Raw genomic sequence first — 54,664 nt, forward strand, 5'->3', positions numbered from 1 at the left:
GACCCCTCCCGCGCGCCGGACCGGTTGTCGGCGCGCTGGCTGCTGGCGCTGGCCGCGCAGCTGGTGCGGGACGTCGGCGCGTTGCTGATCGGCGCGGCCCGGGAGAACAAGAAGGTCGCCACGTTCGCGATCGACGCGCGGGTGCGGTTCGCCTCGGCGGCCGACCGGGCCGCCTTCGCCGAGGAGCTGGCCTCCACCGTCGCCACCCTGGTGAGCCGGTATCACGACGAGAACGCCGAAGGCGGGCGCGAGCACCGCCTGGTCCTCGCGGTCCACCCCCACGTCCCCCCCGACCAGGCCGCCCCCGCCGGCAGCCCCATCGGCGACCCCATCGGCGACCTCGGCACGGACGTGCAGACAGACTCCTGAGCATCACCCCCCGATTTCCCGGCCCCCTGCGAATCCCCCGATCATCCTCGGCGAAGGCCTGCGACTGACCGACTCGGCCACGTTCAAGACCGGCGTGCTCCACCTGACCTATCGGCCCGCCTGAGCACGCGTGGATCGACCGCCTGATACGCCGGAGCCCGGCCGGCTCAGCCGGGCAGGGCCGCCCGTACGGCCTGGCCGAGGGGGCTGGGGGAGCCGGGCCGGAGCGGCTCGGCGAGGAAGACCGGCGCCTGGGACATGAAGCGGGGACGGGACCCGCGATGGGGCTGCGCCGCGTGCACCAGGAAGGGATGGCACACGTAGACGTCGCCGGGAAGCCCGGTCGCGTACGCCACCGGCCGGTCGGCGCTCGCGGCGTCGAGTACCGGCCCGGAGGTGAAGAACGGCAGCCCGCCCTCGCCGTACGGCTCCAGCGCGCGGGCGGCGTCGAGGTGGGATCCGACGCGGATCCGCGTCGGGGCGTCGTCGGCTCCCACCTCGGAGAACAAGATGAGGATGAGCAGGGTGTGCGGCCGTGACGTGACGATGCCCCAGGCCCCGTCGGCCCCGGGATCGTTCTGGTCGATGTGCCAGCCGCTGTCCCCGGCGTCGGAGGGATGGGGGAAGCGGATCGGCATGTTCCCGACGGTGCCCCGCCGCTTCCAGCCTCCGGGGCCGGCCACGGCGTCGAGCGCGGCGGCCAGGCGCGGGCTGCCGATCACCTCGGCGAAGGGGCCCTGCCCGGTGTCGTCGGAGGCCCAAACGACCGGCTTCGTCCATTCGGCGGGCCGGTCGGGGGACAGGCCGATCCGCTCCCACAGCAAAGCTCTGATCCGGTCGCCGGTCTCCCGGGGGAACGCGGCCTCCACCTTGACGAACCCGTCGGCGATGAACCGCTCGACGTCGATGTCGTGCGCAGTCGTCATGTGCAGGACCGTAGCGGGCGCGCGGCCCGCCGATCGACCGGTTTTCAGCCGCCCGGCTCGCCGGGGCCGTTGAGGTCGCCGAGACGGCGGCGTGTGGCCTCCAGCTCGGCGTTGAGCCGCAGGACCTCCTGCTCCAGCTCCAGGATGCGGCGGACGGCCGTCAGCGTCATGCCCTCGTCGACGAGTCCCACGACGTAGCGGACCTGCCCGATGTCGTTACGGGAGTAGCGCCGCTGCCCGCCGGGTGACCGCTGGGGGCGGACCACCTCGAACTCGTCGAGGCGGCGCAGGAACGCCTGCTGGACGGCGAGCATGTCGGCGACCTGGCCGACCGAGTACAGCGGCGCGTTCTCGTCGTCGATGGGCAGGGGGAACATTCTCACCTCCGGGTACGGCGGTGGGCCGCCGCCCGAGCGGGGCGGCGGCCCACCGGTCGATCGCCACCGGACATCGCTACCGGACATCGCCTCGACGGCGGAGCCGGACGCCGTGGCGGCGGGACCTGGCACCGCGTCAGGCCTTGATGGCCTTGTGCTCGGACGCGCCGCGGACCTCCACCTTGCGAGGCTTGGCCTTCTCCACGACGGGGATGCGCAGGGTGAGCACGCCGTTGGCGTAGTCGGCCTCGATCCGCTCGCTGTCCAGGTGCTCGGGCAGGTAGACCCGCCGGGTGAACTGGCCCATCAGGCGCTCCCTGACGAACACCCGGTCGTCCTCGCCGAGCTCCTCCTCCCGGCCGGCGGTGACGCTGAGGACGCCGCGGTCGATCGTGATCTCGATGCCGTCGGGGTCCACCCCGGGAAGGTCGAAGCGGAGCAGCACCTCGTCCTTGCGGCGTACGCCGTCCAGCGGCATGACCCCGCGGCCGCCCTCGGAACCAGTGAAGGCCGAACGGGCGAGACGGTCGAACTGGCGCTCGACCTCCTGCACGAAGGGGTCGATCGACGTGAGAAGCATCGCAACCTCCTAAGTACGAATCTCGATGGAGCTAACCTCCTACTCAATTTATAAGTTACCTCTCTGCCGAGTGCAAGCCCGTCGACGGGAATCGCGTCCCGCCCGGGGGCTGCCACGGAAGCGCCTCGGAACAGTTGTCGCCGCACGGTTGTCGCCATACGGCTGCCACGGCGGGCATACGGCTGCCACGGCGACTCCGCGCCCGTGACAGACAGGTGAGGCCGCCTCGCCCGGAAAGGCGGCCACGATGAACCCGGAACTCCCGGCCGGATCAAACGTGCCCGATCAAACCTGCCGGATCAGACCAGGGCGAGCTGGCGTGCGGGGGAGCGGCGGCGGCGCCAGCGCCGGGCCGACCGGCCCACGCCATAGGTCTCCGCCAGCATCCGCACCTGCTCGGCGATCCGCTGCCGGTAGCCGGCCTCCGCGACCTGGCCCTTGCCGTACAGCGCCTGGTAACGGGGGACCAGGCCGGGGTGTTCTCGCTCCAGCCAGCCCATGTACGACTCGCGGGCCCCGGACGGCAGCCGCAGCACGATCGGGGTGACGCTGACCGCGCCGGCCTCGGCCGCCCGTCGCACCGTGGCCAGCAGGTGATCCGTCGAATCGGTGATGAGCGGCAGGATCGGGGCCATCAGCACCCCGCACGGGATGCCGGCCTCGTTCAGCGTGGAGCACACCTCCAGCCGCCGCTGCGGCGTCGACGCCGCCGGCTCCACGGCCCGCCGTACGCGGTCGTCCACGAAGCCGACCGACACCAGGGCCTCCACCTGGGTGACCTTCGCGGCGTCCCGTAACGCCTCCAGATCGCGCAGCACCAGGGGACTCTTGGTCAGCACGGTGAACGGGTTGCCGGCGTCGGCGAGGGCCCGCACGATGCCCGGCATGAGCCGGTAGGTCTCCTCGGCCGGCTGATAACAGTCGCCGGTGACGCCGAGCGCGACCGGGTCGCCGCCCCAGCGGGGTGAGCCGAGCTCGCGGCGCAGCCGGTCGGCAAGATCGGTCTTCACCACCACCCGGGTGGCGAAGTCCTCAAGGGGGTCGAGCCCCAGGTAGCGGTGGCCGCGCCGGGCCATGCAGTAGCGGCAGCCGGCCTCGCATCCGCGGTAGGGGCTCACCGCCCACTGGAACGGCAGCTCGGCCGCCTGAGGGACGCGGTCGATGGCGGTGCGCGCCGGGACCTCGTAGCAGGTGATGCCGTCGAACACCCGGGTCACCGCCTGCCGCTCGATCCGCGGGCGGGCGGGGCCTCCGCCGAGGAGCGGCTGCTGCTCCGGCATCGGCGTCGGGGGGCCGGCATCGGAGGAGCCGGAAGACGCGTCGCGACGCATGGAGATCAGTAGAACACGCATTCGACCCCTCCGCCAAGTGGCTCGCCGGGAAGACCGCCGCCCCTGCGCCAAGTGAGCATGCGGGAAAGGACCGCCGGGCACCGGCCGCCGACGCGCCCGCCCTGCTGTCCGTACGAACTGACAGGGATCCCAGGTTTTCGGACACGCCGCGCCGTGCGCGTGGTGTCGCAGGACGGGCAGGTGTGACCTTGGGGTTATGACGATGACCATCGCGTTCATGCTCTATCCCGGACTGACCGCCCTCGACCTGGTCGGACCCCTGCAGACCTTGACCGGCCTCGCCCAGCTCGACCCGCGCTTCCGCACCGTCGTCCTCGCCGAGGACCGCGCGACGGTGTCCAGCGACACCCCGCTGCTCCTCGCGGCCGGCCACACCTTCGACGAGATCCCCGAGCCCGACGTGCTGATCGTCCCCGGCGGCATCGAGGGCACCCTCGCCGCGCTCACCGACGAAAGGCTCATCGGCCGCATCCGCCACGCCGCCCGTACGGCGCAGGTCGTGGGCTCGGTCTGCACCGGCTCGCTGCTGCTTGGCGCGGCCGGGCTGCTGGAGGGACGCCGGGCCACCACGCACTGGGCGATGCGGCACCTGCTGGAGCGGTTCGGCGCCGTGCCGGTCGCCGAGCGGTGGGTGGAGGACGGCCCGATCCTCACGGCCGCCGGCGTCGCCGCCGGGATCGACATGGCGCTGTACCTGACCGCGCGGCTCGCGGGGGAGGAGACGGCCCGGAAGGTCCAGCTGTGGATCGAGTACGACCCCCAGCCGCCGGCCGGAGGCATCGACTGGGACGCCGTCGACATCCCGTCGTACCGGCCGATCACGGACGCCCTGCTGACGTCCGCGCTGGCCGGTCATCCGCGAATGCTGGAGCACCTGACCGGCTGACCCCTCGCGGGAAGGGTGGAGCCACCCCTAAAGTGGGACGAGCGTACCGCTTAATGGGAGGTCCTCCATGGCCTGGTTCCTGCTCGCCGTCGCCATCGCGTCGGAGGTCCTGGCCACCTCCGCGCTCAAACTCAGCGACGGGCTCACCCGCTGGGGGTGGACCGCCGCCGTCGCCGTCGGGTACGTCGCGTCGTTCCTCCTGCTGGCCTGGGCGCTGAAACTGCGCATGCCCGTCGGCATCGCGTACGCGGTGTGGGCGGGCGCCGGCACCGCGGCCATCGCCGTGATCGGCGCCCTCTTCCTCGACGAGAGCATGAATCTCCTCAAGGCCGCCGGAATCGGACTTATCATCTGCGGTGTCGTCGTCCTCAACCTTGCCGGCACCCACTGAGGCCCCACCAATGAGCGAACTCCCCCCGCGGGCGCTGCCGTCGGGGCACCTGCAGGCGGGCCGCATCCGGCCGGCCTCGGGCGGCCGCCGCCCCCAGCAACGCGCCGTGCGCCGCCACGAGGCTCTCCTCGACGCGGCGGCCGCGCTGCTGGGCGAGGGCGGCTTCGCCGCGGTGACCCACCGGGCCGTCGCGCAGCGGGCCGGGCTCCCGCTGGCCGCCACGTCGTACTACTTCTCCTCCCGCGACGCGCTGCTGACCGAGGCGTTCGCCCTGCTCGTGGAGCGTGAGCTCGCCCAGATGCGCGCCTCCATGGAGGCGATCACGGCCGTCTCCCCGGACGCGATCGCCGACCTCCTCGCCGGGGCCTACGCCTTCGACCGGCCCCGCCAGCTGGGCCTGTGGGAGCTCTACCTGCAGGCCGGCCGCGATCCGGCCCTGCAGGGCATCGCCCGCGCCTGGACCGACGGTTGCGACGAGATCGTCGCCACGGTCCTGCGGCGGGCCGGATATCCCCACGGCCAGCCGGAAGTCCGCTTCGTCACGACCCTGCTGTCCGGCCTGTGGCTGGAGGACGTCGTCGAAGCCCGGCCGGAGGCCCGCGGACGGGCCCGCGACGCGGTGGCCCGGGCCCTGGCCGCGATCGGCCCTAGGGTGGAGCCATGATCTACCATCTCGCGCTGGCCGGCGACTGGGCTGCGGCGGGGCCTGCGGGTGAATACCGCGTGTCCACCCTCGGCCGCACTCTTGAGGAGGAGGGATTCATCCACGCCTCCGCCGACCTGGAGCAGGCCAGGGGCGTCGCCGGGCGCTTCTACCGCGACGTCGCCGAACCGCTGGTGCTGCTGGCCATCGACGAGGACCTGCTGGGCTGCCCCGTCAGGCGTGAAGTGCCCGACGGGATGACCGAGGCGTTCCCGCACATCTACGGCCCCGTCCCGGTCGCCGCCGTGGTGTCCGCCACGCCCTTCGCCGTCGAGGACGCCGGCTGAGCGTGTCCGATCCGTTCAAGACACGGCCAGGCCGTTCGTTCTAGCGTTGGCCGCATGGCACCTACCTTCGATGTGATCGGCCTGGTCGTGGCCGACATGGGCAAATCGCTCGCCTTCTACCGCCGCCTGGGGCTCGACATCCCCCCGCAGGCCGACAGCGAGCCGCATGTGGAGGCGACGGTCGCGGGCGGGCTGCGGCTCGCCTGGGACACCGTCGAGACGATCCACTCGTTCGACCCGGACTGGAAGCCGCCGGCCGGGGGCCACCGCGTGAGCCTCGCCTTCCGCTGCGACGACCCCGCTGAGGTCGACCGCGTGTACGCCGACCTCGCCGACGCGGGGTACGAGGCGCACAAGCGACCATGGGACGCCTTCTGGGGGCAGCGCTACGCGGTGGTCCACGACCCCGACGGCAACGCGGTCGACCTGTTCGCCCCGCTGCCCACCTGACGCCCGGCCTTCGCCGGGCTTCACCACGCGCCAGCGCCTTCCGCCGGTCCTCGCCGGTCCTTCGCGCACGCTTCGCTCCACCTGGGCCGGCCTCCGGGGATGCTGAGTGCAGGAATTAGCGCTAGATAGTTGATCTTCGTTGGCCTGGCGGCCGACTTCACCCACATCTCCGGCGCCGATGCTGGATGGAGGATTTCGCGGTCAGCCTGTGCGCCCTGCTTGTGGCCGAGGCGTGCAACGTCGGCCTGGTGCCGATCGAGAAGCCGAACGTGCCGGCGCTGACCCGCTGCCCGCTGCAGCAGGTCGACCAGTGCTATGTGCGCGCCGAGACGATCGCGGCCGCCAACGCCCGCCTGATCACCGCCCAGGCCGGCATCGATGTGGTGAAGGCCTGGGGCAACGGCCATATCGCCTCGGCCGATGGGCTGCGCTTCATCGTCCCGGTCGCCAACCTGCACACCGGGCACAACCCGATCTACTTCGGTCGCCAGCGCGGCGCCACTTGGCTGAACGTGGTCAACGACCAGGTGATGGGCATCGGCGGCCTAGTCGTGCCGGGCACCCTGCGCGACTCGCTGTTCATCCTGGACGCCATCTTCAACCTGGACGGCGGCCCCAAACCCGAGACGGTGATCACCGACACCGGCAGCTACTCCGACATCGTGTTCGGCCTGTTCGCCATTTGCGGCTATCAGTTCTCTCCGCGTATCGCCGACTTGGCCGACACCCGGCTGTGGCGTAGCAACACCCGCGCCGTCTACGGGCCGCTGGAACACATGTCCCGTCACGTCATCCGTCTGGACAAGATCCGTGCCCATTGGGGCGACATGCTGCGCGTGGCCGGCTCACTCACCACGGGAGCGGTGCGCGCCTACGACCTGATCCGGATGCTGTCGGCCGACGGCCGCACCACCGGGCTGGGCGAGGCGCTGGCCCATTACGGGCGCGTCTTCAAGACCTTGCACCTGCTGCAGTTCCTGCACGGCGACGGCTACCGGCGCATGATCGGCACTCAGCTGAACGTGCAGGAGGCCCGCCACCGCCTTGCCCGGAAGATCGCCTTCGGCAACCGGGGCCGGGTGCGCCAGCGCTACCGCGAGGGCATGGAAGACCAGCTCGGCACGCTGGGCCTGGCGCTGAACGCGGTCATCTGCTGGAACAGCCTCTACATCGACGCCGCCGTGTAGGAACTACGCGGGCAGGGATTCCCGGTGACCGAGCAGATGTGTGCCCGGCTGTCGCCGATCGCTTTCGACCACATCAATTCCTGGGCCGCTATGCCTTCTCCCGCGCCGACGTCACCACTGGCCTGCGCCCCTTCCACGAGCTCGGTGAGCGACCGCCGCCGAACGGATCTGATGACTACCCGGCAGCGGGCCCGTCGACCGCGGAAAGCCCGGCTGCGCGGTCGGTGTCCTGCCGGTCGATGTGGTCGGCGTGATAGATGCCCTGGGTCAGCAGCCGGCGGACGTGCTCGTCGGCCGCGCTGTAGTAGACGAAGGTGCCCTCACGGCGGCCCTTGACCAGGCCGGCCAGGCGGAGCTTGGCCAGGTGCTGGCTGACCGCGGTGGGCGCGGCGTCGGCGAGCTCGGCCAGGCACGCGACGTTGGACTCGCCCTGCAGCAACGCCCACAGGATCTTGATACGGGTGGGGTCGGACAGCAGCCGGAACGACTCGGCGGCCAGGTGCACCTGTTCCTCGTTCGGCATGTCGAAGTCCGGCAGCGACGTGTGCATGCCCCCATCCTACCCATCATCTTCCTATTTGCGTATCTGCGTGAGTACGCATATACGATGGCGTGGTGATGACTGAACTGACAACCGCCGATCCCCGGCCGCCGACCGCCGCATCACCGCCGGCCGTCGGCGCGTCCTGGCGGCCCGGCGCGTGGTCGCTGCCGAAGGTGCGCTGGGCGGCGGCCGCCACCGTGCTGTTCGCCGCCGGCGGCATCTCCCATCTGGCCGGGGCACCGCCGTGGCTGTGGTGGAGCCTGTATCTGGCCTGCTACGCGGCCGGCGGCTGGGAGCCGGGCCTTGCCGGGCTGCGGGCGCTGCGCGAGCGGACGCTGGATGTGGATCTGCTGATGGTCGCCGCGGCGATCGGCGCCGCGGCGATCGGGCAGGTCTTCGACGGCGCGCTGCTGATCGTCATCTTCGCCACCTCCGGCGCCTTGGAGGCGGTGGCCACGAAACGCACCGCCGACTCGGTGCGCGGCTTGCTGGATCTGACGCCCGAGCGGGCCACCCGCCTGACCGGCGCCGGAGACCACGTCCGGGAGGACATCGTCGACGTGGCGGTGCTCCAGGTCGGCGAGACGATCCTGATCCGGCCCGGGGAACGCGTCGGCGCCGACGGCCGGGTGCTGTGGGGGGCCAGCCCGGTCGACCAGGCGTCCATCACCGGAGAGAGCCTGCCGGTGGACAAGCAGGCCGGGGACGAGGTCTTCGCTGGGACGGTCAACGGCACCGGCGTGCTGCGGGTGCGGGTGACCCGCGCGGCGGGTGAGACCGTGATCGCCCGGATCGTGGCCATGGTGGAGCAGGCCAGCGCCACCAAGGCGCGCACGCAGCTGTTCATCGAGAAGGTCGAGCAGCGCTACTCGGTGGTGATGGTCGCCGCCACGCTGGCGCTGTTCACGCTGCCGCTGGCCTGGGGCGCGAGCGTGCATGACAGCCTGCTGCGCGCGATGACCTTCATGATCGTCGCGTCGCCGTGCGCCGTGGTGCTGGCCACCATGCCGCCGCTGCTGGCCGCCATCGCCACCGCGGGCCGCCACGGTGTGCTCGTCAAGTCGGCGGTGGTGATGGAACACCTGGCGGACATCAGCCAGGTGGCCTTCGACAAGACCGGCACGCTGACCGAGGGCCGCCCGCATCTGACCGGCGTGCACGTGCTGCCCATCCCCGGGCTGTCGGAGGCCCGGCTGCTGGCGCTGGCGGCCGCGGCCGAGCAGGGCAGCGAGCACCCGCTGGGCCGCGCGGTGGTGCGGGCCGCGCGGGACCGCGGACTGACGCCGGCGCCCGCCGAGGAGTTCGGCTCCGAGCCCGGGCGCGGAGTGACGGCCCGCGTGCAGGGCCACCTGGTCGAGGTGGCCAGCCCAGCCCAGCTGCTCCACGGCGACCGCGGCCAGGACGCCGCCGCGGCGGTGGTGGCCGGCTTGCAGGACGGCGGGCACACCGCCGTCGTCGTCCGCGTCGACGGCGCTCTGGCCGGGGTCCTCGCGCTGGCCGACCGGATGCGCCCCGGCGCCGCCGAGACGGTCGCGCAGCTGAGCTCCCTGACCGGGGCCCGACCGGTACTGCTGACCGGCGACAACGCCCGCGCCGCCGAGCGCCTGGCCGCCCAGGCGGGCATCGGCGAGGTCCGCGCGGACCTGCTGCCGGTCGGCAAGGTGACCGCGGTGCGCGAGCTGCAGGCCGGCGGCGCGCAGGTGGCGCTGGTCGGCGACGGCGTCAACGACGCCCCCGCGCTGGCCACCGCCCACGTCGGCATCGCGATGGGCCGCGCCGGATCGGACCTGGCGCTGGACACCGCGGATGCGGTCATCACCCGCGACGAGCTGGCGGCCGTCCCGGCGGTGATCGCGCTCGCCCGCCGGGCCCGCCGCCTGGTGACGGCCAACCTCGTGGTCGCCGCCGTCTTCATCGCCGTGCTGGTGGCCTGGGACCTGTTCGGCGACCTGCGCTGCCACTGGGCGTGGCCGGGCACGAAGGCTCCACCGTCATCGTCGGCCTCAACGGGTTGCGCCTGCTTCGCGACGCCGTCTGGCGCCGCGCCATCGCCGAAAGCCGCACAGAAAGCTGACCCGCGCCATGACCACAACGCCCGGCGGCATCGCCGTCCCAGGCCGCCTCCAGCTCACCGGCTCGGGTCTCATCCTGCGCGAATGGGACGACGGCGACGTGCCCGCCATGGCCGCGCTGTTCGACGACCAGGCCGTCGACCGGTGGACCCCGCTGCGGGCCCCCTTCGACCAGGCGGCCGCCCGTGCCTACCTCGATCAGGCCCGCCGTCGGCGCGCGCACGGCGCCCGGCTCCAGCTCGCCATCACCACCGACGGCCTGCAGCCGCTCGGCGAGATTCTGCTGTTCCCCACCGGCGCCGGCGGGGAGGTGGAGCTGGCCTACGCCGTCGGCGCCGCGCACCGCCGCCGGCGCCTGGCCGTCCGGGCCGTCCAGCTGATCACCGCCTGGGCCTACGACAGCCTGGGCGCCACCCGCGTGATCCTGCGCATCCCACCGGGCAACGCCGCCAGCACGGCGGTCGCCCGGTCGGCGGGCTTCGAGCTGACCACGGCACCGCCGATCAGCCGCGAAGGCGCCCGCGACCCGCTGCACACCTGGCTGCATCGCCGGGCGGGTCAGCCCGCCACCGGCTAACCCCGACCGCCGCGGTGGGCGGCGGCATCGACCTCGCCGCGGCCGCTGACGCGTTCTGCTCGACCGCCCGCCTGGCCAACCCCAACACCCACCGCGCCTACGCCGGCACCATCGACCGCACCGTCGCCCTGCTGGGCGCGAATCGCCCGCTGGCCGACATCTCCGACGACGAGGTGGCGACGCGCTCACCCGGCTGTGGGGAACATGCGCGCCGGCGGCACTGACCGCGACCGGGGCTGGCCATCCGGCCCCGGCTGGCCAGGTGCGGGCCTCGGCCCGCAAGGCGTACCGCTAATTTCTGCACTCATCCTCCTCGGAGGCCGGCAGGCGGTGGCGCACGCGCTCGTCCGTCACCTGATCAAAGCGCCGAGCGGCACGCCGGCCAGCGCCTTGACCTCGCGGGACAGGTGCGCCTGGTCGGCGTAGCCGGCGTCCACCGCCACCACGGCGAACGGCGTGCCGGTGCGGGCCAGCTCCACCGCGCGGTTCATCCGCAGGATCCGCCCGAGGGTCCTCGGCCCGTATCCGAACGCTCCCAGGCACCGCCGGCGCAACTGCCGCTCGCTGACGCCCGCCGCGTCGGCGATGCCCGAGACGGGCAGACCCGACCGCAACCCGTCCACCACTCCGGCGGTCACGCGGTCGGGCCCGGCCGGGCCGTCCAGGCTGCGGAGTCTGCGCATCGCGGCCTCCTGGAGCACCTCACCGGGGTCGTCCGCCACGGCGGCCCTCTCGGCCAGCCGGCGGGCGGAAGCCGAGGGCCACAGGTCCGCCAGCGGCACCCGCCGGTCGCGCAGCTCGTGTGCCGGGACGCCCAAGATGGCGGGGGCCGTGCCGGGCGCGAACCGCAGACCGATGTAGCTCGCCCCGGCACGCGCGGGGAACAGGTGGGCACGGGTGTCCGGCCCGGCGACCAGCACCTGCCCGTCCACCCAGATCAGGTCCATGCACCCGTCGGGCAGCACCCGCAGCTGCGCTCCAGGGGCCTGCCCGGTGCGCTCCGCCTGTCCGCTCAGCAGGATTCGCTCGGCCTGGAGGGACGGCTCGGCCTGCCGGAGTCGTTCGGTCCGCCGGGGCTGGGGGATTTCGGGGACCTGCGGGGCCGCTTCGGACTCGTGCGTCGTCTGCCACAGCACCGCCCCCGGCACCCGCGACGGCCGTTCCTGGAACATCCCCGCAGTATCCCTCCTTCTCCGGTCACAGTCGCGGGTCACGGTCTCCGGCCACGGCGGCCACCACGGTCAGAGGCAGAGCTTGGTCTCCATCCGGCGGGCCGCGAACCAGAGCCCGGCGACGGCCATCACGGTGAGGTAGGCGACGTGCCAGAGCAGCCCCGGCCCCACCGCTCCGAGGCACAGCCCCCGCACCAGCTCGACCGCGTGGTAGAGCGGCGTCACATGGATGAGGATCTCCACACCGAGCGGATAGTTCTGCACGGGGGAGAAGGTGCCGGAGAACAGGAACAGCGCGAACTGGCCCGTGCCCAGCAGGTCGAAGTCCTGCCAGCCCCGCATCAGCGTGCTGACCGCCATGCCGACCGAGCCGAACGCCAGCCCCACCAGCACCGTGGCGGGCAGGGCGGCCAGCGCCCACCCGGGCTCCGCCAGCCGCATCACCACCATGATCACCAGGAAGATGCCCGTGTAGAGGGAGCCCCGCGCGATCGCCCAGATGAGCTCTCCGACGGCGATCTCCATCGGCCGCACCGGAGTGGCCAGCACCGCCTCGAACGTCTTCATGTACTTCAACTTGAAAAAAAAGTTGAACGTCGTCTCCGCCAGGGCGCCGGACATCGCCGAGACCGCCAGCATCGCCGGGGCGACGAACGAGGCGTACGGCAGCGTGCGCCCGTCGACGTTCAGGTCGCCCACGAGCGCGCCGACCCCGACTCCGATCGACAGCAGATACAGCAGCGGCTCGAAGAAGCCGGAGATCAGGAGGATCCCGTACGCCGGGCCGGACCTCAGCGCCCCGATGTTCCGATTGATCACCGCTCCCACCCGGGCGGGGGAGATGCGGGACACCACCAACGTCGTCATCATCAGTCTTCAAGCCTCCGTTGGAACGCCCGCATCGCCAGGAACGTCCCGGCCGCCGCCCACAGCACCAGGTAGCCCAGGTGGGCCGCCACCGGCCAGGCCGGTGCGCGTCCGAGCGTGGCAGCCCGGCACAACTCGACCGCGTGCCACAGCGGGGAGGCGTACGCCACCGGGCGCACCGGCGCCGGCAACTGGTCGACGGGGAAGAAGACGCCCGCGAACAGCGTCGAGGGGATCACCACGAAACGGAACAGCAGGGCGAAGTAGCTGTCGTTCTCGATGCGGGCGGCGAACGCGACCACCGGTGCGGAGACCGCCACCGTCAGCAGCGCGCACACCAGGGGAGTGGCCACCGCCCAGGCGGAGCGCAGCCCGCCGAAGAACACCACGACCACGAGGAAGGCCGCCACCGCCATGGTCACCCGGAACATCAGGTAGAGCAGATGCCCCCAGATCATGTGCAATGGCTGCACCGGGGTGGCCCGCATCGCGTGGTAGCCGCGGACCCACTTGAAGTCGCCGAGGACCGAGTAGGTCGACTCTCCGACCGCGATCTGGAAGGCCGTCGCGCCCAGCACGCCCGGCACGATCCACGACAGGTAGTCGACGCCCTGGACGGAGCCGACGTACCCGCCGACCCCGATGCCGATGCTGAGCAGGAACAGCACGGGAAGCACGAACGAGGAGAACACCGACGCCTGCCACAGCCGCCGGTACAGCGACAGGTGCCGTTCCAGCACGGCGACGGTGGGACGCACCGCGCGCGGCGCGGCGGAGGAGGCGGGGGTGGGAGCGGTGGCGGTGGTCATGTCAGTCCACCAGCGTCCGGCCGGTGAGGTGGAGGAACACGTCCTCCAGGGTGGAGCGGCGCACCAGCGTGCTGGACGGCGACAGGCCGCGGCGGTGCACCTCGGCCAGCGCCGCGTCGCCGTCGACGACGTAGACGAGCACCCGGTCGGGCAGCGGGTCGACCCGTTTGCCCACCCCCTCCAGGGTTGCCGCGTAGCCGGCGTTGGAGTCGAGCCCGTCGGGGAAGCGCAGCTCCAGCACCTCGGGGGTGGAGTACGTCTCGATCAGCGACCGGGGCGACCCCTCGGCCACGATCTTCCCGCCGTCCATGACGACGAGCCGGTCGCACAGCTGCTCGGCCTCGTCCATGTAGTGCGTCGTCAGCACCAGGGTGGTGCCCCGCTGCTTCAGCCGGAACAGCCGCTCCCACAGCAGGTGGCGGGCCTGCGGGTCGAGCCCGGTCGTCGGCTCGTCGAGCAGCACCAGATCAGGCTCGTTGATCATCGCCCGGGCGATGGTGAGCCGCCGCTTCATGCCGCCGGACAGCGGCTCCACCTTCCCGCCGGCCCGGTCGGCCAGGTGCACGAACTCCAGCAGCTCGTCGGCCCGCCTGCGGCTCTCGGCGCGGGAAAGCCCGAAGTAGCGGGCGTAGGTCGTGAGGTTCTCCCGGACCGTCAGGTCGGGGTCGAGGTTGTCCAGCTGCGGGCAGACCCCCAGCCGGGCCCGGATCCTGGTGCCGTCGCGCACCGGATCCATGCCCAGGATCCGCAGCTCCCCGGCGGTCGGCGTGGACACACAGCCGATCATGCGCATGGTGGAGGATTTGCCCGCCCCGTTGGGCCCCAGGAAGCCGAACGCCTCACCCGGCGCCACCTCCAGGTCGATCCCGTCGACGGCGGTGAAGTCTTCGAAACGTTTGACCAGGCCACGGGCGTGAATCAACGGTTGGTCAGCCACGGTCGAGACCCTAACGAACGCCCCCGACAGTTCCGCAACAGGTTATCCGCGTGCCTGCCGCTGCGCGTTCGCCGGGGACCGGCCTGAGTATGCGCACGAATCGGCCTTCAGGAGACGTCGCCGGACTTCGCCCGCCGGCTGCGACGCCATGGCTCGCCGGGTGCCGTCACGTACTGGGCGAGCACATGGCGCCAGGGGATGACGGCGGCGATGACGACGACCCACAGGACCGCACCGGCCTGGGTGCGGGTGGCGCCCTCGAGCTGGTCGCCCGACCACAACGGCAGGGCGACGACCCCGAGCCAGAGCAGCTTCCACGAGACTTCGAGGAGCAGGATGGGAAGCATGCGCTGGGGGTACCGGACGCCGAGAAGCGCCAAGAACGACATGGCGATGAGCAGGCATTCCTTGGTGCCTTCCGCAAGCCCCCAGGGCTCGTGGCCGAAGAGCAGGGGCCATTTGATCACAGCGAGGCCCACCCCCATGACGAGGTAACCGACGCGAAGCAGATTCAGCTGCCACACCGAGAGCTGTCCAGAAGGGCGTGCCCCTCGCCCCTGGGATGGGCACGGCTGGAGGGGTGCGGTCGGTGACGGTTCCCGTAGCTGCTTCATGATGACTCCTTGGTGAGTGTCGTCACACAAACGGTGGCGCCGGGACGGTTTCCCGGCAGCCGGGCACGGATCGTGGTGGTCAGCGGCTCGCGACGCGGGTCAGGAGACGTCGGCGGAGGCGGTGCAGTTGTGGCATCAGTCCGTAGATGACGATCGGCACGGCGATGGTGGCGAGCACGAAGGTGCGTGCGACCGGTGTGAGTGTGCCGAGCCAGTCTCCGAGCGCGAGGTTGAGGAGAGTCAGGGTCGGGAAGACGGCCAGCCAGATCATCAGGGCCAGCTGGTGCTTCGTCGGGGGACCGGCCGCGGCGGGCCGGGAGCTCGGGGCCGGGTGGGGGTTGGTCATGCTGACTCCTTCGCGTAGGTGTCACCGGCCGGTATGTCCGGGCATCCGTGGTCGAGGTCGCGCACCGGGGACGCTCGTACGTCCGGAGGCGGGTTCATGCCCCAAGGCTGGGGCCGCCCGGGCAGATCACCTACGAAAGTTGCCGTTTCCGGGAAAGGAAGTCAGATGAGCCTCGTGGAGGACACCTCAGCGGCGGCCATCGCCGCGACGCTCGACCAGGTCGGGCCCCGGCTCAAGCGACTGCGCAAGCACCGCCGGATGACCCTCACCGATGTCGCGCAGACGACCGGCATCTCCAAGAGCACGCTGTCACGGCTCGAAACCGGGGGACGGCGGCCCACCCTGGAACTGCTTCTCGCGCTGTCGCATGCCTACCGGGTGCCGCTGGACGACCTCGTCGCCGCCCCCGAGGAAGGCGACCCACGCCTGCGGCTCAAGCCCGGCCACGTCAAGGGCAGGATCGTGATCCCACTGACCCGGCAACCGGGCGGCATCCAGGCATGGAAGATCATCATCCCGGCCGGCCAGGTCACCCCGGAGCCGCGCGCACACGACGGCCACGAGTGGATCTATGTCCTGTCCGGCCGCATGCGGCTGGTCCTCGGCGACCTGGACCGGGTGCTCGGGCCGGGTGAGGTGGCCACCTTCGACACCACGGTGCCGCACTGGTTCGGCGGCACGGGGGCTGAGCCCGCCGAAATCCTCAGCATCTTCGGACGACCGGGCGAACGCATGAGCGTCCCCACGACGTCTCCGCGGCCCTAGTGCCTCCACGCGTCGCGGGTGTCGCGCGCGAGCCGTGCGAGTGCTCGGTTGTCATCCGGCCGAAGCCGGCCGCCCTGGCCGCCCCCCGGAGGCGCGCCCCCTGACCACCGCCGTAGGCTCACAGACATGAGCGCCTTCGAGATCGGCACCGACGGCCCTCAGGTGATCGTGGTCGGCGTCGACGGCTCCCCGACCTCGCTGCGCGCCGCCGCGTACGCCTGGGGCCTCGCTCGCCGCCAGGGATCGAAGGTCGTCCTCATCCATGTCACCGATCCCGGCACCACCAGCCTGCTCGTGCCCGCCGCGTCGGCCTCGATGATCGAAGCGGGCCGGCAGGTGGCGGCCGAGCTCCGCGAGCAGATCGACCACTTCGCCGGCACAGCCGGCTCCAACGTGTCGTACTCCTTCCGCGCCGAGCTGGGGGACCCCGCCTCCGTCCTCACCCGGATCTCCAACGAGGTCAGAGCCGACGCCGTCGTCGTCGGCGCCTCCGCCCAGGCGGGCCACCGGTTCGTCGGATCGGTCGCGGTACGCCTCGTACGCGCCGGCCGCTGGCCCGTCACCGTCGTCCCGTAAGCCGTCATGGGGAGATCCGGCCGCCGAGGCTCCCGGTGGACTCCGTTCGATCCACACGGCTGTACCCGCCGGCGGCTCAGTGCGCGAGCACGTCAGGGAAGCCGAACGTCGCCACCAGCACGGGATCGTGGAACTTGATCACGCGGGAGATGCCGGTGGCGGTGGGGGCCAGCACCACGGCGCCGTCGGCGCGGAGCGCGCCGTCGGCATGCCGGTGGTACACGACGGCGGCGGGCTGGCCGTTGGCGGTGGTCGCGAGCATCCGCCAGTCGCCCGGTGTGCCCAGCACGTACGTGCCGAGCACGTGGACGCACATCGCCCGGCCCGCCTGCCATTCGCGGAACGGCGTCGCCTCCAGCGTGGCGTCCGCACGTAGCACCTGTTCCAGCAGGCCGACGTCGGAGCGCTCGAAGGCCGCGATGTAGCCGTCGAGCAGCGCGCGTGCCCGGTGGTCGGCCGGTTCGAGCAGTTCCTCGGGCTCCGGCTTCAACTCGTCCAGTCGCGCACGGGCGCGCTGCAGACCGCTCTTGACCGCCGCCGTGGTGGTGCCGAGGATCTCCGCGGTCTCGGCCGCCGAGAATGCCAGCACCTCGCGCAGGATGAGGATCGCGCGTTGGCGGGAGGGCAGGTGCTGCAGGCTGGCGACGAGCGCCAGCCGCAGCGACTCGCGTACGACCACCACCGCAGCCGGATCGTCGGCGGCCGGTGCGATCCACGCGTCCGGCAGCGGTTCCAGCCACGAGACCTCGCCCGGCGCAACGGGAGCGGGCGGGCGATCGGGTCCGTCGTAGGGTCCTGTCAGACCTGAGGGCAGCATCCGGATGGGGCGCGGCTCCAACGCCGTCAGGCAGACGTTGGTGGCGATCTTGTAGAGCCAGGACCGAATCGACGCCCGGCCCTCGAATCCAGCGTAGGACCGCCACGCCCGCAGATAGCTCTCCTGCACCAAGTCCTCTGCGTCGTGCGCCGAGCCGACCATGCGGTAGCAGTGCGCCAGCAACTCCCGGCGGAACCGCTCGGTCTCGACGGTGAACCGGTCCCGATCCAGCGCCGTCCGCAGATCCGGTGTCAGATCCGATCTCACGCCGCGAGCCTAGTATCGCAACACATCCGTCTCTCAGGGCAGCAGGGCGAGTTTGCCGACGGTGGCCCTGGTTTCCAGTTCCGTCAGCGCTTTCGGGCCCTCGGCCAGTTCGTACACGGTGGGCAGGCCGGGGGAGAGCACACCGGCCGCGATCAGCGCGAACAGCTCACCCATGAGCTCGCCGAACAGCTGCGGCGCGGCCTGGATCAGCACGCCGATATTGAGGCCGACGATGTGGACCTGGTGCTTGTACACCAGCTCCCAGTTGGTGATCGGGGCTTCGCCGCCTGCCACGCCGTAGACGATGACCCGGCCGGTGACCCGCTTGGCCGCGGCCAGGCCGGCGGCGAAGGCGGCGCCGCCGGCCGACTCCAGAACCACGTCGACGCCGCGACCGCCGGTCAGCTCCCTCACCTCGTCGGCGAGGTCGCCGCCGAGAGAATCCAGGACGTGGTCGGCTCCCAGTGCCAGCACCGTCTCGTGCTTGCCCGGCGAGGCGGTGGCGATGACCGTCGCACCGTAGTGCTTGGCCATTCTCACCGCGGCCTGGCCGGTCGCGCCCGCCGCGGCCTGGATCAGCACAACGTGACCGGCGGCGATGCCGCCAAGAGGCTTGAGCGCGGCCAGCGCGGTGGGCCAGTTCACGAGCAGACCCAGCGCCTGCTGCTCCGTCCAGCCCGCGGGGACCGGCACCGCCGCGGCCGCGGGCAGGACCATGTACTCGGCGAAGGCGCCGGACCCGATGCCGACGACGCGGGCCCCCGGTTGCGGGCCGGTCATCTCGCCCATCGCCTCGCCCATCGCCTCGCCCACCGCGACGATCTCACCGGCGGCTTCGAAACCCGCCAGGTACGGCGGTCGCGGGCCGTCCCGGAACGTGCCGTAGGCCTTGGAGACGTCGGCGAAGTTGACCCCGGCGGCCGTGACGCGGATCAGGACCTCCCCCTGGCCGGGGCTCGGCACCGGCGCGTCGGTGATCAGGCGCATGTCCTGCGGGCCGTTGAGGGAAGTCTGCTGCAGCGCACGCATGGTCGCTGGAATGCTCATCGGCGATCGGCCTTTCTTTCTCGGCGTACATGAAAGAGACCGACCGCCCCGTTTGCGCGGGTCGCGCCTCCCACCATGTAGACCCCGGCCACCACGAAAAGGAATCGGCCGCTCCCCGACCAAACGGGGCCGGCTTCCGCCGAGCCCGGCCCGAACCGCCAGGCCGAAGTCCGCGGATCAGGCGCCGGCGGCGTAGAGGACGTCACGCAGCCCGGGCAGCTCCTCCCGGTCGCCGCGCCAGACGAGCCGCAACATCAGCTCCGGGGCGAACAGGGCGAGCCTGATGAGCGCGCCGGACGCGAGGGCATCCGACACCGCGAACTCCGGAAGCAGCGAGATGCCCAGGCCCTGCTCGGCCCACGCGCGCATCACCGGGACGCCGCCGGCCTGGACCCGTTCCGGACCCGGCCCGACGACCTTGTCGGCGGCCATCAGGAACGAGCAGCCCGGCACGTTGACCAGCAGCCGCTCCCCGCGCAGATCCTCGGGCACCACGTGCGGCCGGCCAAGCAGCCGATGCCCCGGGGCCGCGACCAGGACGAGCGGAACGCTTTCGACGTCGAGGAAGGACAGCGGCGCCGACGGCGGGGGAAAACCGAGATCCCCCAGAGCATCGCCGGTGTCCCACAGCAGCGCCGCCTCCAGCCGTCCTGCCGCCACATCCGCCAGCAGGCCGGCCCGGCCGCCGGTGCGCACCTCCACACGAACGTCCGGGCGGCGCCCGGCGAGCCTCGCAAGGACCCGCGGCACATAGGTCGCGGCGATGGTCTCCAGCGCGCCCAGCCGCATCTCCCGCCGGCGCCCGGTCACCTCGCGGCGCGCCTCCTCCGCCTGGTCGAGCAGGCGGCGCGCCCACCGCACCAGACGCTCACCCGGCGCGGTCAGGCGCATGCCCGTGGCCGTCCGCTCGAACAACGCCACACCCAGCGACCTCTCCAGGACGCGTATCTGCTCCGAGACGCTGGAGGGCGCCATCTCCAGGGCGACAGCGGCGTCAGTCACCGTCCTGTGCCGCACCACGGCCTCGAAAGTACGCAACTGGCGCAGTTCCATGCCCCGGACAACTCGCCGGGAGCGTTCGGAAATTCCGAACGGCGCCTGCGGGTGCGCCGGTGGAGGCGGCACAGCCCCCATCACGACAGTGAGAGGCATGACCACTCCCCACCCCACACTCACCGGCACACGGGGCGGCCCCTCACGCGCCGGACGACGGCCGCTCACCCTGCTGGGCATCTCACTCGGCTACTTCATGGTGCTGCTGGACATGACCGTCCTGTCGGTCGCCGAGCCCGATCTGGCCACCTCGCTGCACACCTCGATCGCCGGCCTGCAATGGGTGACCACGGGATACACGGTGGTGTTCGGCGCGTCGCTGCTGTCGGCCGGGGCCGTCGCCGACCGGCACGGCGCGCACCGCGTCTTCCGCGCCGGCGTCGCGGCGTTCGGGCTCGCCTCGCTGCTGTCGGCCCTGGCCCCCACGCTCGGGCTCCTGGTCGCGCTCCGCGCGGTGCTCGGCGCCGCCGGGGCGGCCTGCGTGCCCGCCTCCATGGCGATCATCGCCCGGCTCTACCCCGGCCAGGCCGAGCGTGCCCGCGCCGTGTCGGCCTGGGCGGCCATCAGCGGCGCCGCCGTGGCCGCCGGCCCGATCGCCGGCGGCGCCCTGGTCGACCTCGCGGGCTGGCGGGCGATCTTCCTGATCAACGTGCCCGTCGCCGCGCTGGTGCTCACGCTGACCGCCGGACGGGCCGTCCGCTGCCCGCGCGGCGACCGGCGCACCGACTGGACGGCACAACTCGCGGCCTGCGCGGTGCTGGCCCTGCTGACCGACGCGGTCATCGCCGCCGGCTCGCGCTCCTGGGGGCACGCCGCCGTATCCGGGACGGCCACGGCGCTCGCGGCGGCCGTGTTCGCGGCCCTCGAACGGCGCAGCGCGGCCCCCGTACTCAACCGGGCACTCCTGCGGAACGCAGGAGTGCGGGCCGGGCTGGCGGCCGGCGCGGCGGTCAACTTCACCCTCAACGGAAACCTGTTCGTCCTGCCCCTGCTCCTCCAGCGGCACCACCACCTCAGCGCCTCCGCCAGCGGCCTGGCGTTCCTGCCGCTCACCCTGCCGTTCGTGCTCAACCCGCCGGTGACCGGCAGGATCACGGCGCGGTTCGGCCCGCGCCCGCCCATCCTCACCGGAATGACACTCCTCACCGCGGGCGGCGTGGCGCTCGGCTGGGCGGCCTGGACGCAGGCCGGCTACGGCCCGCTGGCCATCGGGCTGCTGCTCACCGGATTCGGCGTGTCGTTCGCGCTGCCCGCCCTGGTCTCCGCCGTCATCGCCGCCGCGCCCGAAGGCACCGCGGGAGCCGCCGGAGGGCTGCTCAACGCCGTCCGCCAGACCGGGGCCACAATCGGAGTCGCCACCATGGGCGCTCTCGCCGGCCTGGGCACCGTGACCGGATCGGCATACGCGCTCCTCCTCGCGGCCCTGGTGTGCGCCGCGACCGGAATCCTGTTCGCACGCGGAACCGCCCCGGCGAAAACGACCGGAGCCTGAACGAGGCGCCGCCACACCCGCTCCCGCGGGATGACACGCCGGCTCACCGGCGATCGGAGACGTCCAGCTCGCGCAGGCCACGGAGAACGCGCAGCAGCGTCGCCCTGTCGGGCCCCTCCACCCTCTCCGCGCGCGGGTGACGGCGGGCCCGCCGGGGGAGCGGCACCACCTCCGCCACCACATGCCCAGGCCGTACGTCGCCGTGACGGCGCGCGGGCACGTCGGCGAGCACGTCCCCACCCGGGAAGCCGGGCACGCGGGCCGGCGCCCCGGGGATGGGCAACTCACACCAGACGATCTTGCCCCGGTCGGCGGCCGTGTAATGCCCCCAGCTCGCCGCCAAACTGTCCACCAGGGCCAGCCCCCGGCCGCCCTCGTCCAGCGCCTCCCCGTCCCTCGCGACCGGCTCCCGCTCGCTGACGTCCCACACCTCGATGCACAGACGCCGCCCCGGGGCGACCCGCAGCCGCAGCGCGACCATCCGCAGCACCACCGGGAACATCGACGACGCGAACGGCGAGCCGGCCACCGCGTCGGTCGCCTGCACGGCGTTGGTCACCAGCTCCGACACCAGCAGCTCCGCCGTGTCGGTCACGTGCCCCAGCTCCCACCGCCCGAGCTGGCACCGCACGAACGCCCGCGCCCGCCGCGGAGCCGTCACGGCCGAACCGAACACCTGGTGGGCGGACCTCCGGTCGTCGTGGGAGGGGAAGGGGGAGATCAGCATCCCGGGCGCGGCGCCTGGAGGGGCCGGCCGCACACGGCCGGTGGAGGAGAAGCCATGCCTCCGATAATCCGCCATGCCCGGGAGCGAGGAGCCCCTGTTCGCCGGATTAAGTGGATGTCCTGCTTACCGAATGCCCGGGCCCCGCACCCCGTCGAACACGATGCCGAACGTCCGTCCCAGGCGGGAGACGAGCCGGGCCATCCCCCCGCGGCGGGGTGCCAGCCAGTCGGCGATGTCGGCGACCACGGCCGGATCGACGTGCTGGGGCGACTCGTAGTCCGCGGGCGTGGACGGCCCCGAGCCCGAGAAGAACATGTGGTCGTCGGCGTCGTACACACGGATGGTGACGTCCGCCCGGTGAGCCAGGCCCGCCCGCCACCGCGACAGATCGTCCTCCACCGTCACCTGATAGTCGCGGCCGCCCTGAAGGATCAGCATCGGCTTGCCCGACGCGGCCGCGGTCGCCACCGGGTCGTAGCCGCGCAGGTCCAGCCAGTACGCTCCCGAATAGCCGAACGGCAGGTCCGAAGCGGCGGTGGCGGCCGACAGGCCGGGGCTGTCCACGAGCGCGGCCTGCCGTGTGATCGCCTCGACGGCGGCATCCGCGGCCGGGCCGGGACTGACCGCGGCAAGGTGGCGTACGACGCGCACGGCGGCGTGATGCATGGGCTCGGAGTCCGCGGCCAGGAGCACCAGGCCGGCCACCGACGGCTCGGCGACCGCGACCCGCGGGGCCACCTTTCCGCCCATGCTGTGGCCCGCGACATACACCCTCCCGGCATCCACAGCCGGGTGCCGCTGGAGCAGGCGGACGGCGGCGACGGCATGCGGGACGTACTCATCGGTCATCGTGAAGTCAGGCCGCGCGGCCACCTGACCCGCGTGGACACAGGTCACCTTGTCGAAGCGCAGCACCGCGACGCCACGGCCGGCCAGCCCCCAGGCCAGGTCCTTGAGCGGCTTGTTCGGGCCGCTGGCGGCGTCCCGGTCGAACGGCCCGCCGCCGCTCAGGAGCACCACACCCGGCCACGGGCCGCGCCCCCGCGGCACGCTCAACGTCCCGGGCACGGCCAGTTCGCCGGAACCCACCGTGACCTCATGCTCGCCGAACCTCCTGGGGACGGCGTACGGCGGGGGAGTCCACCGCCCGGTGAGCGCGGGCGCGAGCCGCAGGCCGTGCAACAGGCCGGTCTCGCCGACCGACATGACCACCGTCAGCCCGCCACGTTCACACGTCACCGGGACGCTCACCCGGACCAGCCCCGCCTGCGCCCCGCTCTCCCTGATCGGCGGCCCCACCGCGGAGACCGCCCCGATCCCGGACATCTGACTCTCCCAGGCGACCTCCAGCGTCCCGGCGGACACCACCGCCCGCAGCGACGGGGCGAACAACCCCTCAAGGTCGGCGAAGCGACCATTGCGCATCATCTCGACGACCGCCGCGGCGATCGCCGCCGGATCCGTTTCCACGCCCACCCCGCCACCGACCTTTCTCATTTTATGAGAACAGTAGCGCAGTATGAGAACGTTACGGTCGTGGACACCTTGGAACTGCTGGCACACCCGGTGCGGCTGCGAATCGTGCACGCCATGCGCGGCGGGCGGACCCTCACCACCGCCCAGATGTGCGCCCGCGTCCCCGACGCCTCGAAGGCCATGGTCTACCGGCACGTCGACCTGCTCACGGCCGCCGGCATCCTGGAAGTGGCCGACGAGAAGCGGGTGCGCGGCGCGGTGGAACGCCGCTACCGCCTGCGCCACGACCGGGTCGTCGTCGACGCCGACGCCGTCGCGGCCCTGTCACCCGACGAGCACCGGCGCGTGTTCGCCACCGCGATGGCCGCCCTGGTCGCCGAGTTCAACGGCTATCTCGACCACGAGAACGCCGACCCGGTGGCCGATCTCGTCGGCTATCGGCAACACGCGGTCTGGCTCAACCGCGCCGAGCTGGAAGAAATGATCAACGACATGCGCCGCGCCATCCTGCCCCGGCTCGCCAACCAGCCGGCGCCGGACCGGGCACAGTACCTGCTCAGCCCGATCCTGTTCCCGATCGAACAGCCGCCCGCCGCCGGCACCGGCTGAAGCACCGGCGCCCGCCATCCCTCCCGGCCACGACCGCCACCGTACCTGACAGCACATGACAGGAACGCCCGGCATCCTTGACCCATGACCGACCACGCGACAGGAACCTTCGACATCACCGACTGGAACGAGCTCGCCACCGAGGACAAGGACGGCGCCACCATCGGGCGCACCCGCATCACCAAGACCTTCCACGGCGACCTCACCGGCACCAGCACCACCGAGATCCTCACCGTCACCACCCCGGCCGGCCCCTCCGCCTACGTCGGCGTCGAACACGTCGAGGGAACACTCTCCGGCCGCAAGGGCACCTTCGTCCTCCAGCACAGCGCCGGAGCCGACGACAACGGGCAGTGGATGCGCTGGCAGATCGTCCCCACCTCGGGAACGGGGGAGCTGACCGGGCTGCGAGGCGAAGGAAAGATCACCATTACCGACGGCGGCCACAACTACGCCCTCGACTACACCCTCGGCTGATCCCCTCCGATCACCCGGCCTCGATCATCCGGCCAGGCCGCCACGCCTAACCGGCCTCCGATTGGGTAGCCGCAGCCGCATGGTGAAATCGGCTGATCGACAGACCGGCGCCGCGGACCACCCGACCGGCGACCAGACGGACGCCGCGGCCGGGCAGGGGAGCGACCCCGTGCCCCAGGCGCCGGACGCCACCCCGGCCGGCGCCAAGGCACAACGGGTCGCGGTCATCGCGCATCGCAAGAAGACTCTCGGCGGAGGCCTCGACGAGCTCCGCAAAGTGATCGCCGGCCAGGGCGTCGAAGACCTGCTGTGGTACGAGGTCCCCAAGAGCAAGAAGGCCCCCAAGAAGGCGCGCGAGGCGCTCAAGAAGGGGGCCGACCTCATCTTCGTCTGGGGCGGCGACGGCTCCGTGCAACGCTGCGTCGACGCCCTCGCCGGAACCGACGCCACCGTGGCGATCATCCCCGCCGGGACGGCCAACCTGCTGGCCCGCAACCTCGGCATCCCCGAAGACCTGCCCGAGGCCGTGCGCATCGGCTTCGAGGGCCGCCGCGTCAAGCTGGACCTCGGCAAGATCAACGGCGAGCACTTCGCCGTCATGGCCGGCGTGGGCTTCGACGCCGAGATGATCGCCGACGCCGACCGCGGGCTGAAGGACCGCCTCGGCCGCCTGTCCTACATCTGGACCGGCCTCAAGCACGTCGGCGGCGCCGTCTCGCCGATGAAGGTGAAGATCGACGGCAACGACTGGTTCGAGGGCGACGCCAGCTGCGTGCTGGTCGGCAACGTCGGCACCGTCACCGGCGGCATCGACGTCTTCGAAGGCGCCCGCTACGACGACGGCTGGCTCGAGGTCGGCATCTCCACCGCCGAAGGCCCCATCCAGTGGGCCCGCACCCTCGGCCGCATGAGCGCGGGCAACGCCGAGAAGTCCCCCTTCGTACGGATCACCCGGGCCAGGAAGGTCTCCGTCAAGCTGCAGAACCCCATGGCGTACGAACTCGACGGGGGAGCGCGGGAGCGGACCAAGAGCATCACGATCAAGGTCGTGCCCGCCGGCATCACGATGTGCGTCCCGGAGACCGACGCCCCGACCGACGGCACCCCGACCTCCGGCACCGCCTGAACCGCCACACCCAGGCCCCCGCCCACCGCGTACGCCCGCGGACGGGGGCCTGAGCCGTCAAGGCCCTCTGTCCGATCCGGAGACCCCGTTCAGGAGCGGGACCGGCTCGCGTCGGCGCCGTAGCGCAGGCCGTCGACGAGGAGCCCGACCATGCGCCGGCTGTACGCGACTCCCTCCTCCGCCACCGGCATGCACAGGTTGGCGACGGCGTACAGGAGATCCTCGGCGCTGACGTCGGCACGAATCTCGCCGCTGGCCGCCGCCGCTTCGAGCAGTGATCCGAGAGTGGGCCCGAGCCGCCCCATGAAATAGCCGGGCAGCGCGTCGAACGCCGGATCGCCCGAGTGAAGGGCCGCGGCGAGCCCCCGTTTGGTCGCGAGGAACTCGGTGTACCGGTGGAGCCACTTCGCGAGCGCCACTCCCGGCCCGTGCGCCGCGGTCAGCTCCGGAGCCGCGTCGGCGCAGGCGTCCACCTCACGCTGGAACACGGCCTTGACCAGATCCGAGCGCTGCGGGAAGTGCCGGTACAGCGTTCCCACTCCGACCCCCGCCAGATCTGCGATCTCTTTCGCGGGGGCGTCCACACCAGACGTGCCGAAGACGGCCTTCGCCGCCTCCAGCAGGGAGTCGATGTTGCGTTGCGCGTCGGCGCGGAGCCGACGCGGCGCTCGTTCCAACGCGCCCGGGCCCGCGGAGCCGTTCGAACCGGCTCCGGCCGGCGCCGTGTTGTCCGTCACGACACTCCTTCGCTTGCATAACCGGAAAGGCTTTCCGTATAGTTCTGGAAAGACGTTCCACTTCGGTCCAGAGTACGGCACGCGAGCCGCCCACCTCGACCGCGACCTCAGGAGAAGACACATGCGGTACCGCACCCTCGGCCGGACCGGCATCAAGGTCAGCCCCTACGCGCTCGGCGCCATGATGTTCGGGGCGGTCGGCAACCCCGACCACGACGACTCAATCAAGATCATCCACAGGGCCCTGGACGCGGGGATCAACTTCATCGACACCGCCGACATGTACTCCCACGGCGAGTCCGAACAGATCGTGGGCAAGGCCCTCAAAGGCCGCCGCGAGGACGTCGTGCTCGCCACCAAGGCCCGGTTCCCCGTGGACTACAACCCCCGGGGCGCCACCCCAGCCCTTCCCAACCGGTCCGGCGCCTCACGCGGCTGGCTGATCCGCGCCCTGGACGGCTCGCTGCGCCGCCTGGGCACCGACTACGTCGACCTGTTCCAGATCCACCAGCCCGACCCCGACACCGACATCGAGGAGACCCTCTCGGCGCTCACCGACCTCGTGCGCGCCGGCAAGGTCCGGGCCGTCGGCACCTCCTCCCTGCCCGCCTCGGACATCGTCCGGTCCCACTGGGTCGCCGAGCGGCGCGGCCTGACCCGGCTGCGCACCGAGCAGCCTCCGTACTCGATCCTCACCCGCGGCATCGAGCGCGAGGTCCTCCCCGTCGTCCAGGAGTACGGCATGGGCGCCCTGGTCTGGAGCCCGCTCGCCGGCGGCCTGCTCACCGGCCGCTACCGCAAGAACCAGCAGAACACCACACACCGGTCCCGGTTCGGCTTCCGGCACCTGAGCGACGAGCGCCGCCTGGACGCCGTCGAGCAGCTCATCCCGCTCGCCCAGGACGCCGGGATCCCGCTGACCCACCTGGCCATGGCCTTCGCCATCGCCCACCCCGGCGTCACGTCCGCCATCATCGGGCCGCGCACCATGGAGCACCTCGACGACCTCCTCGCCGGCCTCGACGTCACGCTCACCGACGAGGTCCTCGACCGGATCGACGAGATCGTGCCGCCAGGCACCGACATCGGCACGCTCGACATGGCCTACAACCCGCCCGCCATCGAGCACGCCCGCCTGCGTCGCCGGCCCGTCGACGAACGCACCGCCGCCTGACCTCAAAACTGGGGGAGTGGCCGGCCGGACGAGCTTTACCCCTGATTGTCCCGTTACGAGTGGCGGGCATCTCATCACTCTCCGTAACCTCATGGGGGACGATCAGGAACGACGCGGGGGAGACGCTCACAGTGAACGAGCAGAAGAAGGGCTGCTGCGGCGGCCGGGACGACGAGTGCGCCGGCGAGCAGGGGCCGGTCCGAATGGTCCGCCTGCTGTATCGGGGAGTGCCCGTCCTGGAGGAGACCGCCATGGAGGACTCATGCCTGGCACGCACCGCGTCAGGCGACTGCGTACGCGTCCAGAAGGGCGACACGCTCGTCGCCGGCGCGTGCGGCCGGGCGGAGCCCGCTGCGGCGGACCCTCACACAGGACGCCGCCCGGTGGACCTCGCCGACACCCAGCCTCTGACCCGGGTCTGAAGCGCCACGCGAGGTGCCGGCACGAGAGGAAGCCGGCGCCTCGCGGGGGGAGCCCCGCTCCGCCCAACTTGACATAATGTTCATTATCAAGCAATGACGACAAGGGTGGAAGGGGCTCCGGAACGCCCTGTCCGGCCGGTGAATCTTTCAGGCAGGCCGCGGTCCGGCCGGATGCGCCGACCGGTCCTTTCCCCGCCGACGGCTTCCGGATGATCCGGCCGGCGGTTCGGTGGTCACCGCAGGACCGCCGGACGACGGCCGCGGATCATGAGCTCGGGTGCCGGTTCCGGCCTCCTTCCGGCTGTGGATTTCCCGCCTCCGTCCGGGAGGTTTTTCGGGCTCCCCGGAAAACCGCCGTGATTGACCGCCGCTCGCGAAGATGCTGGATTCGCGGTGGCTGGTTCACAGACGGAGAAGGGACCCCCATGTTTGCTGCGAAGTCGGCCCGGCGGGCACTGACGCTCGGCTCGGCGCTTGTCACGACCGGCATGCTGAGCCTGGTGGCCACGCCGGCGCCCGCCACGGCGTCCACCGTCGTACTGCGGGCCACGGTGGACTGCTTCAACGTCAACTACTCCGGGGACACCTCCGACTGGTACCCCTCCAGCCTGTCGGTCTTCACCTCGTCGCCCCCGACCTCCACGGCGGTGTCCAGCCCGGTCGCGAACCCGGCCGGGCACACGTTCACGTTCACGCAGACGCTGCCCAGCGGGGCCACCTCCGTCGGCGTCTCCGCCCTGTGCAGCGGCGGTCACCAGTACGACCTCTACGGTTCCAACGGCAGCGTCTCCATCCCCGCGGGAACGACCACCGTGACCGCGACCTGGGGCTGCACCACCGGTCCCGTCTACCCCGGCCCATGGGTCACCAACTGCAGCGCGCAGTCGGTCTCCTACAGCTGACCATCACCTATATCCCATACCAGACAGAAAGGGCATTCTGTCTGGTATGGGATGGTCTTTCCCGAGTGCCCCGATCAAAGCTCCGGCGGCCACGTCCGGCCATAGGCGGGAGGCGGCCGACGCCGTACGATCACCACATGCCGAACATGGGACCCGCCGAGATCCTCATCCTGGCCATCGTCGGCTTAGTCGTCGTGCTGGGCATCGGCATGATCGCCATCCGGGCCGGGGCGCGGGGCCCGATCGCGTGGCGCAGCCCGGGAATGCTGCCACCGGTCTCGGCAGAGCTGCAGCACCGGGTGCGTGAGCTGTACCAGGAGGGTCGCGTGGTGGAGGCCGTCAAGGAGATCCGGGAACAGACGGGGCTCGGGCTGAGGGAGGCCAAGGCGCTGGCGGACACGCTCGCCGCCGGGCACGCCCTGCCCACGGTTGCGACAGCTCCCGGCCAGCCGGATCTGGCCACGCGGGTGCGGGAGCTCAAGGCGGCCGGCCGTACCGAGCAGGCGGTTCTCCTGGTGCGCGGCGAGACGGGGATGGGCCAGGCGGAAGCGGAGACGTTCGTCAAGGTCCTCTGAGCGGAGCGGCCGATCGCTCAGATGCTCGGCCCCGTTAATGTCGGTGCGGGTCGGTACGGTGTCGATCATGCTGCCCGCAGAGGTGAACCGGCTGACGGTGGAAGAGGCGGCGGATCGGTATGTGGAGCTGGTCCGTGCCAAGACGCTGACCGGTGGCCTGTCCCCCGGCACCGCCGAGGTGTACGCCCGCGACGTCGCCACATTCGTACGGCTGGCCGGGCCGGGCCGCGTCCTCGACGACCTGACCGGTGAGGACGTCGACGCGGTGCTGCTGGCGTTCGCCCGCAAGCCCGACGAGCGCCGCAAACCGGGTGCCGGGAACGCCGGAGGAAACGGGCGGCGGCCGGGTGAGGGCACGCAGAGCGCGGCGTCGCAGGCGAGGTTCCGCCGGTCGCTGTCGACGTTGTTCAAGCACGCGGCGTCGGCGGGCTGGGTGCACCTGAATCCGATGACGGCCTCGTCGGTGACGGCGCGCGAACGCGGCGGCCTGCGGCCGGAGCGGCGCGCGCTGACCAAGGAGCAGGCGGAGGGGTTGATCCGGGCGGCCCGCTCCCCCGCCGGCGACGCGGAGCCGGCGGCTCCCGAGCCGGGGCCGGGGCGCAGGGACCAGCGGACCGAGGTGCGTGACGCGCTGGTCGTGCTGCTGCTGACGACGCTGGGGCCGAGGGTGTCCGAGCTGGTGAGGGCCAATGTGGAGGACTTCTACACCAACGACGGCATGCGGTACTGGCGGATCTTCGGCAAGGGCGGGCGGACCAGGGACGTCCCGCTCCCCCGGGACGTCGCCGCGGCGTTCGACGCCTATCTGCCGGTCCGGGCGGGTGTCGCGCGGAAGGCCGGCGAGCCGGAGGAGAAGGCGTTGCTGCTGTCGTGGCGGGGCAGGCGGCTGGCCCGCGGCGACGTGCAGGGGGTGATCGACCGGATGCAGCGGCGGGTGGAGCCGGGGCGGCGGCGGGCGGTGACGCCGCACGGGCTGCGGCACACGACGGCGACCCATCTGCTGGCGGACGGGACGGACATGGACGCGGTGCGGCGGGTTCTCGGGCACAGCGACCTGTCGACGCTTGGCCGCTACCGGGACGAGTTGCCCGGTGAGCTGGAGGTGGCGATGAGGTCGCATCCGTTGCTGCGGGGTGAGGACGGCGCCACTCCCCTGCCGGCGGAGCGGCCTCCCGCCGCTGAGTGAGGGTGGGTGCTCCCCCGCCCCGGCCCGCGCCGTACGCCTGCCGGAGCCGGGCGGGCGTACGGCGCGACGACACCGTGGTCAGTACGCCGCGCGGGTCAGGATGCGGTGGTCAGGAAGTGACCGGGGAGCCCAGGGAGTCGAGAAGGGCGGGCAGCCGAGCGGTCAGCATGAGCCGCCACCCCTCCCCCATGATCGAGTGGGAGCGGCGCTGGAGGTCGCTACGGGGGTCGAAGCCCTCATGGGCCAGGAACAGGCGGGTACCCTTCCCCTCCGGCTGCAGCGTCCAGGTGATCGTCCAGTCCGCGGCGCTGGGGCTGCCGGGGTCGGCGTCGCGCCAGCCGAGACGCAGCATCCGCTCGGGCTCGACCGCCAGGACCTCGGCCTGAGTGACGCCGGAGAAGCCGGTGCCGGGGCGGGGTGTGCCGCGCATGGTGTAGCGGTGGCCGACCTCGGGCCGGAAGTCACCGGGCATGAGCCACTGGGCGAGCAGGTCGGGGTCGGTGAGGGCCCTCCACACGCGGGCCGGTGGGTGGGCCAGGAACTGGTCGAGGTGGAGGGCGGTCGGATCGTCGTCGTGGATCATGTGTTCTCCCTGTCGGTGTCGAGGGTGTCGCCCATGTCGTCGAGCAGGTCGCGCAGGCCGGTCAGCTTCTCGCGCCAGAACCGCTCGTACGGCGTGAGCCACTCGCGCAGGTGGGTGAGCGGGCCGGCTTCGAGCTGGTAGAGCCGCTGCCGGCCCACTTTGCGCTCGCTGACGAGACCGGCTTCCCTGAGCACGCGCAGGTGTTCGGAGAAGCTCGGCCGGGCCATGTCGAAGCGTCCGGCGAGCCCCAGGACGGGCTGCGCGCCCTCCTCGCGGAGCAGGCGCAGCACCTCTCGCCGGACGGGGCTGGCGAGCGCGGCGAAGATTCGGTCCTCGGGTGGGTCGATCACCGCCATGGCCTCAGCCCACCGTGGTGGTGGCGACGCCGCGGAAGGGGTGTGCGGGTCATGGTCACGACACCACTATACGTAGGATTTTTCCTACCTGTCAGGGTTCCGTGGGAAATCGGTCAGGGTTTCATCCGGAGGAAACGCATCGGAAACACGTCCTCACAAGGATGAGTACCCGTGATCAGGGCCATTTTGTTCGACCTCGACGAGACCCTTTTCGATCATCGCCGGGCGGTCGCGTACGCCGCGACACGCTGGACCGAATCGGTCTCCCCCGTCCATGAGCTCCTCATGGAGACGCCCGCCTTGTGGCTGGACCTGGAGGACAAGCACCTTCCGGCCTGGCACGCCGGCGAGTGCTCGTTCGCCGAGCAGCGGCGCAGGAGGCTGCGGGAGTTCTGCGGACGGCTCGGCCTGCCCGTGCCGTCCGACCTGGACGCCGCCTACGCCGAATTCCTGCGGCACTACGAGGACGCCTGGGCGGCCTTCCCCGACGCGGCGCCGATGCTGGACGCCCTGGAGGGCCGCGGTCTGACGCTGGGGGTGCTGACCAACGGAGTGCCCGTCCAGCAGGAGGCCAAGCTCCGCCGGATCGGCCTGATGGACCGCATGGAGGTGGTCCTCACGCCGGACGCGCTGGGCGGCAACTTCAAGCCCGCCGCGGAGTGCTACCTGGAGGCCGCGGCCAAGCTGGGCCTCCGCCCGGAGGAGGTGCTGCTCGTCGGCGACAACCTGCTGCTCGACGCGGTCGGCCCGACGATGGTCGGGATGCACGGCGTCTGGCTCGACCGCTACCGGGCCGAGCCCGCGCCCGCCTCCGTCCCGAGGATCACCACGCTCACCGGCCTTCCCGCCGTGCTCCACGCCCTGCGGGACCCGGCCGGGCCCTCGCGAGCCGCCTGAGCGCCGCAGAGCCCTCGCGTCACGGCCTGACTTCGGCACGGCACATGGTGTCCGCGGCGAAGCAGGCCGATGCCGAGCACGGTCGTGGGAACGCCGAGGACGGGCAGTCGGGGGTGATGAACCGGCTAGCGCCGCATCAGCCGTCCAGCAGAGCCTGGGCGCGCGGCGTCCGGACGTAGAGCACGGCCCGGCCGACGCGGTGCTTGGTGACCAGGCCCGCCGACAGCAGCAGGGTGAGCTGCTCGGAGACGTTGGCGGCCGACAGGCCGGTACGGCGGGACAGATCCGTGGTGGAGGCCGGCGTGTCCAGCTCGGCCAGCAGCAGGGCGCGGGAGCGGCCGATGACGGCGGCCAGCGCGTCGGGGGTGGGCGTCGTGGCGCGTTCCCACAGGGTGGCGATGGCGCGCACCGGATAAGTGATGATCGGCTGCCCGGGTGAGTCGGTGCGATAGAAGACGCCGGGCCAGACGAAGACGGACGCGGCCAGCAGCAGCCCCTCGCCGGCCAGCTCCCGGGACATCTCCTCCGGACGCTGTTCCAGGTGCAGGCTGCGGCCTTCCCAGCGCATGGACGAATGCATGTCCGCGAACACCCCGGCGGGGCCGTGTTCGGCGTATCGCCTGGTGCGATACAGCAGGTCGCCTTCGAGGAGGCTGCGCATGCGTGGCCAGTGCGGGGCGATGGCGAGCTGCCAGTAGGTCTCGATGGCCCGCGCCAGCCGTTCGAGGCCCGCGGCCGGATCCTGGCGCAGCTCCGCGGCCCAGCCGGTCAGCGGGCCGAGCTCACTCGCCATGCGGTCGAGGTCGGCGCGGATGACCTCGTGGGGGGTGGCGCGCAACACCGCCAGTTCGCCCACGAGGTCCGGAGTCGGGCCGGTGGGGACGGGGCAGAGGAAGTCGGGGATGTAGCCACCGCCGGTGATGAGGTCGAGCAGCGGCCCGAGCTCGCTGCCGAGCAGCGGACGTACCTGCTTCAACCAGGGCAGATGCAGGGCGCGCCCGGCGGGTGTGCGCAGAGTGTGGACGCTGGTGACGACCTCCCGCAGCGGGGAGAAGGCGAACCTGAGGAAGGACAGGTCGTAGGCGGAGAACGCCAGCGTGAGCATGCCGGGGCCCCTTTGGATTCGGCTGCGGCCGAATGTATCGCACAGACCTGCGGCCCAGCCGCACCATGGGTCGCACGGCACATATGCGATCAACCACTAGGGGAACCACATGCGCAAGGTCGTGCTCTACCATCTGATGTCGCTGGACGGGGTCGCCTACGAGGACGGCGACTGGCTGGCCGACGACGACGGTCCTCAGCTCGTCGACTACCTCCGCCGCGTAATCACCACCCAGGACGACGTCCTGCTGGGCCGCGGGACCTACGACTACTGGGCCGGCTATTGGCCCACGTCGGACTTCCAGCCCTTCGCCGACTTCATCAACGGCACCCGCAAGCACATCGTCACCTCCAGCGCGCCCACCCGGGAATGGGCGAACTCCACCCTGGTCACCTCCCCGTTGCGTGACTACGTGACCGCCTTGAAGCAGGGATCCGGCGGTGACATCGGCATCCACGGCAGTATCGAACTGGCGCGTTCGCTGCTGCAGGCCGGGCTGGTCGACGAGCTGCGGCTGGTCGTCGCACCGGCGGTCGCCGGGCACGGCAGACGGGTTTTCGAGGGCGACGACGTCCAGTCGTGGAAGCTGCTCGACCTCGAACGGGGCAAGAACGGCACGCTGTTCCTGGACTACGGCCGCTGAGCAGGACCCGGGTCCGCGACCTCGGCGGCGGCGACGAGACGGCGGGCGAAGCCGAGCCGCTCGTACACGCCGATGGCGGGCCCGTTCCAGTCGTCGACCATGAGCGCCACGCGGCCGTGCTCGGCCAGCAGGGCCGCCGCGACGAAACGGCAGATCCGCTCCCCCAGCCCCTGTCCCCGGGACTGCGGGGCCGTGGCGACCCCGGCCAGCAGGCCCACGGTGGGCGCCGGCCAGGCGTCGGCCGCGACCGTCAGGAGGGGGCCGCGGGGGTGCCGGATCCCGGCCCACCGGCGCACCCTCGGGATGCCGGGCATGGCGTAGGAGCCGGGGTTGGCCTCCTTGAGCAGGTCGGTGACCTCCGGGTCGTCGTCCGGGTCCAGCCACACAGGATCCGGCCACACAGGATCCGGCGGCACCGGCCTCGTGAGCGTCGTGGTGACCATCCACGAGAACCCGCCGGAAAGGCGTAGCCCGGCAATACCGTCGGCCAGCTCCCGGATCAGCGGGGCGTCGCCGAACGGCCGGTAGGAGGGCCCCGCCTCGGCCAGGGCGTGCCGTACAAGAGGGACGACCCGGTGGAGGGGGCCTCGCACGGCGAGCCGGTCACGGCGGGAGGCCTGCGGGCTCGCCACGGCGACGGCGTCGCCGTACGCCCAGGCGCGTACGCCGGGCCGCATCCCCTGGGCGGCCCACACGACGAGGTCGTCGTCACCACAGGCGTCGGCGACCTCGCCGGCTCCGGTCAGCTCACGCATTGGTCAGAGGATGGCACCGGGGGTGTACGCCGCGTCGCCGGGGTGGCGTGCGGTGATCTCCCCGATCCGCTCCACCAGCGCCGCCACCTGACCGGCCGCGGCTCCGGTGAAGGAGACCCGGTCGGCGAGCAAGGCGTCCAGCTCGGCGCGGCCGAGAGGGAACCGGTCGTCGGCGGTGAGCCGGTCGAGCAGCTCGTTGGCCGCGCCCCGCGACCGCATGGCGAGGGCGGAGGCGACCGCGTGCTCCTTGATGACCTCGTGCGCGGTCTCCCGGCCGACCCCGGCCCGTACGGCGGCCATCAGCATCTTGGTCGTCGCGAGGAACGGCAGATAGCGGTCGAGCTCGGCCTCGATGACGGCGGGGAACGCGCCGAACTCGTCGAGGACGGTCAGCATGGTCTCGGCCAGGCCGTCGAAGGCGAAGAACGCGTCGGGCAGGGCGACCCGGCGGACGACCGAGCAGGACACGTCGCCCTCGTTCCACTGGTCGCCCGCGAGCTCGCCGGCCATCGAGGCGTATCCGCGCAGGATGACCGTGAGGCCGTTGACCCGCTCGCAGGAGCGGGTGTTCATCTTGTGCGGCATCGCCGACGACCCGACCTGGCCCTCCTTGAAGCCCTCGGTGACCAGCTCGTGGCCGGCCATCAGCCTGATCGTCTTGGCCAGGGAGGACGGCGCGGCGGCGAGCTGCACCAGCGTGGTGAGCACGTCGTAGTCGAGGGAGCGCGGGTACACCTGGCCGACGCTGGTGAACCGCCGGGCGAAGCCGAGATGGGCGGCGACCCGGTCCTCCAGGTCGGCCAGCCGGTCGGCGGAGCCGAGCAGGTCGAGCATGTCCTGAGCGGTGCCGACCGGGCCCTTGACCCCGCGCAGCGGGTATCGCTCGATCAGGCCGTCCAGCCGCTCGTACGCCGTGAGCAGTTCGTCGGCGGCGGTCGCGAAGCGCTTGCCCAGGGTGGTGGCCTGGGCGGCGACGTTGTGGGACCGCCCGGCCATGACGGTCGCGGAGTGCTCGGCGGCCAGGCGGGCGAGCCGGGCGAGCAGCGCCACGACCCGGCCGCGGACCAGCAGCAGGCTGTCGCGGATCTGGAGCTGCTCGACGTTCTCGGTGAGGTCGCGGGAGGTCATGCCCTTGTGGACCTGCTCGTGCCCCGCCAGGGCGTTGAACTCCTCGATCCTGGCCTTCACGTCGTGGCGGCTGACCCGCTCCCGCTCGGCGATGGAGGCCAGGTCGACCTGCTCGGCCACCTTCTCGTAATCGGCGACCGCCTGCTCCGGCACGTCGATCCCGAGGTCGGCCTGCGCCTTCAGCACGGCCAGCCAGAGCCTTCGCTCCAGCACCACCTTGTGCTCGGGGGACCACAGGCGGGCCAGCTCCGCGGAGGCGTAGCGGGCGGCCAGGACATTCGGGATACGCGGCTTGGCACTCACGTCGGCCCAGTCTATTGACCCCGCGCACGCCGTCCGTCCCCGGCTCGGCCTCAGGCCGTGAGATCGCGTGCCGTGACGCGCAAGCGGAGCCGGCGGGCAGGTGCCGTGACGCGAGATGTCGGGTGAGGTGTCACGTGAGGTAGGGCGGCAGGGCGAACGCCGGGAACAGCTCCGGGCCGAACGCGGTGATCTCCGTGACGGCGCCGTCCTCGATCCGCAGCACGGCGATCCCGAACGCCAGATGGCGGTCGTCACCGGGGCCGCGCACCCAGGACGCGACGGCCGGCTGCCGGTTGGCCCGGACGGCCGTCATGCGGAAGGTCCCCTGGTAGCCCGGGGAGGCGGGGTCGAAGCTCATGCTCAGGGCCCGCGTGATCGCCTCACGCCCCTGGAACCACATCGGGTACGGCGGCATCGTGGCGCGGGCGTCCTCGGCGAGCAGCTCGGCCACCGCCGCCGCGTCGGCCCGTTCATAGGCGTTCACGAACCTGGTGAGCAGTGCGTGCTCCTCCTCGGTGAGGTCGCCCGGCCTGGACCACTGCGACCGCCGGGTGGGCAGGTGCTCCTTCAGCGTCGCCCGGGCCCGCTGCAGTGCGCTGTTGGCGGCGGGCACGCTGGTCTCCAGCAGCGCGGCGGTGTCCTTCGCCGGCCAGCCGAGCACGTCGCGCAGGATCAGCGCCGCCCGCTGCCGGGGCGGCAGGTGCTGGATCGCGGCGAGGAACGCCAGCTCGATCGTCTCCCTGGAGACGGCGACGGCGTCGGGCTCCGCCTCGCCCGGCGCGGTCGGCTCCAGCAGCCGGTCGGGGAACGGCTGCAGCCACGGCAGGTCGGGCCGCGCCGGGAGGAAGTGATCCGGATCCGAGGCGGGGCGCAGGTCGTGCGGCAGCATCCGCTGGGGCCGGCGGTCCAGCACGTCCAGGCAGGCGTTGGTCGCGATCCGGTACAGCCAGGCGCGGAACGTGGAGCGCCCTTCGAAGCCCGCCCGCCCCTTCCACGCGCGCAGGAACGTCTCCTGCACCATGTCCTCCGCGTCGTCGAACGAGCCGAGCATCCGGTAGCAGTGCACCCTCAGCTCGCGGCGGTGCGGCTCCACGATCGCGGCGAACGCCTCCTCCTCCCCCGCGGTCTCCGTCTGGTGTGTCGCGGTGTCCTCGTTCACCGGCCGTCCCCCTCCGCGTGTCCCGCCTCGCCGATACGAACGGTACGACGGCCGCGGCGCCCCTGACTCATCGGCGCCGGACGCGCGAGGTCCCGCCCTCTCCCGGGGGAGAGCGGGACCAGGCGTCGTCACACGCCTCTCAAGAGCAGGAGGGCTTCGTCACTTGGCCGGCTCGAGGGCCTCCTTGCCGTAGACCTTGAGCTCCTGCTCGTCGTCGCCCTGCGGGCCCTTGGGCGTACGGCGCATGCGTTCCTTGAGTCGCTCGACCATCGTGTACAGGGTCGGCACCAGGACCAGCGTGAGCAGCGTCGAGGAGACCAGGCCTCCGATCACGACGATCGCCAGCGGCCGGGAGATGAACCCGCCCGACCCCGTCACGCCCAGCGCCATCGGCGTCAGCGCGCAGATCGTGGCGATCGCGGTCATCAGGATCGGGCGCACGCGCCGCCTGCCGCCCTCCAGGACCGCCTCCACGATGCCCAGCCCCTGCGCGCGGTACTGGTTGATCAGGTCGATCAGCACGATCGCGTTGGTGACGACGATGCCGATGAGCATCAGCATGCCGATCAGCGCCGGCACGCCCAGCGCGGTGCCGGTCACCAGCAGCAGCCCGATCGCGCCGGTCGCGGCGAACGGGATGGACACCAGCAGGATCAGCGGCTGCACCAGGCTGCGGAACGCCGCCACCATGATCATGAAGACGATCGCGATCGCCAGGAGCATGGCCAGGATGAGAGAGGAGAAGGCCTCCTGCTGGTCGGAGCTGGCCCCGCCGAGCTTGTAGGTCACTCCGGCCGGCAGCGTCAGCGTCTTCATCTTCTCGGTCACCTTGGCGGTGATCGCCCCCAGGTTGGAGGCGTCGGCCGCGCCGGACACGGTCGCCGTCCGGTCGCCGTCCTGCCTGGTGATCTGCGTCGGCCCGTCGCCCTTGACCACGTCGGCGACGTCGCTCAGCTTGATCAGGCCACCGGCCGTGGGCAGCTGGATCTTCTTGATCGCCGCGATGTCCTCGGGGGCGTCGCCACCGCGCAGCACGACGTCGCTGGAGCGGCCGTCGATGTCGATCGAGCCGATCGGGGCGCCGCGGAACGCCTGGGCGACCAGCTGGCCGACGCCCGCCTCGGTCAGGCCCTTGGCCGCCGCCTTCTCGCGGTCCACGTGGACCTCGACCCTCGGGGCGCTGTCCTCCAGGTTGGAGGCCACGTCGCGGAGCCCGCCGACCTGAGCCATCGCGTCGCGCACGGTGGTGCCCGCCGCCTTCAGCAGGGCGGGGTCGGAGCCCTGCAGGACCACCTGGACCTGGTTGGAGTTGAGCCCGCCGCCGCCGCCTCCGCCGACCGTGACGTCGCCGATGCCCTGCAAGGTCTTGAACCGGTCGCGCAAGCTGTCCTCCAGCGCGGCGGAGTCCGTGCCCTCCTTGAGGCTGATCGAGTACGACGCGCGGTCGGAGCTGGCGCCCACCCCGCTGAAGAACTGGTTGCCGCCGCCGACGGTCACCTGGTAGGACTTCACGCCCTCGGTGGCCCGCAGGACGTCCTCGATCTTCTTGGCCGCCGCGTCGGTCGTGGCCAGGTCGGTGCCGACCGGCATCCGCTGGCTGACCTGGGTGGTGTCGTTGCCGGGGTTGTCCAGGAAGTTCGTGCGCACGTTGCCTGCGAGCGCCATGGTCCCCGCGAAGACGGCCAGGCTGATCAGCAGGGTGATCAGCCGTCGCCTGGTCGCGAACCGCAGCACCGGCAGGTAGGCGCGCTGCAGCGGGCTGCGCAGCTCCTTGTGCTCAGCCTCCTCGCGTGCGGCCCGCGCCTGCTGCGGCGTCAGGCGCGGCGCCTTGAGGAACCAGTACGCCAGGACCGGGATGATGGTCAGCGCGACCAGCAGCGACGCCAGCAGCGCCACGGTCACCGTGACGGCGAACGGGGTGAACAGCTGGCCGACAAGGCCGCCGACGAACGCGATCGGCAGGAACACCGCCACCGTGGTGAGCGTCGAGGCCGTCACGGCGCCCGACACCTCCCGCACCGCGGTGAGGATCGCCTGCCGTTTCTCCTCGCCGTACGTCAGGTGCCGCTTGATGTTCTCCAGCACGACGATCGAGTCGTCGACCACCCGGCCCACGGCGATCGTCAGCGCGCCCAGCGTCAGCAGGTTCAGCGAGTAGTCGCCCAGCCACAGCGCGATCAGCGCGATCATCACCGACATCGGGATCGACACCGCCGTCACCAGGGTCGACCGGACCGACAGCAGGAAGACCAGGATCACCACGACGGCGAACGCCAGGCCGAGCAGGCCCTCGGTGGCGAGGTCGTCGATGGACCGCTCGACGTAGGGAGCCTGGTCGAACACCACGGTCAGCTCCGCCACGTCGCCCAGCGCGCGGGTGAGGCCCGGCAGCTTGGCGTTCACGTCGTGGGAGATCTGCACGGCGTTGCCGTCCGGCATCATGCTGACCGACACGCCCAGGCTGGGCCGGCCGTTGGTGCGGGTGAGCGTGGTCGCCGCGGCGTCCTTGACCTCGATGTCCGCCACGTCGCCGAGCTTGACCGGCTTGGGCGCCGGCGCCTTGCGGGGCGCCTGCCCCGGCAGGCCCTTGGCCGCGCCCTGACCGGCGGCGCTCCGGCCCGCCTGACCCGCGGCCTGACCGCCCGCCCCTTGACCGCCCGCGGCGCTCGTAGCGGACGAGGCCGCTGACGCGGGAGCGAGGTAGAGGCCCTTGAGGTCGTCGACCGTACGGACCGCGTCACCGGTCTGCACCGTGAGGGTCCGGGAGTCCTCCGTGAGCGTGCCCGCCGGGATCGCCACGCCGTTGGACCGCAGCAGGTCGGCGACGGCCGACGCCGACAGCCCCCGCTTGGCCAGGTCGGCCTGGCGCGCGGTGATGATCACCTGCTTCTCGCGGGCGCCGCTCACCGTGACGTCCCGGACGCCGGTGATCGACTGAAGCTCCGGCACCATGATGCGTTCGAGCTTCTCGAACATGCCGTGCTGGTCCCCGTCGCCGCTCACCGCGATGTTCATCACCGGGATGTCGTCGAAGCCACCCGCCACGATCTGCGGATCGACGTCCGAGGGCAGTTGCGCCTTGACCCGGTTCACGGCCTGCTGCATCTTGCCGACCATGTCGTCGACGTCGGTGCCGAAGTCGTAGGCCACCTGGACCTGGGCCGTGCCCTCCTTGGACGTGGAGGTGATGTCGGTGACACCGGGCAGGCCCTGGAAAGCGCTTTCGAGCGGCTTGGTGACCTGCTCCTCCACGATCTCGGGAGCCGCTCCCGGATAGCTCGCCACCGCGAACGCCATCGGGAACTCCAGCGACGGGAAGAGCTGTTGCTTGAGCGAGGGGATCGCGAACACGCCCAACGCGCCGAGCACAAGCGCAATCATCATCACGAGACTGCGATTGGCGAGGCTCAGCCTGGCCAGGGAGGTCATCTGGCGAGCTCCAATCGGGGGAATAGTTTGGGACACCTTAACACTTCGCCTGAGCCGAACATTTAGCGGGAGGATTAACTACTGGTAACCTCTCCCTTCGAGAGGTGATCGTGAACGACTGTCGAGCAGAGGGCCGGCCGGAGGGCCACACCGATGAGCGGGAACAGCTCATCCAACGGCTGACGGAGCTGCAGAAGAACCTCGGCCGCCTGTTCGCCCGGGACCGCTCGATGCCGCTGCTGGCCTCCACCTTGACGATGCAGCAGCTCAAGGTCGTCATGTACCTGTCGTTCGCCGGCTCCACCTCCGGCCAGGACCTCGCTCGCCACCTCGGCGTCGGCCTCGGCACCGCCACCGGGATCGTCGACCGGGTCGTCGCCCGGGGGCTGGTCGCCCGCCGGGAGGACCCCCACGACCGGCGCGTCCGGCGCGTCGAGCTTACCGACGCCGGTCGTCGCCTCGTCACCGAGATGCTGGACGCCGGACAGTCCAGCTACATCCGCATCCTCAACCGCCTCGACACCACCACCCTGCGGGACCTGGAAAGCGCCATGGACAGGGTCTTCCAGGCGATCCACGACATCGACGACGACGTCCCCGAGGGCTCCCCTCCCACCGCGTAGAGCTCGGCGGCGGCCTGCTACCTTGCCGCGCTATGTCGTCCTACATCGAGGAACTGTTCTCGCTCACCGGCCGCGTCGCGCTGATCACCGGGGGCAGCTCCGGCATCGGGTACGCCATCGCCGAGGCCCTCGGCCGCTCGGGTGCGGCCGTCGTCCTCGTCGCACGCCGCGAGAAGGAGCTGGCGCGGGCCGTCCACACGCTGGAGGCCCACGGGGTGCGCGCGGCGGCCGTCAGCGCCGACCTGGGCGACCGCGCCGCCGTGGCCCGCGTCTGCGCCGAGGCCGCCGGCTTCTTCGGCGAGATCGACATCCTCGTCAACGACGCCGCCAACAACATCCGGCGGCCCATGGAGCAGCTCACCCCCGGCGACTACGACGAGACGATCGCCGTCAACCTCACCGCCCCGTTCCTGCTCGGCCAGCACTTCGGGCCGCGCATGGCCTCCAACGGCTGGGGCCGCATCATCAACATCGGATCCCAGCAGTCGATCAGCGCCTTCGGCGACAGCGGGGTCTACGGCGCGGCCAAGGCGGCCATCTGCGGCCTGACCCGATCCCAGGCCGAGGCATGGTCCAAGGCGGGCGTCACCAGCAACACCATCATCCCGGGCTTCGTGCTCACCCCGCTGACCGAGCCGGCCCAGGCCGTCCCCGGCCGGGTCGAGGCGCTCGCCGCCCGATCGATGACCGGCCGCAACGGCATCCCCGCCGACTTCGCCGGCGCCGCCGTCTTCCTGGCCGGCGACGCGTCCGCGTACGTCACCGGCCAGGCCATCTGCGTCGACGGCGGCTTCAGCGTCCACTGACCCCGGCCCGCCGTCCCCATCCGCGCGGTCTCCGGCGTGGACACCGGCTGGGACGGCCGGGTCATTTGCGGCGGACCACCCGGTGACCCGTGCCCTCATGCCACATTTCGACGACAAGGTGCTCCCCCGCCTCGTCCACCTTGGTCAGCACGACCTCCGACACCTCCACCCGGAACAGGTGGGAGTCCTCATCGGCGGGGAGGCCGAAGCGCTCCCGCGCCACCGGATCGGTGATCTCCACGGCCCGGCCCGCCAGCTTCGCGTCACCGCTCCACGCGGCCGGATTCGCCTCATCCGGGTCCTCGGACGCGCTGTGGATCGCCACCCGGGGGTCCCTCCGCAGGTCCAGCGCCTTCATCGCCCCCTGCATGGACCCCAGCCACACCTCGCCGTCCTTGAACTCCACCTCCGTCCCGCTGATCCGCGGGGACCCGTCCTTGCGGAGGGTCGCCATCGTCTTGTGCTTCCCCTTCCCCATGATCGCCAGGACGCGGGCGGCCAACTCGGGGACCTGTTTCTCGATCTCTCGCCATGAAGTCATGCCGCCCATCGTGCCGGTCGTCACCGACAGTTCCAGCCCCGGCGGCTCCCTGGAGCCGCCGCCAGATCACCCCCGGCGTCCGGGACCCCGCTTGACTTAGAGCGCGCTCCAACTCCCAGACTGGGATTCATGGACGAGGGGATGACGATCGCGCAGGTCTCCGAGTGCACCGGCCTCACCGCTCACACGCTCCGCTACTACGAGCGCACGGGCCTGCTGCTCCAGCCGCCGCCCCGGGGCGGCAACGGCCACCGGCGCTACACCGAACGCGACGTCGGGTGGGTCCGCCTCCTCACCCGGCTGCGGGCGACCGGCATGCCCATCACCGGCATGCGCCGCTACGCCGAGATGGCCCGCGAGGGAAGGGACACCTACGCCGCACGCAAAGAGCTGCTCGAGGCGCACCGGGCCGACGTCCTCGCCAGGATCGAGCAACTCAGGGACGACCTCGCCCTCATCGAAAACAAGATCAACACCTACGACAAGCTCATGGGAGAACTGTGAAGCAGCACACGCTCGGCCAGGGCCTGCGCACGTCAGCCCTCGGCCTCGGTTGCATGGGGATGAGCGAGTTCTACGGCCCCGGCGACGACGGCGAGTCGATCGCCGTCGTCCACCGGGCGCTCGACCTCGGGATCACCTTCCTCGACACCGCCGACATGTACGGGCCGTTCACCAACGAGCAGCTCGTCGGCAAGGCCATCGCGGGCCGCCGCGACGAGGTGGTCCTCGCCACAAAGTTCGGCGTCGAGCGCCGGCCGGACGGCACCCGCCTCGGCATCAACGGACGTCCCGAGTACGTACGCCGGGCCTGCGACGCCTCTCTCGGCCGCCTCGGCGTCGACCACATCGACCTCTACTACCAGCACCGCGTCGACCCGGACGTCCCGGTCGAGGAAACCTGGGGCGCCCTCAAGGAGCTGGTCGAGGCCGGCAAGGTCCGCCACCTCGGCATCTCCGAGGCCGCCCCGGCGACCGTACGCCGGGCGCACGCCGTCCATCCGATCACCGCCGGCCAGTACGAGTACTCACTGTTCACCCGGGGCATCGAGGAGGAGCTGCTGCCGACGTTCCGGGAGTTCGGCATCGGCCTGGTCGCCTACAGCCCGCTCAGCCGCGGAATCCTCACCGGCGCGTACGCCGATCAGGACGCGCTCGCCGCCGACGACTTCCGCCGCGCCAACCCGCGCTGGCAGGGTGACAACTTCGCCGCCAACCAGGCACTCGCCGCCAAGGTCGGCGAGGTCGCCGTGTCGCTCGGCGCCACGCCCGCGCAGGTCGCCCTCGCCTGGGTGATCGCCCAGGGCGACGACGTCGTGCCGATCCCGGGCACCAAGCGGGTCGGCCGCCTGGAGGAGAACGCCGCCGCGACCGAGATTCAGCTCACTTCCGAGCACCTTGAGGTCCTCGGAAGTCTCGCGCACGGTGTCGCCGGCGACAGGTACGACGCTGGAGGCATGCGCGCCCTCAACGGCTGACAGTGACGACACAGGACGAACCGCCACCCCGGGAAGATCGCCGGGGCGGCGGTTCGTCCTGTTGGGTTTGGTTGATTTTGTGATTGAGCAGGTTCTTGAAACGAGCCAGCGCCTTTACAAAGTAAATCTGGGGTACGGGATGAAAGACCCTCCCGGGTTTCCGTACTCCGCGGACGCCTCGTCCAATCGGCCGCCGGCCGCTGTGCGCTTCCCTCCCCCACCGCCGGCGTCCGGGCCGGCAGGCGGTGGCTCTCCCCCGCCCCGCCGACGGTCATCGTGCGTCGAGCGCGACGCGCAGTCCCAGGGCGATGAGGACCGCCCCCGACACCTGCTCCAGCCGCCGCCGTACGGCGGGCCGGCGCAGCACCGCTCCCGCCCGGCCCAGCGCCCAGATGACCCCCATGTACCAGACGAGATCGACGGCCACCCAGAGCACGGCGAGCAGTGTCAGCGTCAGGGGCACGTTCACCCCCGGCGGCACGAACTGCGGGAGGAACGAGATCGCGAAGACGGCCGCCTTCGGATTGGCCCCGCACGTGGCCACCCCGAGGACGTACGAGCGGCGCCACCCCCGGACGGCCGGGTCCGCCGCGGCGTCCGCATCCCCCATCCGGCCGGCATCGCGGGCGGCCGCACCCCGGGACCGCCACAACGACTGGGCGCCCATGACGACCAGGATCACCGCGCCGACCGCCTTCATGACTCCGTACGCCACCTCGGAGGCCAGCACCAGCGCCGACAGCCCGAATACGGCGGCCATCGCCCACAGGAAGATGCCGGTCTCGTTGCCGGCGACGGCGGCGACGCCCGCGGGACGGCCCTCACGGAGCGTCTGACGCATGATCACCGCCGTGCTCACGCCGGGGATCATCGCGAGGAACAGGCAGGAAACGATGAATGCGAAAAGCAACACACGTTCATCGTTCCCACCCGGCGCGACCGTCGCAACCGCATTCCCTGGACGGGCCGCCGGGTCACTTCGCGGACGAGGTCTCCCGGGATCCGGCCGAACCTCCTGCGGCCTCGATCGCCTGCTTCATCTCCGATGCGCCGCGTGCGACGCGAATGCGGATCTCGGCGGCTCGCGCGTGCGGCAGCACGTCGGTGATCCAGATCAGACGGCCCGCCTCGCCGCCCTCAGGGCGGACTTCGAACGACGCGTGGTGGTGCTCGAGCGGGGGCCGCGCGCCTTCGACGACGGAATAGGCCAAGCGGCGGGAGTCATCGTCGATCGCGACGATCAGCTCGCGGACGACGTGCCCGCCGGGAAAGGTCAGGAACCGCTGGTCGCCCTCCAGCCGGGTGTCCGTCACACGGCCCGGCAGCAGGCGCTCGTGCACGGCTCCGACGTCGCGCAGCACCTCCCAGATGTGCTCGGGGGACGCGTCGATGACGATCTCGTGGCGGATGGAGGCCATGACGCCGGGAACTCCTCTCGGGATGGGGCGGTTCGGGATGGGGCGGTGCCGCCCGCCGCGGGTGCGCGGACGCCGGGCTCACCAACGCCTCTCACGTCTTCGGCACATGCCATTGGAGCGTTGTCTCACGGCTCGACCTGGGCCCTCATCGGCTGCCGGGGAGAGGCGCGGGCCTCGTGACAGCCGCGCACAGTGAGGCGGGTCTGTCCTGGGCCGGCGTGGTCATGGCTGGTGTCCGATCTGGCGCAGATGGTCCGCGAGGCGACGCTGGTTCGCGGCCAGCCGCAGGCACAGGTCGCGCAGAGCGGCCAGGTCTCCGGGAGCGAACCCGTCGAACATCGCCCGCATGGCGAGCTGGGACGGCCTGCGGAACGCCTCCATCCACGCCCGCCCGGCGGATGTGATCTCGGCCAGAACCGAACGCCGATCCTTCGGGTCGGCGACCCGGCGAACCAGCCCGTCACGCTCCAGCGTGTCGACCAGGCCGGTGACGTTGCGGGAGCTGACCCCGGCGGACCGGGCCAGCTCACCGATGCTGATCCCCCGCTCGCTGCCGTTGAGGCGGACCAGCAGGTCGAGCGCGCCCGCGCTGACCCCCCGCCCCTCAGAGCCGTGGGCGCGCATCCGCTCGACGGCATGGCCCGCGGCGCGGACGGCGGCGCCCGCCTCGAAGACGAGCAGATCCGCGTCGTCATCGGTGAGCTGGGCCATCGCGGCCCTGACTCGCGGGTCGTAGAGGAAGCCGTCGGAGTCGCTCTCGTAGGTATGTACGTCCTTCATTATGTTGCAGGAGAATAGTACGTACTTCTTACTTTGCCAATAGGCGCTCACCTGTCATCGACGGGCCGCGTCCCTCAGGCGTGGTGCCTCGCCCTGCCGACGGGGCCGGGCACCGCCGCGTCATGGCATCACGACGAGCCGCCTGCCTTTGAGGTCGGTCCGCTGCCAGGCGGTCTCGATGTCGCTCAGCGGGACCTTCTCCAGGTCGAAGGTGAGCTCGCCGGACCGCGTCCACGTCACGATCTGCTGGTACACCTCGTTCATGGTCTGGGGGTCGAGCCCCTTGGCCGCGCCGTAGATCTCCACGCCGGAGGTGCGCAGGCTCGACCCGGCGAGGGCGAGCTCGGCGCCGGCCGACTCTCCGATCTGCACCACCCGGGTCGGCTTGCCGAACGCGAACGACCGCGGCACCAGCGCGCGCAGCAGGATCTCGCTGGGCCTGCCCCACAGGTAGTCCACCACGACGTCGTAGCCGTCCCCCCTGGCGTCGAGGTACGCCTGCGCCAGAGTCTCGTCGGAGACCGCGGTGTTGATCACCGTGTCCGCCCCGATGACCCGCACCTCGCGCAACTGGTCGTCGTCGCGGCCGGTGGCGACGATCCGGCCGGCGCCCAGCAGCCGGGCCACCTTGACCGCGAGCCGCCCGGCGACCCCGGTGGCGCCCTGCACCAGCACCGTCTCCCCCGCAACGATCCCCGCGGCCGTTTTCATCGACATCGCGGTGACGGCCGAGGCCATCACGGTCGCCACGGCCGGGTCGACGCCGTCGGGGATCGGCACATAGGAGCCCTGGGGTACCACGGTCTTCTCCGCGAGCGCACCGTAGGGCAGGCGGATGTCACCGAACCCGACGAGCGTGCCGTCCGGGAGGGCGCCGACGCCGTCGAAGGCAGGGATCGCCGGAAACCCGCCGATGTACTTCTCGCCGGCGTAGTGCGTGCCGGCCGCGATCGCCTTGTCGACGTTCTCGACGGCGACCGCCTTGACGTCGATGATCACCTCGCCGTCGCCGGCCACCGGATCGGGGAAGTCCTCATAGCGCGGGATGCCGCCGATCTCGTGGAGCACCGCCGCCTTCATCGCAGCTCCTGCCCGAACAAGCGGGCGATCCGCGTCTGCCATGCCGCCAGGACGCGGGGCGGACGGGCCGCAGAGTGGTTGAACCCGTGGTGATGCGAACGGTGGTGCGTGAGCGATTGCCGCCGCCCATGGCCGTGGCGGGCCCGGCCCTGGTGCCCGGCCGGCTGGCCGTGGCGGGCGTGGCCTTGGTGGCCGGCCGGCCGCTCGGTGTGCGCGGGAATCCCCGGAATGCGATGGGTCGCCCAGTGCAGCAGGTCGCGGAGCGAGTGCCGGTCTCTCATCGTTGCCTCCCTGATGCGTACGTCTCTATCACTGATAGAGGACTCTAGCACTGATAGAGTCCGGATGGGAGGTGCCGGAATTGGCCCTGGACAGACAGCGGATCGTCACCGAGGCCGTCGCGCTACTGGACGCCGAGGGGCTCGACGGCGTGACCACGCGCAAACTGGCCGCCCGGCTCGGCGTACGGTCGCCGACTCTTTACTGGCACATCCCGAACAAGGCGGCGCTGGTCACCGCGATCGCCGAGGCGATCCTTGAGCAGCAGTTCCCCGAGATGGCGTCGCCCGAGCCGGAGGAGTGCTGGCAGGACTGGCTGATCGGCCTGGCCGGACGGCTGCGGCGCGCATTGCTGGCCCACCCGGACGGAGCCCGGATCATCGCGGCCTCCCAGCTGTCCCTCAAGATGGCCGCCATCTCCGAACTGGCGATGAGCACACTGGTCGGGCGGGGCATTCCGTTGCGGCAGGCTCGCCTGATCGTGCTGACGGTGTTGCGCTTCACCGTCGGCTACGTCCTGGAGGAACAGGCCGGCCGCCCCGACGCGGACGCCCTGGACGGCTTCGACATGGCCGCGTACGCCACGGCGTACCCCACCGTGATGGCCGGCGTGACCGAGTACTTCCAACCCGGCCGCACCGCCGACGACCTGTTCCGCGATTGCCTGGAACAGATCATCCATGGCCCTGCCGCGCAGTCCGGCCCCACATCCTGACCGGTCAGCCGCTCCACGGGCGAGTGATCCGCCGGCTTCTCCGGCAGGACAGGGCCGATCACGGTGTGATCAGCTTCCGGACGCTGCGCCTGGTCCGGTGACGCCGTACATGCGGGTGAGCTGTGAAACCGTGTCGGCCATCAGGGCGCGCAGCTCCGGGGGCTCCAGCACCTCCACGGAGCCGCCGAGCCTCAGGAGCTGCCACGTCGCGTGGCGGACCGATTCGATCGGGATCGTCAGGCGCAGCCAGCCGTCGGCTTCGGTGACGGCGTCGGCCAGGGCCTTTTCCGTGACGTCGGCGCCCAGCGTGTAAGCCAGCAGCTCGCGCCGGTCGGGCACGAGCCGGATCACGGCCTGCGCGGTGTACATGCGCGAGGCGAAGTCGGCGGCGAACTGCCGCCAGAACTCCACGAGGTCGAACCCCTCGGGCCGCTCGAAGCGCTTGTCGAGCACCTCCGCGGACATGATCCGGCCGACACGGTAGGTCCGCACACTGCCGGCGCAGGCCGCCGCCAGATACCACGAGCCGCCCTTGAGGATCAGGCCGTACGGATGCACCATCCGCTCCACCTCGGCGGGACCCCATCTGCGGTAACGGAACCGCACGACCCGGTCCTCCCAGACCGCCTCGGCGATGTCCATGAGGAACGGCGCGTCGTCGGCGCTCCGGTACCAGCCCGGCACGTCGAAGTGGAAGCGCTCACGCATCCGGGCGGCCTGCGAGCGCGGCTCGGGCGGAAGCGCCGCGAGCAGCTTCAGCTCGGCCGCGGCCGCCAGATCCGCCAGTCCCAGCTCGGCGGCCGGCCCCGGCAGGCCGGCCAGGAACAGCGAGGACGCCTCCGCCGCCGTCAGCCCGTTCAGCCGGGTGCGGTAGCCGTCGAGAAGCCGGTAACCCCCCAGCGGGCCGCGGTCCGCGTAGACCGGCACCCCCGCCGCCGACAGCGCCTCCACGTCCCGGTAGACCGTGCGGACCGACACCTCCAGCTCTTCGGCGATCTCGGAGGCCGTCAGCCTGCCGCGGGTCTGGAGGAGAAGGAGGAGGGACAGCAACCGGCTGGCACGCATGGCAACCAGTCTGCCACCTTTACATTGTAGATTTAGTTGCATACCTAACATCGGTCATGTTCAAATGAACGCATGGAAAGTGCCGACCGTATCCGTGCGATCATGACCGCGCTGCGCACCTCCGACAGCGTCTCAGTGGCCGAGCTCGCACTGGCGTACGGCGTGTCCGAGATGACGATCCGCCGCGACCTGGACGAGCTCGCCCAGCAGGGTGTCGTCCGCCGGGTCCGCGGCGGGGCCCTCAGCCTGCTGCTCCGCGGCGAGGAGCCGCCGTTCGGCGTCCGCGAGCGGGAGGCGGTGGAGGCCAAGCGCCAGATCGGCGCGGAGGTCGCGAGCCTGCTCTCCGACGGAGAGGCGGTGCTGCTGGACGGGGGCACGACCGTGCTGGAGGTCGCCAGAGCTCTGCGTGACCGGCGCCTGACCGTGCTGCCGCTCGCGCTCCAGGCGGCGCTGGAGCTGACCGGCGCTCCGCGCGTCCGGCTCGTGCTGCCGGGCGGGGAGGTGCGCCCCGGCGAGCTGAACTTCGTCGGCCCGCTCACCGAGGCCTCGCTGAAGGCTCTCCGGTTCGACACGGCCGTGATCGGATGCTGCGGGCTGTCGGCCGAACACGGGCTCACCGCGCACGACCTTCCCGAGGTCGCCATCAAGCAGGGCGCCATCGCCTCGGCCCGCCGGGTCATCGCGGTCTGCGACTCCGGCAAGTTCAGCCGGGCCGCGTTCGGCGCGGTCTGCCCGCTGGACAGGCTCGACGTGGTCGTCACCGACGACCACATCCCCCGCGACCAGCACGACGCCCTCACCGCCGCCGGCGTGGTCGTCCGCACCGTCCCCGGCTCCGCCGTCCCCGTCAATTGACCCCCGGCGCCCCCTGAGTCGACGGCCCTCCGGCCAGGCCCCCGAGGGCACATCGACCTCTGGGCCTGTTGACGCGCGGAACGGCGACGGGAGCTTCCCGGCCTAACCCGCACGACACGGACCGCCCCTCCCCCACTCTGGAGCGACGCGACATGGCGCTTACCGTCACCGACCGGCCGAGCCTGCTACGTGCCCGCGTGGCCGTCTACGGACTGTTCCTCCTCGCCGGCATGGCGATCGGCACCTGGACCGCCCGCATCCCCGCCATCAAGGGAGGCCTGCGCCTCAGCGACGGCGAGCTGAGCCTCGCCCTCCTCGGCATCGCCGCCGGCGCGATCACCGGCATGCAGGTGGTCGGCCGCCTCGTGGACCGGTACGGCAGCTACCGCACCGCGGTCCCGATGGCGATCGCCCAGGGCCTGGCGCTCGTGCTCCCCGCCCACGCTCCCGGGCTGCCGGCCCTCGCGGTGGCGCTGTTCCTGTTCGGCGCGGTGCACGGCACGCTCGACGTCGCGATGAACGCCAACGCCGTCGTCGTCGAGCGCGCGTACGGCAGGCCGATCATGTCCTCCTTCCACGCCGTCTTCAGCGTCGGCGGATTCGCCGGAGCGGCGGCGGGCGGCCTGTTCGCCCACGCGAAGGTGGATGCGGGCACCACGTTCGCCGTGGTGGGGGCCGTCATCCTGCTCATCTCCCTGCTCAGCGCCCGGTGGGCGATCCGTGACAACGCGGGCCCGCAGGCCGGCGTGAGCACGGGCGCCGGCGGTCACCCCGGGGAACGACCGGCTCGGCGGCGCCTGGGTCCCGGGGTGCTGTTCCTCGGCGTCCTCGCGTTCTGCTGCCTGGTGGGCGAAGGCGCCTCCGCCGACTGGAGCTCGGTCTACCTGCGCGAGAGCCTGGGCTCCTCCGACGGGTTCGCCGCCGCTGCCTACGCCTCGTTCTCGATCATGATGACGGCGGGACGCTTCGCCGGGGACCGGCTCGCCGCGCGGCTGGGGAGGGTCACGCTGGTCCGCTGCTGCGGCGGCCTGGCCGGCGCCGGGCTGGGGGTGTCGCTCCTGGTCGGGCACCAGACGGCCGGTGTGATCGGGTTCGGCCTGTTCGGAGCGGGGCTGTCGTGCATCATCCCTCAGGTGTTCTCCGCCGCCGGTCACCGCGACCCGGCCCAGTCCGGACGTGCCCTCGCCGCGGTGGCGAGCCTCGGCTACACGGGATTCCTCGCGGGCCCCGTCCTGATCGGCGGCCTGGCGGAGCTCGTCACCCTCCCCTACGCGCTGTTCGTTCCCGCCGTCCTCGCGCTGTTCGTCGCCCTCGCCGCGCCCGCGCTGCGGTCTCCCCGGCCCGAAGATCCGGCCGGAACACCGGCCGGAACACCAGCCGAGACACCGGCCCAGACGATGGCCCGTGCAGGCTCGGCCGATACGGACGCGGGGCTTGATCGGCAACCGAACGGACAGTGACGTCAAGGAGCCCGCTCTCCCCAGGCGGAGCGTCCTTCAGGTCGACAGGGTGTGGGCCAGGCCGATGGCGACGCCGCCGGCGATGTACCAGGCGTTGTTGAGCCTGGTCTTCCACAGCAGCGCCAGGGTGGCCAGGGCGATGGCGGCGGTGAGGGGGTCGACGATGGCGGTCCGGCCCAGTTGGAGGGAGACGCCGGCCATGAGAGCCAGGGCGGCGGCGTTGAGACCGTCGAGCAGGGCGGAGGTCCAGGCGCTGGAGCGGAGTCTGTCGGTGAGCCTGGTGAGCAGGCCGACGAAGACGAAGGAGGGCAGGAAGATCGCGACGGTGGCCAGGAAGGCGCCGAGGGGGCCGGCGATGAGGTAGCCGATGAAGGTGGCCGTGGTGAAGACCGGGCCGGGGGTGACCTGGCCGACGGAGACGGCGTCGATGAGTTGCCGGCTGGTGATCCAGCCGAGCCGCTCGACGAAGTCGCCGCGCAGGAAGGCCAGCAGGACGTAGCCGCTGCCGTACAGCACGGACCCGATCTTCAGCATGGCGAGGAACAGCTGCGCCGGCCGGCCCCCGGCGAGATCGGGGAAAAAGGGGGAGCCCATGCTGAGGAGCGGAAGCATCCCGTACGCGGTCCCCTGGCGGCGGCCCACGTGGGCCGCCGCCGCGAGCAGCGCGCCGGCGGCCATCACGACCAGTTCGTTGACGCCGAGCAGGTAAGCGGCCAGGGCGGCGACGGCCAGCAGCGCGAGCCACACGTTCTTGATCGCTGTGCGGAGCAGGCCGAGCAGCGCGTGCGCGATGATCGCGATCACCGCCGGGACGATGCCGTACAGGATGCCCGCGACGGCCGGTGTCGTCCCGTAGGTGACATAGGCCCAGGCCAGACCGGTGACGATCAGCGCGGCAGGGAGGATGAAACAGACGCCGGCGGCCAGCAGGCCACGCCACCGTGCGCGGTCGAAGCCCAGATGAATGGCCAGCTCGGTGGAGTTGGGGCCGGGGATCAGATTGGTGGCGCCCATCAGGTCGACGAACCGCTCGTCGCTGACCCAGCCGCGGCGCCGTACCAGCTCATCCCGCATCATCGCGGTGTGCGCGGCCGGGCCGCCGAAGGCGATGGTCCCCAGCTTGAGGAACAGCAACGCCACCTCCCGCACCGCACGCCAGGACGCCTTGCCGCCCGCGGAGTCGCCGGCCGGATCGCCGGCGGGTTCTTCGTCTGCCACTGTCGCTCTTCCCCCTGGTCGTGCGGATCTCCGGCGTGACGTCCCGCACCTGGGCCGAGGTGGACGGCCCGCGAGCAGGCCGGCCACCTCGCCAACCCAGTACATCAAACTGGTTTGATGTATTATCGCGGCGTGGTGACACCGGCTCAACCCGCGCCGGCCTTCGTACGGCTGGCCGGCCATCCGCTGCGGTGGCGGCTGCTGACCGAGCTGGCCACCAGCGACTACCGGGTACGCGAACTGGTGGACCGGGTCGGCCACCCGCAGAACCTGGTGTCCTACCACCTGCGCCTGCTGCGCGACGGCGACCTGGTCACCATGCGACGCAGCAGCGCCGACGCCCGCGACAGCTACTACCACCTGGACCTGGACCGCTGCGCCCACGCCCTGGCCGCCACCGGCCTCTCGCTGCACCCCGCACTCCGCCTCGCTCCGGCAGCGCCTCAGCCACCCCCGGCCTTCGCGCGCCCGCCCGCCGTCCTGTTCACCTGCACCGGCAACAGCGCCCGCTCACCGATCGCCGAAGCCCTGCTGCGCCATCATGGCGGCGGCCACGTCGAAGTCACCAGCGCGGGCAGCCACCCCCGGCCGCACCTGCATCCCGACGCCGTCCGGGCCCTGCGCGAGGGCTACGGCATCGACCTGCGGGACCAGCGCCCACGCCACCTGGACAGCCTGACCGGCCGCCACTTCGACCACGTCATCAGCCTGTGCGACAAGGTACGTGAGGTCTGCCCCGACTTCGGCGGCCACTCCCGGCGCATTCACTGGAGCATCCCCGACCCCGCCGCCGGGCAGGCCGGATACCCCGGCTTCACTCGCACCGTGGCGGAGATCGACACCCGTGTCCGCCACCTGCTCCCCGTCCTCACATCGCGAGAGGCCCAGCCATGACCACACCCGACCAGTTCGCCGTCGTCCGCTATCTCGTCGACGACGTCAGTGCGGCCGTCGCCTTCTACACCACCCACCTCGGCTTCACCCTGCGCCTTGACGCCGCGCCCGCCTTCGCCGACGTGGTACGCGGACCGCTGCGGCTCCTGCTGTCCGGACCCGCCAGCTCCGGCGCCCGCGCGACACTCCCCGGCACCCCCGCCGGACGCAACCGCATCCA

General features: G+C 71.7%; 60 protein-coding genes and 3 pseudogenes (1 of these 63 cut by a window edge). 31 read left to right on the forward strand and 32 right to left on the reverse strand.

The features are described 5' to 3' along the window. Positions 1-369, forward strand: a pseudogene (locus AB0B72_RS13070) (hypothetical protein); the annotation flags it as partial. Between the two features lie 167 nt (positions 370-536). On the opposite strand, the gene AB0B72_RS13075 reads toward AB0B72_RS13070, so the two are convergent. From AB0B72_RS13075 to AB0B72_RS13090, 4 genes are all read right to left on the reverse strand, one after another. After that, on the reverse strand, positions 537-1,295 hold the full coding sequence (locus AB0B72_RS13075) for a phytanoyl-CoA dioxygenase family protein (RefSeq protein ID WP_367738845.1): 759 nt from the start codon (positions 1,293-1,295) through the stop codon (positions 537-539). A 44-nt stretch (positions 1,296-1,339) separates the two neighbouring features. Then, on the reverse strand, positions 1,340-1,672 hold the full coding sequence (locus AB0B72_RS13080) for a MerR family transcriptional regulator (protein WP_367738846.1): 333 nt from the start codon (positions 1,670-1,672) through the stop codon (positions 1,340-1,342). A gap of 136 nt (positions 1,673-1,808) precedes the next feature. Beyond that, the gene (locus tag AB0B72_RS13085) at positions 1,809-2,252 is read right to left on the reverse strand and encodes an Hsp20/alpha crystallin family protein (protein WP_367738847.1); all 444 of its coding nucleotides are present in this window, start codon (positions 2,250-2,252) and stop codon (positions 1,809-1,811) included. Between the two features lie 299 nt (positions 2,253-2,551). Further along, complete coding sequence (locus tag AB0B72_RS13090; RefSeq protein ID WP_367738848.1) at positions 2,552-3,604, reverse strand: radical SAM protein; 1,053 nt, start codon at positions 3,602-3,604, stop codon at positions 2,552-2,554. 196 nt (positions 3,605-3,800) lie between these two features. Between AB0B72_RS13090 and AB0B72_RS13095 the strand changes: the two genes are divergently transcribed. From AB0B72_RS13095 to AB0B72_RS13120, 6 genes and pseudogenes are all read left to right on the forward strand, one after another. Beyond that, a complete protein-coding gene (locus AB0B72_RS13095) occupies positions 3,801-4,490 on the forward strand; it encodes a DJ-1/PfpI family protein (protein WP_367738849.1) in 690 nt (229 codons plus the stop codon). Positions 4,491-4,557: 67 nt separating this feature from the next. Then, a complete protein-coding gene (locus tag AB0B72_RS13100) occupies positions 4,558-4,881 on the forward strand; it encodes a multidrug efflux SMR transporter (protein ID WP_367738850.1) in 324 nt (107 codons plus the stop codon). Positions 4,882-4,891: 10 nt separating this feature from the next. After that, a complete protein-coding gene (locus tag AB0B72_RS13105; RefSeq protein ID WP_367738851.1) occupies positions 4,892-5,545 on the forward strand; it encodes a TetR/AcrR family transcriptional regulator in 654 nt (217 codons plus the stop codon). Continuing rightward, positions 5,542-5,871 carry a DUF952 domain-containing protein gene (locus tag AB0B72_RS13110; RefSeq protein ID WP_367738852.1) on the forward strand — a complete coding sequence of 110 codons (330 nt, stop codon included), beginning with the start codon at positions 5,542-5,544 and terminating at the stop codon, positions 5,869-5,871. Before AB0B72_RS13105 ends, AB0B72_RS13110 begins: the two co-directional genes overlap by 4 nt. Before the next feature lie 54 nt (positions 5,872-5,925). Next, complete coding sequence (locus tag AB0B72_RS13115; protein ID WP_367738853.1) at positions 5,926-6,321, forward strand: VOC family protein; 396 nt, start codon at positions 5,926-5,928, stop codon at positions 6,319-6,321. A 200-nt stretch (positions 6,322-6,521) separates the two neighbouring features. Then, a pseudogene (locus tag AB0B72_RS13120) lies at positions 6,522-7,639 on the forward strand (transposase); the annotation flags it as partial. Between the two features lie 44 nt (positions 7,640-7,683). Here the strand turns inward: AB0B72_RS13120 and AB0B72_RS13125 are convergent. Then, entirely contained in the window at positions 7,684-8,058 is a 375-nt protein-coding gene (locus tag AB0B72_RS13125; protein WP_367738854.1) for an ArsR/SmtB family transcription factor, read from the reverse strand. A 347-nt stretch (positions 8,059-8,405) separates the two neighbouring features. Here AB0B72_RS13125 and AB0B72_RS13130 point away from each other — a divergent pair. Continuing rightward, positions 8,406-9,953 (forward strand): annotated as a pseudogene (locus tag AB0B72_RS13130) (heavy metal translocating P-type ATPase); the annotation flags it as partial. Between the two features lie 280 nt (positions 9,954-10,233). Beyond that, entirely contained in the window at positions 10,234-10,701 is a 468-nt protein-coding gene (locus AB0B72_RS13135; RefSeq protein WP_367739134.1) for a GNAT family N-acetyltransferase, read from the forward strand. A 350-nt stretch (positions 10,702-11,051) separates the two neighbouring features. Here the strand turns inward: AB0B72_RS13135 and AB0B72_RS13140 are convergent, their stop codons facing one another. From AB0B72_RS13140 to AB0B72_RS13165, 6 genes are all read right to left on the reverse strand, one after another. Continuing rightward, positions 11,052-11,873: a helix-turn-helix domain-containing protein gene (locus tag AB0B72_RS13140; protein WP_367738855.1), complete on the reverse strand. Its 822-nt coding sequence runs from the start codon at positions 11,871-11,873 to the stop codon at positions 11,052-11,054. A gap of 69 nt (positions 11,874-11,942) precedes the next feature. Beyond that, the gene (locus tag AB0B72_RS13145) at positions 11,943-12,743 is read right to left on the reverse strand and encodes an ABC transporter permease (RefSeq protein ID WP_367738856.1); all 801 of its coding nucleotides are present in this window, start codon (positions 12,741-12,743) and stop codon (positions 11,943-11,945) included. Continuing rightward, entirely contained in the window at positions 12,743-13,549 is an 807-nt protein-coding gene (locus tag AB0B72_RS13150) for an ABC transporter permease (protein ID WP_367738857.1), read from the reverse strand. Before AB0B72_RS13150 ends, AB0B72_RS13145 begins: the two co-directional genes overlap by 1 nt. A gap of 1 nt (position 13,550) precedes the next feature. Further along, positions 13,551-14,486, reverse strand: a complete 936-nt coding sequence (locus AB0B72_RS13155; RefSeq protein WP_367738858.1) for an ABC transporter ATP-binding protein — start codon at positions 14,484-14,486, stop codon at positions 13,551-13,553. 107 nt (positions 14,487-14,593) lie between these two features. Continuing rightward, positions 14,594-15,010: a hypothetical protein gene (locus tag AB0B72_RS13160; protein WP_367738859.1), complete on the reverse strand. Its 417-nt coding sequence runs from the start codon at positions 15,008-15,010 to the stop codon at positions 14,594-14,596. A 169-nt stretch (positions 15,011-15,179) separates the two neighbouring features. Beyond that, on the reverse strand, positions 15,180-15,446 hold the full coding sequence (locus tag AB0B72_RS13165; RefSeq protein ID WP_367738860.1) for a hypothetical protein: 267 nt from the start codon (positions 15,444-15,446) through the stop codon (positions 15,180-15,182). Between the two features lie 165 nt (positions 15,447-15,611). On the opposite strand from AB0B72_RS13165, the gene AB0B72_RS13170 reads away from it, so the two are divergent. Next, complete coding sequence (locus AB0B72_RS13170) at positions 15,612-16,211, forward strand: helix-turn-helix domain-containing protein (protein WP_367738861.1); 600 nt, start codon at positions 15,612-15,614, stop codon at positions 16,209-16,211. A 126-nt stretch (positions 16,212-16,337) separates the two neighbouring features. Continuing rightward, positions 16,338-16,787 (forward strand): universal stress protein, encoded by a 450-nt coding sequence (locus AB0B72_RS13175; RefSeq protein ID WP_367738862.1) that lies wholly within the window; start codon positions 16,338-16,340, stop codon positions 16,785-16,787. Positions 16,788-16,863: 76 nt separating this feature from the next. Here the strand turns inward: AB0B72_RS13175 and AB0B72_RS13180 are convergent, their stop codons facing one another. From AB0B72_RS13180 to AB0B72_RS13190, 3 genes are all read right to left on the reverse strand, one after another. Continuing rightward, the gene (locus AB0B72_RS13180; protein ID WP_367738863.1) at positions 16,864-17,871 is read right to left on the reverse strand and encodes an RNA polymerase subunit sigma-70; all 1,008 of its coding nucleotides are present in this window, start codon (positions 17,869-17,871) and stop codon (positions 16,864-16,866) included. 33 nt (positions 17,872-17,904) lie between these two features. Next, positions 17,905-18,918: a zinc-binding dehydrogenase gene (locus AB0B72_RS13185; protein ID WP_367738864.1), complete on the reverse strand. Its 1,014-nt coding sequence runs from the start codon at positions 18,916-18,918 to the stop codon at positions 17,905-17,907. 177 nt (positions 18,919-19,095) lie between these two features. Next, positions 19,096-19,956 (reverse strand): LysR family transcriptional regulator, encoded by an 861-nt coding sequence (locus AB0B72_RS13190; RefSeq protein WP_367738865.1) that lies wholly within the window; start codon positions 19,954-19,956, stop codon positions 19,096-19,098. 112 nt (positions 19,957-20,068) lie between these two features. Between AB0B72_RS13190 and AB0B72_RS13195 the strand changes: the two genes are divergently transcribed. Then, a complete protein-coding gene (locus AB0B72_RS13195) occupies positions 20,069-21,463 on the forward strand; it encodes an MFS transporter (RefSeq protein WP_367738866.1) in 1,395 nt (464 codons plus the stop codon). A 43-nt stretch (positions 21,464-21,506) separates the two neighbouring features. Here AB0B72_RS13195 and AB0B72_RS13200 read toward each other — a convergent pair whose 3' ends face one another. Both AB0B72_RS13200 and AB0B72_RS13205 read right to left on the reverse strand, forming a co-directional pair. After that, positions 21,507-22,265 carry an ATP-binding protein gene (locus tag AB0B72_RS13200; protein ID WP_367738867.1) on the reverse strand — a complete coding sequence of 253 codons (759 nt, stop codon included), beginning with the start codon at positions 22,263-22,265 and terminating at the stop codon, positions 21,507-21,509. 48 nt (positions 22,266-22,313) lie between these two features. Continuing rightward, positions 22,314-23,687 (reverse strand): alpha/beta fold hydrolase, encoded by a 1,374-nt coding sequence (locus AB0B72_RS13205; protein WP_367738868.1) that lies wholly within the window; start codon positions 23,685-23,687, stop codon positions 22,314-22,316. 39 nt (positions 23,688-23,726) lie between these two features. Here AB0B72_RS13205 and AB0B72_RS13210 point away from each other — a divergent pair, with 39 nt between their 5' ends. From AB0B72_RS13210 to AB0B72_RS13220, 3 genes are all read left to right on the forward strand, one after another. After that, entirely contained in the window at positions 23,727-24,275 is a 549-nt protein-coding gene (locus tag AB0B72_RS13210; protein WP_367738869.1) for a helix-turn-helix domain-containing protein, read from the forward strand. A gap of 84 nt (positions 24,276-24,359) precedes the next feature. Then, positions 24,360-24,752, forward strand: coding sequence for a DUF3224 domain-containing protein (locus AB0B72_RS13215; protein WP_367738870.1), 393 nt, complete (start codon positions 24,360-24,362; stop codon positions 24,750-24,752). A 79-nt stretch (positions 24,753-24,831) separates the two neighbouring features. Beyond that, entirely contained in the window at positions 24,832-25,878 is a 1,047-nt protein-coding gene (locus AB0B72_RS13220; protein WP_367738871.1) for a diacylglycerol kinase family protein, read from the forward strand. Between the two features lie 89 nt (positions 25,879-25,967). Here the strand turns inward: AB0B72_RS13220 and AB0B72_RS13225 are convergent, their stop codons facing one another. Further along, positions 25,968-26,615, reverse strand: a complete 648-nt coding sequence (locus AB0B72_RS13225; RefSeq protein ID WP_367738872.1) for a TetR/AcrR family transcriptional regulator — start codon at positions 26,613-26,615, stop codon at positions 25,968-25,970. Positions 26,616-26,736: 121 nt separating this feature from the next. Here AB0B72_RS13225 and AB0B72_RS13230 point away from each other — a divergent pair, with 121 nt between their 5' ends. The 5 genes from AB0B72_RS13230 to AB0B72_RS13250 all read left to right on the forward strand — a co-directional run bounded on the left by AB0B72_RS13230 (position 26,737) and on the right by AB0B72_RS13250 (position 30,874). Further along, entirely contained in the window at positions 26,737-27,789 is a 1,053-nt protein-coding gene (locus AB0B72_RS13230) for an aldo/keto reductase (RefSeq protein ID WP_367738873.1), read from the forward strand. A 131-nt stretch (positions 27,790-27,920) separates the two neighbouring features. Then, the gene (locus AB0B72_RS13235; protein ID WP_367738874.1) at positions 27,921-28,211 is read left to right on the forward strand and encodes a hypothetical protein; all 291 of its coding nucleotides are present in this window, start codon (positions 27,921-27,923) and stop codon (positions 28,209-28,211) included. Between the two features lie 425 nt (positions 28,212-28,636). After that, positions 28,637-29,113 carry a hypothetical protein gene (locus AB0B72_RS13240; protein WP_367738875.1) on the forward strand — a complete coding sequence of 159 codons (477 nt, stop codon included), beginning with the start codon at positions 28,637-28,639 and terminating at the stop codon, positions 29,111-29,113. Positions 29,114-29,250: 137 nt separating this feature from the next. Then, entirely contained in the window at positions 29,251-29,688 is a 438-nt protein-coding gene (locus AB0B72_RS13245) for a 50S ribosomal protein L7/L12 (RefSeq protein WP_367738876.1), read from the forward strand. Positions 29,689-29,755: 67 nt separating this feature from the next. Further along, positions 29,756-30,874, forward strand: coding sequence for a tyrosine-type recombinase/integrase (locus tag AB0B72_RS13250; RefSeq protein WP_367738877.1), 1,119 nt, complete (start codon positions 29,756-29,758; stop codon positions 30,872-30,874). Positions 30,875-30,983: 109 nt separating this feature from the next. On the opposite strand, the gene AB0B72_RS13255 is transcribed toward AB0B72_RS13250, so the two are convergent. Further along, on the reverse strand, positions 30,984-31,457 hold the full coding sequence (locus AB0B72_RS13255; protein ID WP_367738878.1) for an SRPBCC domain-containing protein: 474 nt from the start codon (positions 31,455-31,457) through the stop codon (positions 30,984-30,986). Further along, positions 31,454-31,813: an ArsR/SmtB family transcription factor gene (locus AB0B72_RS13260; protein WP_367738879.1), complete on the reverse strand. Its 360-nt coding sequence runs from the start codon at positions 31,811-31,813 to the stop codon at positions 31,454-31,456. Before AB0B72_RS13260 ends, AB0B72_RS13255 begins: the two co-directional genes overlap by 4 nt. Positions 31,814-31,984: 171 nt before the next feature. Between AB0B72_RS13260 and AB0B72_RS13265 the strand changes: the two genes are divergently transcribed. Further along, the gene (locus tag AB0B72_RS13265) at positions 31,985-32,710 is read left to right on the forward strand and encodes an HAD family hydrolase (protein WP_367738880.1); all 726 of its coding nucleotides are present in this window, start codon (positions 31,985-31,987) and stop codon (positions 32,708-32,710) included. Positions 32,711-32,846: 136 nt separating this feature from the next. On the opposite strand, the gene AB0B72_RS13270 is transcribed toward AB0B72_RS13265, so the two are convergent. Continuing rightward, entirely contained in the window at positions 32,847-33,815 is a 969-nt protein-coding gene (locus AB0B72_RS13270) for an ArsR/SmtB family transcription factor (protein ID WP_367738881.1), read from the reverse strand. 109 nt (positions 33,816-33,924) lie between these two features. Between AB0B72_RS13270 and AB0B72_RS13275 the strand changes: the two genes are divergently transcribed. Beyond that, positions 33,925-34,458 carry a dihydrofolate reductase family protein gene (locus AB0B72_RS13275; protein ID WP_367738882.1) on the forward strand — a complete coding sequence of 178 codons (534 nt, stop codon included), beginning with the start codon at positions 33,925-33,927 and terminating at the stop codon, positions 34,456-34,458. Here AB0B72_RS13275 and AB0B72_RS13280 read toward each other — a convergent pair. The 4 genes from AB0B72_RS13280 to AB0B72_RS13295 form a co-directional block, all read right to left on the reverse strand. Further along, positions 34,446-35,213: a GNAT family N-acetyltransferase gene (locus AB0B72_RS13280; protein WP_367738883.1), complete on the reverse strand. Its 768-nt coding sequence runs from the start codon at positions 35,211-35,213 to the stop codon at positions 34,446-34,448. The genes AB0B72_RS13275 and AB0B72_RS13280 overlap by 13 nt on opposite strands. 3 nt (positions 35,214-35,216) lie before the next feature. Next, positions 35,217-36,644, reverse strand: a complete 1,428-nt coding sequence (purB, locus tag AB0B72_RS13285; RefSeq protein ID WP_367738884.1) for an adenylosuccinate lyase — start codon at positions 36,642-36,644, stop codon at positions 35,217-35,219. 130 nt (positions 36,645-36,774) lie between these two features. Further along, complete coding sequence (locus tag AB0B72_RS13290; RefSeq protein WP_367738885.1) at positions 36,775-37,803, reverse strand: sigma-70 family RNA polymerase sigma factor; 1,029 nt, start codon at positions 37,801-37,803, stop codon at positions 36,775-36,777. Positions 37,804-37,962: 159 nt separating this feature from the next. Next, on the reverse strand, positions 37,963-41,232 hold the full coding sequence (locus tag AB0B72_RS13295; RefSeq protein WP_367738886.1) for an efflux RND transporter permease subunit: 3,270 nt from the start codon (positions 41,230-41,232) through the stop codon (positions 37,963-37,965). Between the two features lie 110 nt (positions 41,233-41,342). Here AB0B72_RS13295 and AB0B72_RS13300 point away from each other — a divergent pair, with 110 nt between their 5' ends. Both AB0B72_RS13300 and AB0B72_RS13305 read left to right on the forward strand, forming a co-directional pair. After that, the gene (locus AB0B72_RS13300; protein ID WP_367738887.1) at positions 41,343-41,855 is read left to right on the forward strand and encodes a MarR family winged helix-turn-helix transcriptional regulator; all 513 of its coding nucleotides are present in this window, start codon (positions 41,343-41,345) and stop codon (positions 41,853-41,855) included. A gap of 32 nt (positions 41,856-41,887) precedes the next feature. Continuing rightward, positions 41,888-42,661, forward strand: coding sequence for an SDR family NAD(P)-dependent oxidoreductase (locus AB0B72_RS13305; protein ID WP_367738888.1), 774 nt, complete (start codon positions 41,888-41,890; stop codon positions 42,659-42,661). 61 nt (positions 42,662-42,722) lie between these two features. Here AB0B72_RS13305 and AB0B72_RS13310 read toward each other — a convergent pair whose 3' ends face one another. Beyond that, complete coding sequence (locus tag AB0B72_RS13310; protein ID WP_367738889.1) at positions 42,723-43,202, reverse strand: pyridoxamine 5'-phosphate oxidase family protein; 480 nt, start codon at positions 43,200-43,202, stop codon at positions 42,723-42,725. A gap of 129 nt (positions 43,203-43,331) precedes the next feature. On the opposite strand from AB0B72_RS13310, the gene AB0B72_RS13315 reads away from it, so the two are divergent. Together AB0B72_RS13315 and AB0B72_RS13320 are read left to right on the forward strand one after the other, a co-directional pair. Next, entirely contained in the window at positions 43,332-43,706 is a 375-nt protein-coding gene (locus AB0B72_RS13315) for a MerR family transcriptional regulator (RefSeq protein ID WP_367738890.1), read from the forward strand. After that, complete coding sequence (locus AB0B72_RS13320) at positions 43,703-44,680, forward strand: aldo/keto reductase (RefSeq protein WP_367738891.1); 978 nt, start codon at positions 43,703-43,705, stop codon at positions 44,678-44,680. The genes AB0B72_RS13315 and AB0B72_RS13320 overlap by 4 nt, the downstream gene beginning before the upstream one ends. A gap of 271 nt (positions 44,681-44,951) precedes the next feature. Here the strand turns inward: AB0B72_RS13320 and AB0B72_RS13325 are convergent, their stop codons facing one another. The 5 genes from AB0B72_RS13325 to AB0B72_RS13345 form a co-directional block, all read right to left on the reverse strand. Next, positions 44,952-45,593, reverse strand: a complete 642-nt coding sequence (locus AB0B72_RS13325; protein ID WP_367738892.1) for a LysE family translocator — start codon at positions 45,591-45,593, stop codon at positions 44,952-44,954. 61 nt (positions 45,594-45,654) lie between these two features. Then, positions 45,655-46,098 carry an SRPBCC family protein gene (locus AB0B72_RS13330; RefSeq protein ID WP_367738893.1) on the reverse strand — a complete coding sequence of 148 codons (444 nt, stop codon included), beginning with the start codon at positions 46,096-46,098 and terminating at the stop codon, positions 45,655-45,657. 222 nt (positions 46,099-46,320) lie between these two features. Continuing rightward, positions 46,321-46,878 (reverse strand): MarR family winged helix-turn-helix transcriptional regulator, encoded by a 558-nt coding sequence (locus AB0B72_RS13335; protein ID WP_367738894.1) that lies wholly within the window; start codon positions 46,876-46,878, stop codon positions 46,321-46,323. Between the two features lie 120 nt (positions 46,879-46,998). Beyond that, positions 46,999-47,958 carry a zinc-binding alcohol dehydrogenase family protein gene (locus AB0B72_RS13340; protein WP_367738895.1) on the reverse strand — a complete coding sequence of 320 codons (960 nt, stop codon included), beginning with the start codon at positions 47,956-47,958 and terminating at the stop codon, positions 46,999-47,001. Continuing rightward, the gene (locus AB0B72_RS13345; RefSeq protein ID WP_367738896.1) at positions 47,955-48,239 is read right to left on the reverse strand and encodes a hypothetical protein; all 285 of its coding nucleotides are present in this window, start codon (positions 48,237-48,239) and stop codon (positions 47,955-47,957) included. The genes AB0B72_RS13340 and AB0B72_RS13345 overlap by 4 nt, the downstream gene beginning before the upstream one ends. Positions 48,240-48,319: 80 nt before the next feature. Here AB0B72_RS13345 and AB0B72_RS13350 point away from each other — a divergent pair, with 80 nt between their 5' ends. Beyond that, complete coding sequence (locus AB0B72_RS13350; protein WP_367738897.1) at positions 48,320-48,952, forward strand: TetR/AcrR family transcriptional regulator C-terminal domain-containing protein; 633 nt, start codon at positions 48,320-48,322, stop codon at positions 48,950-48,952. A 69-nt stretch (positions 48,953-49,021) separates the two neighbouring features. Here AB0B72_RS13350 and AB0B72_RS13355 read toward each other — a convergent pair whose 3' ends face one another. Next, entirely contained in the window at positions 49,022-50,017 is a 996-nt protein-coding gene (locus AB0B72_RS13355) for a helix-turn-helix transcriptional regulator (protein ID WP_367738898.1), read from the reverse strand. A 72-nt stretch (positions 50,018-50,089) separates the two neighbouring features. On the opposite strand from AB0B72_RS13355, the gene AB0B72_RS13360 reads away from it, so the two are divergent. Both AB0B72_RS13360 and AB0B72_RS13365 read left to right on the forward strand, forming a co-directional pair. Beyond that, positions 50,090-50,872 (forward strand): DeoR/GlpR family DNA-binding transcription regulator, encoded by a 783-nt coding sequence (locus AB0B72_RS13360; RefSeq protein WP_367738899.1) that lies wholly within the window; start codon positions 50,090-50,092, stop codon positions 50,870-50,872. 152 nt (positions 50,873-51,024) lie between these two features. After that, on the forward strand, positions 51,025-52,332 hold the full coding sequence (locus AB0B72_RS13365; RefSeq protein WP_367738900.1) for an MFS transporter: 1,308 nt from the start codon (positions 51,025-51,027) through the stop codon (positions 52,330-52,332). A 36-nt stretch (positions 52,333-52,368) separates the two neighbouring features. Here AB0B72_RS13365 and chrA read toward each other — a convergent pair whose 3' ends face one another. Then, positions 52,369-53,550: a chromate efflux transporter gene (gene chrA / locus AB0B72_RS13370; protein ID WP_367738901.1), complete on the reverse strand. Its 1,182-nt coding sequence runs from the start codon at positions 53,548-53,550 to the stop codon at positions 52,369-52,371. Positions 53,551-53,682: 132 nt separating this feature from the next. On the opposite strand from chrA, the gene AB0B72_RS13375 reads away from it, so the two are divergent. Together AB0B72_RS13375 and AB0B72_RS13380 are read left to right on the forward strand one after the other, a co-directional pair. Next, complete coding sequence (locus tag AB0B72_RS13375; protein WP_367738902.1) at positions 53,683-54,444, forward strand: ArsR family transcriptional regulator; 762 nt, start codon at positions 53,683-53,685, stop codon at positions 54,442-54,444. Further along, a protein-coding gene (locus AB0B72_RS13380) for a VOC family protein (protein ID WP_367738903.1) crosses the window boundary here: on the forward strand, positions 54,441-54,664 show its 5' portion. Its footprint extends 184 nt past the window's final position; the window shows 224 of its 408 coding nt (coding positions 1-224); the start codon lies at positions 54,441-54,443; the stop codon falls past the right edge of the window. The genes AB0B72_RS13375 and AB0B72_RS13380 overlap by 4 nt, the downstream gene beginning before the upstream one ends.

Origin of the sequence: Microbispora sp. NPDC049125, assembly GCF_040802045.1 — a bacterium.
Classification (GTDB): domain Bacteria; phylum Actinomycetota; class Actinomycetes; order Streptosporangiales; family Streptosporangiaceae; genus Microbispora.

Coding starts and splice junctions, on each gene's coding strand:
- AB0B72_RS13075 (WP_367738845.1), bottom strand. CDS start 1,295: ATGACGACTGCGCACGACATCGACGTCGAGCGGTTCATCGCCGACGGG.
- AB0B72_RS13080 (WP_367738846.1), bottom strand. CDS start 1,672: ATGTTCCCCCTGCCCATCGACGACGAGAACGCGCCGCTGTACTCGGTC.
- AB0B72_RS13085 (WP_367738847.1), bottom strand. CDS start 2,252: ATGCTTCTCACGTCGATCGACCCCTTCGTGCAGGAGGTCGAGCGCCAG.
- AB0B72_RS13090 (WP_367738848.1), bottom strand. CDS start 3,604: ATGCGTGTTCTACTGATCTCCATGCGTCGCGACGCGTCTTCCGGCTCC.
- AB0B72_RS13095 (WP_367738849.1), top strand. CDS start 3,801: ATGACGATGACCATCGCGTTCATGCTCTATCCCGGACTGACCGCCCTC.
- AB0B72_RS13100 (WP_367738850.1), top strand. CDS start 4,558: ATGGCCTGGTTCCTGCTCGCCGTCGCCATCGCGTCGGAGGTCCTGGCC.
- AB0B72_RS13105 (WP_367738851.1), top strand. CDS start 4,892: ATGAGCGAACTCCCCCCGCGGGCGCTGCCGTCGGGGCACCTGCAGGCG.
- AB0B72_RS13110 (WP_367738852.1), top strand. CDS start 5,542: ATGATCTACCATCTCGCGCTGGCCGGCGACTGGGCTGCGGCGGGGCCT.
- AB0B72_RS13115 (WP_367738853.1), top strand. CDS start 5,926: ATGGCACCTACCTTCGATGTGATCGGCCTGGTCGTGGCCGACATGGGC.
- AB0B72_RS13125 (WP_367738854.1), bottom strand. CDS start 8,058: ATGCACACGTCGCTGCCGGACTTCGACATGCCGAACGAGGAACAGGTG.
- AB0B72_RS13135 (WP_367739134.1), top strand. CDS start 10,234: ATGGCCGCGCTGTTCGACGACCAGGCCGTCGACCGGTGGACCCCGCTG.
- AB0B72_RS13140 (WP_367738855.1), bottom strand. CDS start 11,873: ATGTTCCAGGAACGGCCGTCGCGGGTGCCGGGGGCGGTGCTGTGGCAG.
- AB0B72_RS13145 (WP_367738856.1), bottom strand. CDS start 12,743: ATGATGACGACGTTGGTGGTGTCCCGCATCTCCCCCGCCCGGGTGGGA.
- AB0B72_RS13150 (WP_367738857.1), bottom strand. CDS start 13,549: ATGACCACCGCCACCGCTCCCACCCCCGCCTCCTCCGCCGCGCCGCGC.
- AB0B72_RS13165 (WP_367738860.1), bottom strand. CDS start 15,446: ATGACCAACCCCCACCCGGCCCCGAGCTCCCGGCCCGCCGCGGCCGGT.
- AB0B72_RS13170 (WP_367738861.1), top strand. CDS start 15,612: ATGAGCCTCGTGGAGGACACCTCAGCGGCGGCCATCGCCGCGACGCTC.
- AB0B72_RS13175 (WP_367738862.1), top strand. CDS start 16,338: ATGAGCGCCTTCGAGATCGGCACCGACGGCCCTCAGGTGATCGTGGTC.
- AB0B72_RS13185 (WP_367738864.1), bottom strand. CDS start 18,918: ATGAGCATTCCAGCGACCATGCGTGCGCTGCAGCAGACTTCCCTCAAC.
- AB0B72_RS13195 (WP_367738866.1), top strand. CDS start 20,069: ATGACCACTCCCCACCCCACACTCACCGGCACACGGGGCGGCCCCTCA.
- AB0B72_RS13200 (WP_367738867.1), bottom strand. CDS start 22,265: ATGGCGGATTATCGGAGGCATGGCTTCTCCTCCACCGGCCGTGTGCGG.
- AB0B72_RS13205 (WP_367738868.1), bottom strand. CDS start 23,687: ATGAGAAAGGTCGGTGGCGGGGTGGGCGTGGAAACGGATCCGGCGGCG.
- AB0B72_RS13215 (WP_367738870.1), top strand. CDS start 24,360: ATGACCGACCACGCGACAGGAACCTTCGACATCACCGACTGGAACGAG.
- AB0B72_RS13220 (WP_367738871.1), top strand. CDS start 24,832: ATGGTGAAATCGGCTGATCGACAGACCGGCGCCGCGGACCACCCGACC.
- AB0B72_RS13230 (WP_367738873.1), top strand. CDS start 26,737: ATGCGGTACCGCACCCTCGGCCGGACCGGCATCAAGGTCAGCCCCTAC.
- AB0B72_RS13240 (WP_367738875.1), top strand. CDS start 28,637: ATGTTTGCTGCGAAGTCGGCCCGGCGGGCACTGACGCTCGGCTCGGCG.
- AB0B72_RS13245 (WP_367738876.1), top strand. CDS start 29,251: ATGCCGAACATGGGACCCGCCGAGATCCTCATCCTGGCCATCGTCGGC.
- AB0B72_RS13250 (WP_367738877.1), top strand. CDS start 29,756: ATGCTGCCCGCAGAGGTGAACCGGCTGACGGTGGAAGAGGCGGCGGAT.
- AB0B72_RS13255 (WP_367738878.1), bottom strand. CDS start 31,457: ATGATCCACGACGACGATCCGACCGCCCTCCACCTCGACCAGTTCCTG.
- AB0B72_RS13260 (WP_367738879.1), bottom strand. CDS start 31,813: ATGGCGGTGATCGACCCACCCGAGGACCGAATCTTCGCCGCGCTCGCC.
- AB0B72_RS13270 (WP_367738881.1), bottom strand. CDS start 33,815: ATGCTCACGCTGGCGTTCTCCGCCTACGACCTGTCCTTCCTCAGGTTC.
- AB0B72_RS13275 (WP_367738882.1), top strand. CDS start 33,925: ATGCGCAAGGTCGTGCTCTACCATCTGATGTCGCTGGACGGGGTCGCC.
- AB0B72_RS13280 (WP_367738883.1), bottom strand. CDS start 35,213: ATGCGTGAGCTGACCGGAGCCGGCGAGGTCGCCGACGCCTGTGGTGAC.
- AB0B72_RS13295 (WP_367738886.1), bottom strand. CDS start 41,232: ATGACCTCCCTGGCCAGGCTGAGCCTCGCCAATCGCAGTCTCGTGATG.
- AB0B72_RS13305 (WP_367738888.1), top strand. CDS start 41,888: ATGTCGTCCTACATCGAGGAACTGTTCTCGCTCACCGGCCGCGTCGCG.
- AB0B72_RS13310 (WP_367738889.1), bottom strand. CDS start 43,202: ATGACTTCATGGCGAGAGATCGAGAAACAGGTCCCCGAGTTGGCCGCC.
- AB0B72_RS13315 (WP_367738890.1), top strand. CDS start 43,332: ATGGACGAGGGGATGACGATCGCGCAGGTCTCCGAGTGCACCGGCCTC.
- AB0B72_RS13330 (WP_367738893.1), bottom strand. CDS start 46,098: ATGGCCTCCATCCGCCACGAGATCGTCATCGACGCGTCCCCCGAGCAC.
- AB0B72_RS13335 (WP_367738894.1), bottom strand. CDS start 46,878: ATGAAGGACGTACATACCTACGAGAGCGACTCCGACGGCTTCCTCTAC.
- AB0B72_RS13340 (WP_367738895.1), bottom strand. CDS start 47,958: ATGAAGGCGGCGGTGCTCCACGAGATCGGCGGCATCCCGCGCTATGAG.
- AB0B72_RS13345 (WP_367738896.1), bottom strand. CDS start 48,239: ATGAGAGACCGGCACTCGCTCCGCGACCTGCTGCACTGGGCGACCCAT.
- AB0B72_RS13355 (WP_367738898.1), bottom strand. CDS start 50,017: ATGCGTGCCAGCCGGTTGCTGTCCCTCCTCCTTCTCCTCCAGACCCGC.
- AB0B72_RS13360 (WP_367738899.1), top strand. CDS start 50,090: ATGGAAAGTGCCGACCGTATCCGTGCGATCATGACCGCGCTGCGCACC.
- AB0B72_RS13365 (WP_367738900.1), top strand. CDS start 51,025: ATGGCGCTTACCGTCACCGACCGGCCGAGCCTGCTACGTGCCCGCGTG.